The 57,671-nt window shown below is 37.3% G+C and carries 56 protein-coding genes, 1 rRNA gene and 1 other annotated feature (1 of these 58 running past the window's edge); of the genes, 41 read left to right on the top strand and 16 right to left on the bottom strand.

Going from position 1 to position 57,671, the window contains the following annotated elements:
• Positions 1 to 94 (top strand): 5S ribosomal RNA (gene rrf / locus J2S77_RS10475); the annotation flags it as partial.
• A gap of 194 nt (positions 95 to 288) precedes the next feature.
• Positions 289 to 1,416: an N-methyl-L-tryptophan oxidase gene (gene solA / locus J2S77_RS10480; RefSeq protein WP_306977128.1), complete on the top strand. Its 1,128-nt coding sequence runs from the start codon at positions 289 to 291 to the stop codon at positions 1,414 to 1,416.
• Positions 1,417 to 1,444: 28 nt separating this feature from the next.
• Here the strand turns inward: solA and J2S77_RS10485 are convergent, their stop codons facing one another.
• Positions 1,445 to 2,203, bottom strand: a complete 759-nt coding sequence (locus J2S77_RS10485) for an exodeoxyribonuclease III (protein ID WP_306977130.1) — start codon at positions 2,201 to 2,203, stop codon at positions 1,445 to 1,447.
• Positions 2,204 to 2,216: 13 nt separating this feature from the next.
• Positions 2,217 to 3,485, bottom strand: a complete 1,269-nt coding sequence (locus J2S77_RS10490; protein ID WP_306977133.1) for a BaiN/RdsA family NAD(P)/FAD-dependent oxidoreductase — start codon at positions 3,483 to 3,485, stop codon at positions 2,217 to 2,219.
• An 88-nt stretch (positions 3,486 to 3,573) separates the two neighbouring features.
• Between J2S77_RS10490 and J2S77_RS10495 the strand changes: the two genes are divergently transcribed.
• The 4 genes from J2S77_RS10495 to J2S77_RS10510 are packed head-to-tail and all read left to right on the top strand — an operon-like array spanning position 3,574 to position 7,414.
• The gene (locus J2S77_RS10495; protein ID WP_306977134.1) at positions 3,574 to 5,199 is read left to right on the top strand and encodes a putative polysaccharide biosynthesis protein; all 1,626 of its coding nucleotides are present in this window, start codon (positions 3,574 to 3,576) and stop codon (positions 5,197 to 5,199) included.
• Positions 5,200 to 5,211: 12 nt separating this feature from the next.
• On the top strand, positions 5,212 to 5,922 hold the full coding sequence (locus tag J2S77_RS10500; RefSeq protein ID WP_306977136.1) for a pseudouridine synthase: 711 nt from the start codon (positions 5,212 to 5,214) through the stop codon (positions 5,920 to 5,922).
• Between the two features lie 14 nt (positions 5,923 to 5,936).
• A complete protein-coding gene (gene thpR, locus J2S77_RS10505; protein WP_306977137.1) occupies positions 5,937 to 6,500 on the top strand; it encodes an RNA 2',3'-cyclic phosphodiesterase in 564 nt (187 codons plus the stop codon).
• Positions 6,500 to 7,414: an NERD domain-containing protein gene (locus tag J2S77_RS10510; RefSeq protein WP_306977139.1), complete on the top strand. Its 915-nt coding sequence runs from the start codon at positions 6,500 to 6,502 to the stop codon at positions 7,412 to 7,414. Before thpR ends, J2S77_RS10510 begins: the two co-directional genes overlap by 1 nt.
• 2 nt (positions 7,415 to 7,416) lie before the next feature.
• Here J2S77_RS10510 and J2S77_RS10515 read toward each other — a convergent pair whose 3' ends face one another.
• Positions 7,417 to 8,424, bottom strand: a complete 1,008-nt coding sequence (locus tag J2S77_RS10515) for an EAL domain-containing protein (RefSeq protein WP_306977141.1) — start codon at positions 8,422 to 8,424, stop codon at positions 7,417 to 7,419.
• 42 nt (positions 8,425 to 8,466) lie between these two features.
• Between J2S77_RS10515 and J2S77_RS10520 the strand changes: the two genes are divergently transcribed.
• The 5 genes from J2S77_RS10520 (at position 8,467) to J2S77_RS10540 (ending at position 11,907) form a co-directional block, all read left to right on the top strand.
• The gene (locus tag J2S77_RS10520; protein ID WP_306977144.1) at positions 8,467 to 9,066 is read left to right on the top strand and encodes a diacylglycerol/lipid kinase family protein; all 600 of its coding nucleotides are present in this window, start codon (positions 8,467 to 8,469) and stop codon (positions 9,064 to 9,066) included.
• 15 nt (positions 9,067 to 9,081) lie between these two features.
• Positions 9,082 to 9,372 (top strand): diacylglycerol kinase family protein, encoded by a 291-nt coding sequence (locus tag J2S77_RS10525; RefSeq protein ID WP_370871827.1) that lies wholly within the window; start codon positions 9,082 to 9,084, stop codon positions 9,370 to 9,372.
• A 111-nt stretch (positions 9,373 to 9,483) separates the two neighbouring features.
• Positions 9,484 to 10,284 (top strand): phosphotransferase family protein, encoded by an 801-nt coding sequence (locus J2S77_RS10530; RefSeq protein ID WP_306977145.1) that lies wholly within the window; start codon positions 9,484 to 9,486, stop codon positions 10,282 to 10,284.
• A 99-nt stretch (positions 10,285 to 10,383) separates the two neighbouring features.
• Positions 10,384 to 11,040: a tRNA (guanosine(46)-N7)-methyltransferase TrmB gene (trmB, locus tag J2S77_RS10535; protein WP_306977149.1), complete on the top strand. Its 657-nt coding sequence runs from the start codon at positions 10,384 to 10,386 to the stop codon at positions 11,038 to 11,040.
• Positions 11,041 to 11,049: 9 nt separating this feature from the next.
• Positions 11,050 to 11,907, top strand: coding sequence for a YtnP family quorum-quenching lactonase (locus tag J2S77_RS10540; RefSeq protein WP_306977151.1), 858 nt, complete (start codon positions 11,050 to 11,052; stop codon positions 11,905 to 11,907).
• Positions 11,908 to 12,379: 472 nt separating this feature from the next.
• Here J2S77_RS10540 and J2S77_RS10545 read toward each other — a convergent pair whose 3' ends face one another.
• Entirely contained in the window at positions 12,380 to 12,697 is a 318-nt protein-coding gene (locus J2S77_RS10545) for a peptidase M4 (protein WP_306977153.1), read from the bottom strand.
• 136 nt (positions 12,698 to 12,833) lie between these two features.
• Between J2S77_RS10545 and J2S77_RS10550 the strand changes: the two genes are divergently transcribed.
• Positions 12,834 to 13,901 (top strand): M42 family metallopeptidase, encoded by a 1,068-nt coding sequence (locus J2S77_RS10550; protein ID WP_306977316.1) that lies wholly within the window; start codon positions 12,834 to 12,836, stop codon positions 13,899 to 13,901.
• A gap of 82 nt (positions 13,902 to 13,983) precedes the next feature.
• On the opposite strand, the gene J2S77_RS10555 is transcribed toward J2S77_RS10550, so the two are convergent.
• A complete protein-coding gene (locus J2S77_RS10555; protein ID WP_306977155.1) occupies positions 13,984 to 14,424 on the bottom strand; it encodes a YtoQ family protein in 441 nt (146 codons plus the stop codon).
• 102 nt (positions 14,425 to 14,526) lie between these two features.
• Between J2S77_RS10555 and J2S77_RS10560 the strand changes: the two genes are divergently transcribed.
• The 6 genes from J2S77_RS10560 (at position 14,527) to murC (ending at position 20,268) form a co-directional block, all read left to right on the top strand.
• Positions 14,527 to 15,024, top strand: a complete 498-nt coding sequence (locus J2S77_RS10560; RefSeq protein ID WP_306977157.1) for a hypothetical protein — start codon at positions 14,527 to 14,529, stop codon at positions 15,022 to 15,024.
• A 21-nt stretch (positions 15,025 to 15,045) separates the two neighbouring features.
• Positions 15,046 to 16,068, top strand: a complete 1,023-nt coding sequence (locus tag J2S77_RS10565) for a PTS sugar transporter subunit IIC (protein ID WP_306977159.1) — start codon at positions 15,046 to 15,048, stop codon at positions 16,066 to 16,068.
• 75 nt (positions 16,069 to 16,143) lie between these two features.
• A complete protein-coding gene (locus J2S77_RS10570; protein WP_306977161.1) occupies positions 16,144 to 16,956 on the top strand; it encodes a DUF1444 domain-containing protein in 813 nt (270 codons plus the stop codon).
• Between the two features lie 5 nt (positions 16,957 to 16,961).
• Positions 16,962 to 17,579 (top strand): YtpR family tRNA-binding protein, encoded by a 618-nt coding sequence (gene ytpR, locus J2S77_RS10575; protein WP_306977163.1) that lies wholly within the window; start codon positions 16,962 to 16,964, stop codon positions 17,577 to 17,579.
• Between the two features lie 44 nt (positions 17,580 to 17,623).
• Positions 17,624 to 18,733 (top strand): nicotinate phosphoribosyltransferase, encoded by a 1,110-nt coding sequence (locus J2S77_RS10580; protein WP_306977165.1) that lies wholly within the window; start codon positions 17,624 to 17,626, stop codon positions 18,731 to 18,733.
• Between the two features lie 239 nt (positions 18,734 to 18,972).
• The gene (gene murC / locus J2S77_RS10585) at positions 18,973 to 20,268 is read left to right on the top strand and encodes a UDP-N-acetylmuramate--L-alanine ligase (RefSeq protein ID WP_306977166.1); all 1,296 of its coding nucleotides are present in this window, start codon (positions 18,973 to 18,975) and stop codon (positions 20,266 to 20,268) included.
• Positions 20,269 to 20,303: 35 nt separating this feature from the next.
• On the opposite strand, the gene J2S77_RS10590 is transcribed toward murC, so the two are convergent.
• A complete protein-coding gene (locus tag J2S77_RS10590; protein WP_306977168.1) occupies positions 20,304 to 21,419 on the bottom strand; it encodes an aminopeptidase in 1,116 nt (371 codons plus the stop codon).
• A gap of 139 nt (positions 21,420 to 21,558) precedes the next feature.
• On the opposite strand from J2S77_RS10590, the gene J2S77_RS10595 reads away from it, so the two are divergent.
• The 3 genes from J2S77_RS10595 to ytxJ all read left to right on the top strand — a co-directional run bounded on the left by J2S77_RS10595 (position 21,559) and on the right by ytxJ (position 22,816).
• Entirely contained in the window at positions 21,559 to 21,978 is a 420-nt protein-coding gene (locus J2S77_RS10595) for a DUF948 domain-containing protein (protein WP_370871823.1), read from the top strand.
• Positions 21,979 to 22,000: 22 nt separating this feature from the next.
• Positions 22,001 to 22,396 (top strand): YtxH domain-containing protein, encoded by a 396-nt coding sequence (locus J2S77_RS10600; protein ID WP_306977172.1) that lies wholly within the window; start codon positions 22,001 to 22,003, stop codon positions 22,394 to 22,396.
• Positions 22,397 to 22,492: 96 nt separating this feature from the next.
• Positions 22,493 to 22,816, top strand: coding sequence for a bacillithiol system redox-active protein YtxJ (gene ytxJ, locus J2S77_RS10605; protein ID WP_306977174.1), 324 nt, complete (start codon positions 22,493 to 22,495; stop codon positions 22,814 to 22,816).
• A gap of 33 nt (positions 22,817 to 22,849) precedes the next feature.
• On the opposite strand, the gene mntR is transcribed toward ytxJ, so the two are convergent.
• Both mntR and J2S77_RS10615 read right to left on the bottom strand, forming a co-directional pair.
• Positions 22,850 to 23,275 carry a transcriptional regulator MntR gene (gene mntR, locus J2S77_RS10610; RefSeq protein ID WP_167260541.1) on the bottom strand — a complete coding sequence of 142 codons (426 nt, stop codon included), beginning with the start codon at positions 23,273 to 23,275 and terminating at the stop codon, positions 22,850 to 22,852.
• 104 nt (positions 23,276 to 23,379) lie between these two features.
• Complete coding sequence (locus J2S77_RS10615; RefSeq protein ID WP_306977177.1) at positions 23,380 to 25,533, bottom strand: cell division protein FtsA; 2,154 nt, start codon at positions 25,531 to 25,533, stop codon at positions 23,380 to 23,382.
• A gap of 480 nt (positions 25,534 to 26,013) precedes the next feature.
• Here J2S77_RS10615 and J2S77_RS10620 point away from each other — a divergent pair, with 480 nt between their 5' ends.
• The 4 genes from J2S77_RS10620 to motS all read left to right on the top strand — a co-directional run bounded on the left by J2S77_RS10620 (position 26,014) and on the right by motS (position 29,941).
• Complete coding sequence (locus tag J2S77_RS10620) at positions 26,014 to 27,090, top strand: bifunctional 3-deoxy-7-phosphoheptulonate synthase/chorismate mutase (protein WP_306977179.1); 1,077 nt, start codon at positions 26,014 to 26,016, stop codon at positions 27,088 to 27,090.
• A gap of 210 nt (positions 27,091 to 27,300) precedes the next feature.
• Positions 27,301 to 28,302, top strand: coding sequence for a catabolite control protein A (gene ccpA / locus J2S77_RS10625; protein ID WP_306977180.1), 1,002 nt, complete (start codon positions 27,301 to 27,303; stop codon positions 28,300 to 28,302).
• Positions 28,303 to 28,355: 53 nt separating this feature from the next.
• On the top strand, positions 28,356 to 29,165 hold the full coding sequence (motP, locus tag J2S77_RS10630) for a flagellar motor protein MotP (RefSeq protein ID WP_306977183.1): 810 nt from the start codon (positions 28,356 to 28,358) through the stop codon (positions 29,163 to 29,165).
• The gene (gene motS, locus J2S77_RS10635; RefSeq protein ID WP_306977185.1) at positions 29,162 to 29,941 is read left to right on the top strand and encodes a flagellar motor protein MotS; all 780 of its coding nucleotides are present in this window, start codon (positions 29,162 to 29,164) and stop codon (positions 29,939 to 29,941) included. The genes motP and motS overlap by 4 nt, the downstream gene beginning before the upstream one ends.
• A 48-nt stretch (positions 29,942 to 29,989) precedes the next feature.
• On the opposite strand, the gene J2S77_RS10640 is transcribed toward motS, so the two are convergent.
• The 4 genes from J2S77_RS10640 to J2S77_RS10655 form a co-directional block, all read right to left on the bottom strand.
• Complete coding sequence (locus tag J2S77_RS10640) at positions 29,990 to 31,162, bottom strand: acetoin utilization protein AcuC (protein ID WP_306977189.1); 1,173 nt, start codon at positions 31,160 to 31,162, stop codon at positions 29,990 to 29,992.
• The gene (locus J2S77_RS10645) at positions 31,159 to 31,806 is read right to left on the bottom strand and encodes an acetoin utilization AcuB family protein (protein ID WP_306977190.1); all 648 of its coding nucleotides are present in this window, start codon (positions 31,804 to 31,806) and stop codon (positions 31,159 to 31,161) included. Before J2S77_RS10645 ends, J2S77_RS10640 begins: the two co-directional genes overlap by 4 nt.
• Positions 31,807 to 31,821: 15 nt before the next feature.
• Positions 31,822 to 32,460 (bottom strand): GNAT family N-acetyltransferase, encoded by a 639-nt coding sequence (locus J2S77_RS10650; RefSeq protein ID WP_306977192.1) that lies wholly within the window; start codon positions 32,458 to 32,460, stop codon positions 31,822 to 31,824.
• 132 nt (positions 32,461 to 32,592) lie between these two features.
• Complete coding sequence (locus tag J2S77_RS10655; protein ID WP_306977194.1) at positions 32,593 to 35,691, bottom strand: transglycosylase domain-containing protein; 3,099 nt, start codon at positions 35,689 to 35,691, stop codon at positions 32,593 to 32,595.
• A gap of 123 nt (positions 35,692 to 35,814) precedes the next feature.
• Positions 35,815 to 36,018: a binding site (T-box leader), on the top strand.
• 39 nt (positions 36,019 to 36,057) lie between these two features.
• Between J2S77_RS10655 and tyrS the strand changes: the two genes are divergently transcribed.
• Positions 36,058 to 37,329, top strand: a complete 1,272-nt coding sequence (gene tyrS / locus J2S77_RS10660) for a tyrosine--tRNA ligase (RefSeq protein WP_306977195.1) — start codon at positions 36,058 to 36,060, stop codon at positions 37,327 to 37,329.
• 172 nt (positions 37,330 to 37,501) lie between these two features.
• The gene (locus J2S77_RS10665) at positions 37,502 to 39,127 is read left to right on the top strand and encodes a glutathione ABC transporter substrate-binding protein (RefSeq protein WP_306977196.1); all 1,626 of its coding nucleotides are present in this window, start codon (positions 37,502 to 37,504) and stop codon (positions 39,125 to 39,127) included.
• A gap of 49 nt (positions 39,128 to 39,176) precedes the next feature.
• Here J2S77_RS10665 and J2S77_RS10670 read toward each other — a convergent pair whose 3' ends face one another.
• Positions 39,177 to 41,954 carry a UPF0182 family membrane protein gene (locus J2S77_RS10670; protein ID WP_306977197.1) on the bottom strand — a complete coding sequence of 926 codons (2,778 nt, stop codon included), beginning with the start codon at positions 41,952 to 41,954 and terminating at the stop codon, positions 39,177 to 39,179.
• A gap of 198 nt (positions 41,955 to 42,152) precedes the next feature.
• Between J2S77_RS10670 and J2S77_RS10675 the strand changes: the two genes are divergently transcribed.
• Positions 42,153 to 43,628, top strand: a complete 1,476-nt coding sequence (locus tag J2S77_RS10675) for a UDP-N-acetylmuramoyl-L-alanyl-D-glutamate--2,6-diaminopimelate ligase (RefSeq protein WP_306977198.1) — start codon at positions 42,153 to 42,155, stop codon at positions 43,626 to 43,628.
• A gap of 48 nt (positions 43,629 to 43,676) precedes the next feature.
• Here the strand turns inward: J2S77_RS10675 and rpsD are convergent, their stop codons facing one another.
• Both rpsD and msrC read right to left on the bottom strand, forming a co-directional pair.
• Positions 43,677 to 44,279, bottom strand: coding sequence for a 30S ribosomal protein S4 (rpsD, locus tag J2S77_RS10680; protein WP_306977199.1), 603 nt, complete (start codon positions 44,277 to 44,279; stop codon positions 43,677 to 43,679).
• Positions 44,280 to 44,514: 235 nt separating this feature from the next.
• Positions 44,515 to 44,994 (bottom strand): free L-methionine (R)-S-oxide reductase MsrC, encoded by a 480-nt coding sequence (gene msrC / locus J2S77_RS10685; protein ID WP_306977201.1) that lies wholly within the window; start codon positions 44,992 to 44,994, stop codon positions 44,515 to 44,517.
• A 117-nt stretch (positions 44,995 to 45,111) separates the two neighbouring features.
• On the opposite strand from msrC, the gene refZ reads away from it, so the two are divergent.
• The 11 genes from refZ to J2S77_RS10740 all read left to right on the top strand — a co-directional run bounded on the left by refZ (position 45,112) and on the right by J2S77_RS10740 (position 55,713).
• Positions 45,112 to 45,714 carry a forespore capture DNA-binding protein RefZ gene (gene refZ, locus J2S77_RS10690; protein WP_306977203.1) on the top strand — a complete coding sequence of 201 codons (603 nt, stop codon included), beginning with the start codon at positions 45,112 to 45,114 and terminating at the stop codon, positions 45,712 to 45,714.
• A 112-nt stretch (positions 45,715 to 45,826) separates the two neighbouring features.
• On the top strand, positions 45,827 to 47,521 hold the full coding sequence (gene ezrA / locus J2S77_RS10695; protein ID WP_306977205.1) for a septation ring formation regulator EzrA: 1,695 nt from the start codon (positions 45,827 to 45,829) through the stop codon (positions 47,519 to 47,521).
• 18 nt (positions 47,522 to 47,539) lie between these two features.
• Complete coding sequence (locus tag J2S77_RS10700) at positions 47,540 to 47,941, top strand: hypothetical protein (RefSeq protein WP_306977206.1); 402 nt, start codon at positions 47,540 to 47,542, stop codon at positions 47,939 to 47,941.
• A 104-nt stretch (positions 47,942 to 48,045) separates the two neighbouring features.
• The gene (locus J2S77_RS10705; RefSeq protein WP_306977208.1) at positions 48,046 to 49,185 is read left to right on the top strand and encodes a cysteine desulfurase family protein; all 1,140 of its coding nucleotides are present in this window, start codon (positions 48,046 to 48,048) and stop codon (positions 49,183 to 49,185) included.
• Position 49,186: 1 nt separating this feature from the next.
• A complete protein-coding gene (gene thiI / locus J2S77_RS10710) occupies positions 49,187 to 50,389 on the top strand; it encodes a tRNA uracil 4-sulfurtransferase ThiI (protein WP_306977210.1) in 1,203 nt (400 codons plus the stop codon).
• Between the two features lie 76 nt (positions 50,390 to 50,465).
• Positions 50,466 to 50,660 carry an alpha/beta-type small acid-soluble spore protein gene (locus J2S77_RS10715; protein ID WP_306977212.1) on the top strand — a complete coding sequence of 65 codons (195 nt, stop codon included), beginning with the start codon at positions 50,466 to 50,468 and terminating at the stop codon, positions 50,658 to 50,660.
• A gap of 404 nt (positions 50,661 to 51,064) precedes the next feature.
• Positions 51,065 to 52,654 carry an amidohydrolase gene (locus tag J2S77_RS10720; RefSeq protein ID WP_306977214.1) on the top strand — a complete coding sequence of 530 codons (1,590 nt, stop codon included), beginning with the start codon at positions 51,065 to 51,067 and terminating at the stop codon, positions 52,652 to 52,654.
• A gap of 106 nt (positions 52,655 to 52,760) precedes the next feature.
• A complete protein-coding gene (locus J2S77_RS10725; RefSeq protein ID WP_306977217.1) occupies positions 52,761 to 53,420 on the top strand; it encodes a hypothetical protein in 660 nt (219 codons plus the stop codon).
• Entirely contained in the window at positions 53,398 to 53,829 is a 432-nt protein-coding gene (gene ytfJ / locus J2S77_RS10730) for a GerW family sporulation protein (RefSeq protein WP_306977219.1), read from the top strand. Before J2S77_RS10725 ends, ytfJ begins: the two co-directional genes overlap by 23 nt.
• A gap of 70 nt (positions 53,830 to 53,899) precedes the next feature.
• Positions 53,900 to 54,883 carry a class I SAM-dependent methyltransferase gene (locus tag J2S77_RS10735; RefSeq protein WP_306977221.1) on the top strand — a complete coding sequence of 328 codons (984 nt, stop codon included), beginning with the start codon at positions 53,900 to 53,902 and terminating at the stop codon, positions 54,881 to 54,883.
• Positions 54,884 to 54,897: 14 nt separating this feature from the next.
• Positions 54,898 to 55,713, top strand: coding sequence for an EcsC family protein (locus J2S77_RS10740; protein ID WP_306977222.1), 816 nt, complete (start codon positions 54,898 to 54,900; stop codon positions 55,711 to 55,713).
• Positions 55,714 to 55,740: 27 nt separating this feature from the next.
• Here J2S77_RS10740 and J2S77_RS10745 read toward each other — a convergent pair whose 3' ends face one another.
• The gene (locus tag J2S77_RS10745; protein ID WP_306977223.1) at positions 55,741 to 56,187 is read right to left on the bottom strand and encodes a universal stress protein; all 447 of its coding nucleotides are present in this window, start codon (positions 56,185 to 56,187) and stop codon (positions 55,741 to 55,743) included.
• Positions 56,188 to 56,339: 152 nt separating this feature from the next.
• Here J2S77_RS10745 and J2S77_RS10750 point away from each other — a divergent pair, with 152 nt between their 5' ends.
• Both J2S77_RS10750 and ald read left to right on the top strand, forming a co-directional pair.
• A complete protein-coding gene (locus tag J2S77_RS10750; RefSeq protein WP_306977224.1) occupies positions 56,340 to 57,101 on the top strand; it encodes an SDR family oxidoreductase in 762 nt (253 codons plus the stop codon).
• A gap of 77 nt (positions 57,102 to 57,178) precedes the next feature.
• A protein-coding gene (gene ald / locus J2S77_RS10755; protein WP_306977226.1) for an alanine dehydrogenase crosses the window boundary here: on the top strand, positions 57,179 to 57,671 show its 5' portion. The gene runs 620 nt beyond the window's last position; the window shows 493 of its 1,113 coding nt (coding positions 1–493); its start codon is at positions 57,179 to 57,181; its stop codon lies beyond the right edge, outside the window.

Below are 57,671 nucleotides of genomic sequence, written 5' to 3' on the forward strand. Positions count from 1 at the left end.
TCACACCTGTTCCCATGCCGAACACAGCAGTTAAGCTCTCTAGCGCCGATGGTAGTTGGGGTTCTTCCCCTGCGAGAGTAGGACGCCGCCGGGCTTGATTAATACGAAGACACCACATATTATTATGTGGTGCTTTTTTTATTGTGAAGTGATTTAACCAAAGGTATAATGGATTCCAAATTTATTATAGTTGATAGAATATGAATTAAGTGCAATTAATTTCATTAAGTTAAGTTGTATGATTATTCCTACAAATCATCAGAATTATAGAAAGGTGGATAAATAGTTATGTATGATGTTGCAATTATTGGAGCTGGTTCAATGGGGTTGGCAGCGGGTTATTATTTAGCTAAATCAGGTAAGAATGTTTTGTTAGTTGATTCAGATAATCCACCACATGATCAAGGTTCACATCATGGTGAAACACGGCTGATCCGTCAAGCTTATGGAGAAGGATCAAGTTATGTCCCGTTAGCAATAAGAGCATTGACGTTATGGAAAGAACTAGACCTAAAAACGGAAGACAAATTGTTTTATGAAACAGGTGTATTAAATATTGGTGATAAGAACTCTGAATTCATCCAACAAGTTAGACGAAGTGCTGCTCAATTTGGTTTAGGGCTAACTGAATATTCAGCTACTGAGGTTAATAATAAGTGGCAGGGTTTTAAGTTAGGAAAAGATTTAGTCGGTTGTTTTGAGTCAGAATCTGGTGTGTTAATGAGTGAACGTTGTCTTCAAACTTATCGGGATTTAGCTTTAAATCATGGAGCTGAATTAAAATCATATGCTGTCGTACAAAATATTGTACCTAAGTCGGACTATGTTCAAATTATGCTTAATGATGGGAAGATCGATGCTCAACAAGTTATCATTAGCGCAGGTAAACATACAAATCAATTCTTAGAGATGTTAAATGAACATGCGCCTTTAACTCCAACAAGAAAAACATTTTCGTGGTTTCAAGCTAATGAGGCTTTCTATGGTGAAGACTACTTTCCTGGTTGGGCTTATGATGTGAATCAACAAACATTTTATGGTTTTCCAAGTATTGAAAACCAAGGGATAAAATTAGGTCGGCATGATGGTGGGCAAGTTGTTAAGCGACATGAACCACTGGACTCGTTTGGTGAACATACAAGTGATATAAATGATGTGCAAAACCAAGTTGAACGATTGTTTTCTGAGTCAATGGTCCATAAAGAAGGTCAGGTTTGTACTTATACTAATACGCCTGATGGTGATTTTATCATTGATCAAGTACCTGGCTATTCTCATATCCATGTGGCTTGTGGCTTTTCTGGTCACGGATTTAAGTTTAGCAGTGTTGTTGGTGAAATTTTAACGGAATTTATCATAGATGGTGAGTCTAAATTTGATTTAACACCTTTTCGATATGAACGATTTCGAAACTAAAAAGGAAAAAGCATTATAGCTTTTTCCTTTAATGTAGATTAATTGTCATCCTCATCGGACAATGATCGCTTCCATATATGTGGTCATCAACTTGAAAATGCTCGAGTTGGTCAACGATAGAATCAGATATGAGAAAATAATCGATTCTCCATCCAATATTACGTTCTCTCACTGTTTTCATATAAGACCACCAGGTAAAAATATCATCGCGCTCTGGATAGTAATGTCTTAATACGTCTGTAAAACCGCTATTAAGTAAACGTGTCATTTTGCTACGTTCTTCGTCTGTAAAGCCAGAGTTACCAATATTTGATCTGTCGTTTTTTACGTCTTGTGGTTGGTGGGCGACATTCAAATCACCACAAATAATCACAGGTTTTATCGCATTGAGTTGTTGGACATAATGCAAGAAAGCATCCTCCCATTCAAGTCGTTCTGATAAACGCTCTAATGTTCGTTTCGAGTTCGGTGTATAGACATTGATTAAATAAACGTTTTCGAATTCTAATCCTAGAACACGCCCCTCAGAATCGGCTGCTGGATGAAAATCGCCAATAAATGATCGAATGGGTGTGTGCTTGGTGAAAATGGCTGTGCCGGAGTAACCTTTGCGCTCTGCATAGTTCCAATAACATTCGTAATCATCTAGTGGTATTTCAATTTGTCCTGATTGTAATTTGATTTCTTGTACGGCAATGATGTCTGGATCCTCAGATTCGATATAATCTAAAAACCCTTTCCTGACAGCAGCTCTTAAGCCGTTGACATTCCATGATATGATTTTCATTTGTATTTCTCCTCTATTTCTCTTCTAATGCACGGTAAGCTGCGTTCATTCCTGCGACTTGGCCAGTTGAAAAGGCAGCTGTAATATTAAATCCACCTGTATAACCATGAATATCTAGAATTTCACCGCAGAAGAATAGGCGATCCATGATTTTAGAAGCCATTTGATTTGGAATAATTTCTTTTAATGAAACGCCTCCACCAGTGATGAATGCTTTTTCAATTGACAATGTTCCGTTTACTTCAAAATTAAAGTGTTTCATGAAATGTGCTAATTCCAACACCTTTTTCTTCTCAAGATGGTGATAGGTTGTGTATTCATCTAAATCAATCTGTTCTAACATATAGGAGAGAACACGTTCTTGTAAAAAAGGTTTCCATACGTGTTTAATTGATTTGTTTGGCGAACTTTCTGATGCCTCCATCAATTGTTTTACAAGTTGATCTTCATGTATATCAGGAAAGCAATCAATCGAAACCGTGATTTCGTTTACGTTATGGCGTTTTAAGGCCTTGACGACATATTGACTTAATCTAAGGGCAGCTGGTCCTGATATACCTTCATGGGTGAAGAGGACGTCCCAACGATGTGTTTTGATTGGCTTCCCATTCGGTTTTAAGGCTGTGATAGCGACATCTCGTAATGAAATACCTTGTAACGTCTTTGCCTTAATAAAAGGAGCGTTCGATGTCATTGGCACTTCGGTTGGATATAATTCAGTAATGGTATGGCCAGCTTTTTTCGCCCATGCATAGCCTTGTCCTTCACTCCCTGTATGAGGAACAGATTTACCTCCAACGGCAATCACAACAGATGTCGTTTCCACTTTCTCACCACTATCTAAGATGATGGTGTGGCTTGGTTCATCATAATGGACAGCATCGACTTTTGTTTGCAAGCGGGTATCAATACGGTAGACATCGATTTGCTCTACGAGTTTATTGACAACCGTCATAGCTTTATCATTAACAGGAAACATTCGTCCCTTATCTTCTTCTTTCAATTCAACGCCTAGTGATTCGAAATAGTCGATGATTGAATAGTTATTAAAATGGCTAAAAGCACTGTATAAGAATTTCCCATTACCAGGAATATGTTCAATTAATTCTTTATCAGGTAAGACGTTCGTGACATTACAGCGACCTCCGCCACTAATGGCTAACTTTCGACCGAGTTTTTTACCTTTTTCGATTAGTAAAGTGTTAGCACCATTTTGACCAGCTGTTATGGCTGCCATTAATCCAGATGGCCCACCACCTATTACGACGACATCATATTTCAACAGATTTCATACCCTTCTACTCATTAATTTGTTTACACTTTATGATAAAATAATAACATGAATCAGACTAGTTATTGCAGGTGAAAATATGTCCCAATCAAATATACTAAAAGGCACTATGATGTTAACGGGTGCCAATTATTTATCGAAAATACTCGGATTATTGTATGTGATTCCGTTCTTTGCTTTAGTTGGCGAATCTGGCGGCGCATTATATTCATACGCGTATAACCCCTATCAGATCTTTTTAACGATTTCATCACTCGGCGTTCCTATGGCGATGTCGAAATTTGTTGCTAAATATAACGCTTTAGAAGATTATCGAACAAAGCAAGCCGTGTTTAAATCAGGCTTATGGTTTATGGCGATAACAGGTGTTGTCACGTTCTTAATAATGTTCTTTACTGCTGACTGGCTTGCGCAGTTGTTTGTCCCAGAAGGCGGGGATTTTTCAAACTCAACAGAAGATGTTGCTTTTGTGATTAAAATGGTTAGTATCGCCTTGATTGTTGTGGCACCCATGAGCTTAGTGCGTGGCTATTTCCAAGGCCATGCGTCAATGGGACCTAGTGCAATCTCAATGGTAGTCGAACAAATCGTCCGTATTGGCTTTTTATTAGCGGCTGCATTTGTTGTATTAAAAGTGTTTGGCGGTACTATTACGTTAGCTGTTGGACTGGCTGCATTTGCTGCGTTTATTGGAGCGATTGCTTCTAGTGCGATTTTAATCTATATTTATCGCAAACGTCGTCCAGAAATTTTGCATCAAGTTGAACAAACGAAAGCATCAGAATCACCAGCTAAACGTGATTTGTATCAGGAATTATTAGCTTATGCTGGGCCGTTTATTTTAGTCGGAATCGCAACGCCATTATACCAAATGGTCGATCAACTAACGTTCAACCGTGCGATGGCCAATATCGGCTTGGCTGAAGTCTCTGAGTCGATGTTATCGGTTATTATTGTTTACGGTCATAAGTTAGTTATTATTCCAGTAACGCTTGCGATCGGGTTAGCCATGGCTTTATTGCCATCGATTACTGAAGCATTTACGAAAGATGATGCGACCACTTATCGTCGGTACATAAGTCAGGCTTTATTGATTGTCATGCTATTGATTTTTCCAGCAGCAATCGGGCTTTCCATTTTAGCTGATGAGGCATACGGCACGCTCTATGCCATTGATGAGGCGAATAGGTATGCTGGTTCCATTTTAGCCGTTTATGCCCCTGTATCGTTATTCTTTGCATTGTTTACAGTAAGTGCTTCAATGTTACAAGGTGTTAATCGTCAAAACTTCACGTTATTAAGTTTAGCAGTCGGTTTAATTATTAAGATCGCTTTGAATGTCCCAATGATTACAATGTTTGAAGCAGAGGGAGCTGTTATGGCGACAGGTTTAGGTGTGTTAACAGCAGGTTTATTAAACTTAACCGTCTTATACCGCACGACTCATTTTGAATTAAGGCCACTATTCAAAAAGTCATTATTAATCGTGATCTTAACAGCAATCATGGCCTTGGTTGTGATATTCACACGCTATCTTGTTGGGCTACCTTTTTCAGGTGACATTTCAAAACTTCAAGTGATTGTCCAACTGTTCAGCTCAGTTATCATTGGTGGTTATGTATATCTATGGTTAGCTTATAAAACTACGTTATTAGAACGATTAATTGGTGACCGTGTTCACCGATTGAAGAAAATCTTTATTTAGGAGATTATGATTATGCGTTTAGATAAATTATTAGCAAATGAAGGATATGGGACGCGAAAAGACGTCAAAAAGATCATTAAAAAAGGCAGTGTCACGATTGATGATCAAGTGATCAAAGACGTTTCGTTCCATGTCGATCCAACGCAATCTGACGTTATTGTCGATGGGATTGAGATAGACTATAGGGAATTTGTTTACCTTATGTTAAACAAACCTCAAGGTGTTATATCCGCAACAGAAGATGACCGTCATGAATGTGTAACAGATTTATTAGATTTAGAATATGACAAATTCAATTTGTTTCCGGTTGGGCGTCTTGATAAGGATACAGAAGGTTTATTACTCTTAACAAATGATGGACAATTAGCACATCAATTGACATCGCCGAAGCATAAAGTGAATAAATTATATGAGGCTGTCATTGATCAGTCGATTACAGATGAGGATATTCAAGCATTTCGTGAAGGCGTTGAGTTAGAAGACGGCTATGTGACAAAACCAGCTGAATTAACTGTTCAACATAATTTAGAAGAAGAAGCTGAAGTTTTAATTACGATTACGGAAGGTAAATTTCATCAAATTAAGCGAATGTTTGAAGCAAGAGATAAGCAAGTCAAGTATTTAAAACGACTGCAGATGGGATCACTAAAACTAGATGAATCACTTGAGCTAGGCGAAGCTCGCGAATTAACCGAAGACGAACTTAATCAATTATTGAACTAAATAAGGATGATTTGATGAGTCACTATTTTATCGGGATTAAAGTACCTCACGAGATTGGTCAAAAGCTAGTTCAAACGCAACAAGCGCTTAAACCACATGCCAGTTATAAAAACTGGGTTCATCAAGATGATTTTCATATCACGCTTAAATTTCTTGGTCATGTCGATGAATCATTAATTCCAAAATTAAAAGAAGATCTTACGCAGATCGAGTTGTCTAATCCGATTGATCTTGAAGTCAATAGGACAAGCTACTTTGGAAAACCGACACAACCTCGCGTGTTATTTGCTGAGGTGGCCTTTAATCAGGTTTTAGAATCATTAAAAAACAAAGTCGAGGATGTAGCGATCCAATACGGGTTTTCAAAAGAAAAAAGAGCATTTAAACCACATATTACTTTGGCCAAAAAATGGCGGGATCATACTGTCGAATGTGATTCAAATGTATTAGAACAAATCTTCAATCCATCTTTAGACTTTCGAGTGAATACGTTCCAACTGTTTCAAATACATCCATCTGAAGAGCCTAAGTATCAAGCGATAGACCAATTTCAATTTGTAGAGATAGGTGACATATAATGGCACAGTTAATTAAATTACAAGACTATGTTTCTCGATATGAACAAGATATATTTCGCTATCCAGGCCAATTTATACGATTGAAAAAAGAAAACTATGAAGGTATCAAACAACAATGGCTTGAACAAAAGGAACAAGATCAAATAAGCCCTATTGTTGAAGAAGAGGAAGTTGATAAGAAGAAAGGTTTTTTTAAGAAATGGTTTAAAAAAGAAGAGGAAGACGACCAATTTGAAACTGTTGATCATGCCATTTCGCAATTACCTGATGATGAAAATGAATTAAAACGTGATTTCTTAGATCGAATTTTTCAGTTCCAATTAAAATGGGCATCGAGTACTTTACATGAAGTGTCTTTTCTTGATCGTATATACGAAACAGATGATCAATTAAAATATTTTCTTATGCGTTTTCCAGATACATTCTTATTATACTATCAACCTATATTTAAGTTGAATAAAGCATTGTTAGAAGGCGATATTATTATGGTGACCCCTACGTCTATTCAATGTATTTATTGGTTGGATACTGATGATGAAAGTGTGGTCTATGAAGCGGTGGACCAACGGAAATGGAAGAAGAGAATCAATGGAGAAGAGAAGTCTATTGTTAACCCTAATATTGCATTAAAGCGAATGGAGGGAGCAATTCGAAGTATTTTAAACTACCATGAGATTGATTATACAATTGAAAAAATTGTGTTATCTCAAAATGGTGTGATCCAATACAATCATTCTCCTCAACAAACGCATTATATTGATCAGTCAACTTATGAAACATGGTTTCACAATCAACGAACGACTTCAACACCTTTAAAACACCAACAACTAAAAGTCGCTGGTGCTTTATTAGAGCATACTCAAACAACATCAATTAATCGACCGGAATGGGAAGATGTTGAAGAGGATTTCTGAGCCTATTCGTGAATGATATTAGCAGATGGTTTGCCAAGATAAAAGCCTTGGGCAAGATGAACGCCCCTGGCTTGCAACCATTTCATCTCATCCTCTGTTTCAATTCCTTCAGCCAATATAGTTAAATTAAGTTGATCTGCAATATCAATCGCACGATCGATAAAATCTTGGTTTGCCTTGTTAATATGACAATCACGAACATAGCCACGATCAATTTTAATAATGTCAGTGTTTAATTGATTCAAAACGTCAAGATTATTATAGCCACTTCCCACATCATCTAAGGCAACCCTCATACCAGATTGTTTATATTGTGTTAATATGCTTTCTAAATGTGACATATCATCAATATATTCAGTTTCGACCACTTCAAAGACTAACTCATTCTTTGGTACATTAAACTCCTCAATAGTTTGAAAGGTATGTTTTAGACAAAATTCCGGATTATAGATTGAGGAAGGTAAAAAGTTAATAAATAAATAGTAGCCAGGTCCGATTCTATCTGCTTTAGTTTGAATCGCTAATCGACGGGCGCGCTGATCCAAGTAGGAATGTAGACCAGCATTTTGAGCAAACTGAAATAAATTACCAGGATTAACGATGTTTTGATGAATACGTAAGAGTGATTCGTATCCGTAAAGTTCTTCAGATTGCAAATGATAGATTGGTTGTAGATGAGCTTCGAAGGCTTCATTGTCGATTAACTCCACAAATTCAGGATTCAAAATTCGGTGGTAAAGATGTTGAATCGTTAAATGAATGGGATGTTCATTAAGATCATGACCATAGACTCGAATCCAGTCGGTTTCTGACACTGTTTCTATTAAAGGAGATAATAACTCGATTAAATGATCATGATTTTGAAAATGCATTTGAAGAAAAGCCTCGTTATAGTCTGAGCTTAAAGATGGATGATTAATTAATTGTTGGTAAGCGTTGGTCTCTTGATGGACAAAAATCGATCCTTCTTTAGGTAATGGTGAAATGGTTCCACATAAATGACATAGCATTAAAATTTCCACTCCAATTTGTTTGTGTTAAGGGGGATTATGATGTATCAATGGATCGTTAATCCAATAGCTGGTAATCATCTAGGAAGCCAAGTGGTACAGCAATTCTTGGATAAAAGACCAGACCTAAAGGACCAATGTTCTGTTAATTATACGAAATACGAGGGACATGCGCAACAATTAGCATCAACGATTATAGGTCAAAATACCGATATATTAATCGTCGTCGGTGGGGATGGAACATTACAAGAAGTGCTCAACGGTTTTACAGACGACCAGAATGTTCCTATCGCTTTCATTCCTACTGGAACAGGTAATGACTTCGCTCGAGGCATAGGAATTACTAAACACCCGTTGGCTCAATTATATAAAGTGTTTTCAGAGTTCGATGTTATTAGAATGCAGCTCGGTGTAATGAAGACGGAAAGTAATCTTATTCGTTTTACAACAAGTGCAGGTATTGGGTTAGATGCTGATGTTGCTTCGATAATTAATGAACAAAGATTTAGTCGAACTCGCTCAAGTCGCTTCAAGTACACTTCAATCTATCTTAGAACGGTGTTAAAACAAATTATTTTTGGAAAAACTAAAAATTTGTCTTTAAATGTAGATGGTAGTTGTATTAGAATGAATAATACATGACTCGTAACAATTAGTATACTTCCTTACTTCGGTGGAGGACTAAAAATCGCGCCAGAAGCGGATTGGTCAAAGAATAAGTTAGTGATTACAACAGTTGAACCTATTAATCGTTGGTTATTATTAGGATTGCTTTCGACATTATTCTTTGCAGAGCATACGCGATTTAAGTCTGTCCATACATACCACGCAAGTGCTGTCTCTTTAGAAGGTGAAACGTTATTAACCTATCAAGTAGACGGTTCAACAGGACGGGCAAAACGGATTGAAATTGGTAGAGAAATACATTTCACAACATTTCTGCGATAGTTTTACCAATAATCCTCTTGAAAACTTCCTTTCTATTAAGTTATTCTGTTTAAGTCTGACTTTTTAATTATAATTTGGACGACACGTCATTTAAGAGTAGGTGAATGTAACATGGAACAACATGTTCTTGGCTCTGACTGGCTAATTACCCCTGCTGGAGGAACATCAGGTGAGGCGTATTTAGCAGAAAATAGCCAAAATCAAAAGTTATTTCTAAAACGTAATTCATCACCATTCCTAGCTATTTTGTCAGCAGAAGGAATTGTCCCTAAACTGGTATGGACAAAACGGTTGGCCGATGGGGATGTGATCACTGCCCAAAAATGGTTAGAGGGACGCGTTTTATCTAAAGGAGAAATGCAACAAGACACGGTCGTTCAACTAATGAGCAAAATCCATCATTCCTCTGAGATCTTACATTTGTTTATGCGTATGGGCAAAAAACCTTTAGAACCATGGCATTTTCTTGTTCAATTACAGGAAAAAGCTCGATCGTTGTCGTCATCAGATAAAATGTTTATGAAACGTGTGACTCAATTCTTATCGAATCATGTTCATCATGTTGAAAACCAACGCAAGGTTGTATGTCATGCTGATGTTAATCATGAGAATTGGTTATTAGGTGAAGATCACCATTTATACTTGATAGATTGGGATAATGCAGTATTAGCTGACCCGGCAATGGACTTGAGCATGATGCTCTATCAATATATTCCACGTTCGAACTGGGAAACATGGCTAGATCAATACGGCGTAACCCTTGATCAATCATTATTAGCTCGAATTCAATGGTATCGTGTAGCACAATCATTATCCTATTATTTATGGCACTTAGAGCAAAATGACTACCCAGAAAGCGAAAAGTGGAAAAAACAATTATTAAATGAACAATCACTGTTTATTGATCATTAAAATATAATCTATATCCTTGTTTTACAACTTGGATATAGATTTTTTTATTGTATAATAGAACTAGCTTAAATGAATGGAGTAAAAGGATAGGTGTAAACAATGAGATTAAGAAATAAACCATGGGCAGAAGACTATATTCATAATCATTCTCATATAGTTGAGCTAAATCCCTATGAACGAAAAGGGCAATGGCAAGAATTATTTGATCATCAACAACCGCTAGCATTAGAAATTGGTACAGGTAAAGGACGTTTTATTGATGGCATGGCCAGACAACATCCTGAGATGAACTTCATTGGTATTGAGCGTGATAAGAATGTTATTGTAAGCGCAATCGAAAAATTGAATGACCCTGAAGTTCATAACGCACAATTAATTCACGAAAATGCGAAAGATTTGAGAGATATGTTCGGTGAGAATGAAGTAGATTATTTATACTTGAATTTTTCTGATCCTTGGCCAAAAACTCGACATGAAAAGCGTCGGTTAACTTATTATACTTTCTTAGAACAGTACCAAAACGTTTTAAAAGATGATGGCACGATCATTATGAAAACGGATAATCGTCAATTATTTGAGTATAGCTTAGTGAGTTTTTCACAGTTCGGTATGACACTTCAAGAAGTTTCGCTTGATTTACATGCGACTGATGATGGGACTAATATTATGACAGAATATGAAGAGAAATTCTCTGAAAAAGGCCAAGTGATTTATCGTTGCAAAGCATCTTTTACAAATAATACAGATCTTAAATGAGGTGACAGTATGGAATCGATGACAATTGGACGAGCTCAATTAACATGGCTAAACGGTGGGGTAACCCATATGGATGGAGGCGCCATGTTCGGAGTTGTTCCTTATCCACTATGGACGAAGAAGTATCCACCTAATGACAAGCAACAAATCGAACTCAGATGTGACCCGATTTTATTACAAGTCGACGGCTATAATATGTTGATTGAGTCAGGGATTGGTTTTGGTAAGCTGAATGATAAATTAAAACGTAACTTCGGTGTACTTGAAGAATCGAAGGTGTTATCTTCTCTAGCCCAATTGGATCTCTCAGCTGAATCTATAGATACGATTTTAATGACGCATCTTCATTTTGATCATGCGAGTGGATTAACCTATCGTGATGAGCAGGGTGAACTTCAGCCGACTTTTCCTAATGCGACAATTATTACCTCACAAGTAGAGTGGGATGAAATGAGAGAGCCGAATATGCGGTCTAAAAATACATATTGGCAAGAAAATTGGGAGCCCATTCAACATCAAGTTCAAACATTTGCTGGACGATATGATGTCTTGCCTAGTTTAACTATGACTCATACGAGTGGGCATAGTCATGGTCATAGTGTTATTCATTACAAAGACGATCTTGATCGTTTCATTCATATGGCTGACTTAATGCCAACACATGCTCACCAAAATCCTTTGTGGGTCTTGGCTTATGATGATTATCCAGTCACAAGTGTTCATGAAAAACAGGCACTCTTAAATGAGGCGTATGAAACGAATCGTTGGTTTGTTTTTTATCATGATGCGTATTACCGCGCGCTTCGTTTCGATGAGAATCAATCGATTTCAGACTATGTAGAACGAGAACGTTATGCCTACGAATGATGATCTATATTAAAATTAGGTTATGTTAAAGTTCAGTCAAATGACAAAGCACTGAGTTGTTGAATTGTGAGGAGCGAAGGTGGCGACTCCTGGTCGACTAAAAGCGGTCACGTCCTGTGACCAACGTCGACATTAGGCCGTCCGGGCCGTCACGGGAATAGCACGAGTCTCGAGACCCCCAGAGGCCCACAGGATGTGGGTCACTTCGGCGTTTGTGATTGACGTCCGGCACTTAGCCGAAGTTCCTTTAGTTGCCGAGGAGGCTCGAGCCGTGCCCCTGCATAGAAAACACTGTGAAAAACGAACGTAGTGAGATTGAGCAGATGTTGCACTTGTGCCCTATGGGTAAAAGCGTCCACCGAGAGCGGATCACAATTTCAACAACGGACTTTAACAGAGACTAAAATTAAAATAACCCTCAGTTCAAATCTGTTTTAAACAGTCATGAACTGGGGGTTAATCGTTTGTGTACTTAAGATTCAATTAATTTATACCTGTCTAGAATCTGGCCAGTAGTAGCATCCGCAACAAATTGATGTTGTTCTGTCTTTCCGTCAATTGTTCGAGACACGCCACCTTCATAAACTTGGAAAGATTGTCCGTTATGGTCATAAGCTTTCTTGTCCATTAAAATCCAAGATCCACTAATAGGCCCTGATTGTTTAAATTCTTCTTTTACTCGATTTAATGCCACCTCAGGCACTAACCATTGATCTTTTACTTTTTTACCAACTATTGTTCCGACGGCAATGCCAACAGTTGCAGGCACAACTAGTTTATACCATTTCATGTAAAATCACTCCATTAATAAGTCATTTTACCTTATTATAACGACTGTATAATGGAAAAGGAAATAAAATGTGATGGATTATCAAAAATTTTCTGTTAAAATAAAAGAGGATTCTATTATGCTTGGAGTGATAATCTTGAATCAAGAGACAAAAGAAATGTTTAAAACGTTAACAGAACTTCCAGGGGCACCGGGTCACGAACATGAAGTTCGTCAGTTTATGCGACAAGAATTACATAAATATTCTGATGAAGTTGTTCAAGACCGTTTAGGTGGTGTCTTTGGTGTACGTCATGGCGAAGGACCTAAAGTTATGGTTGCAGGCCACATGGATGAGGTAGGGTTCATGGTGACCCAAGTGACTAAGAACGGTATGTTACGCTTCCAAACCTTAGGTGGCTGGTGGAGTCAAGTTATGCTTGCGCAACGTGTTCAAGTGATGACAGACCATGGACCTGTTACAGGTGTGATTGGTTCAACACCACCGCATAACTTAACACCAGAACAACGGAAGAAACCAATGGAAGTTAAAGATATGTTAATTGATATTGGTGCAGATGATGAAGAAGATGTGAAGCGAATTGGAGTTAAGCCAGGGCAACCGATTGTTCCTGTTTGCCCATTCACTGAAATGGCAAATGAAAAGAAAGTGATGGCAAAAGCTTGGGATAATCGTTATGGCTGTGGTTTATCGATTGAACTATTAAAAGAATTACAAGGTGAGAGCTTGAACCATACGCTCTATTCAGGTGCAACCGTGCAAGAAGAAGTAGGACTTCGCGGTGCTCAAGTGGCTGCGAATATGATTGATCCGGATTTGTTTTTTGCATTAGATGCATCACCGGCAAATGATATGGAAGGTGATGACAAAGAGTTTGGTCAATTAGGCAAAGGTGCATTATTACGTATTTTCGACCGAACAATGATTACACATCGTGGTATGCGTGAATTCATTCTTGATACCGCAGAATCTAAGGATATTCCATATCAGTACTTCATTTCGCAGGGTGGAACTGATGCAGGTCGAGTACACACTTCAAACGATGGTGTGCCATCAGCAGTGGTAGGTATTTGTTCCCGTTATATTCATACAAGCTCATCTATGATTCATATTGATGATTATGCTGCAGCCAAAGAATTATTAACAAACTTGGTTAAATCCATTGACCAATCAACTGTCGATTCGATCAAACAAAATAGCTAAAATTTATATATTGACAATCTTTATGCGCACGTTAAAATAAGAGAGATGAACTAAAATTGTTCATCTCTCTATTTATAAGAGGCTATTTAAATGTATAAACGAGTACATCTAAAGCTTGATCAATGGTTTCAACCGTTACATTAGCTTTGTTAGATAATTCTTTTAAAGGATGTACTAATGATTCAGGTCGAATCAGAATCAGAGGCTTGTTTAATCCAATGGCTATTCCAGCGTCCATAGCTGTATTCCATTGTTTATAAGATTCCCCAAAAAGAGCGATTACGGCATCTGCTTGTTGCATCATTAATTGTGTTCTAAAGTTATTGATGCTTGATGCTGCATCGTCTCGGTCAATTTGGTTAGGTTGTTGACCTAATATTTGTTCACCAATGTCATCAGATAAATCATGATTTTCTTGGGGACCTGAAAATTTTAAATCTAAATCATGTTGCTTGGCTTTCGATTTTAATTGATCACGCCAATCATCATGAATTTGACCAGCTAAATAGATTGATAAAGTCATTTAATATCCTCCTTGTAGAGATTGATGTTATCATTAATAATGAATAGAGAAAATTCATTTGTCAAATAACTTAATAGAAAACTAGTTTCGGAGGGAAATGAATTGAAGAGAATTGCAGGAATCGGGATTGTATTACTTGGTTTCGTCTTAGGGGCTTGTTCACCTTCAATGGATGAAGCATTTAATGAAGCCGAAAATAATGTTAAAGAGACGTTTTTATCGTCTGATACAAAAGAAACAAATGAGAGCTTCGATCAATTTGATATTTATAAACCAGAAGAATTAGAAGTACGTGAACAAAATAAAAGTAATGTTGTCTTTCAAGAAGATGATCAATCGTATGTATTGTTCATTAATGAATTTGAAGCACCGAATAGTAAATGGTTCTATAATCAAATTGAAAATAAAGGGCTCTATCTAAAAACATTTGAAACTGAGGATGCATTTGCATACTTACAAGCAAAAGAATACGATGAAGAACGTTATGAAATCCATGTAGGCATTGGCGGAATTAAGATGTCAACAGTTTCAAGTGTAAGTGATATTGAAGAAGATATTACGATGATGATCGAGATGATTGAATCTGTAAATCAACAATAATCCTACTCGGAGGTTATGGTCTTGAAGCAATTTTTGGAGCGTAAAGGTGTTCATCCATCTATCCATCAGTATGTTCTAACATCCTTAAGCTATATGGCTTTAGGTTTATTTGCGTCACTCATTATTGGTACGATTTTTCAAACACTAGGTAATGAAGTGCCTTTTTTACCTCAGGCTTTTGTAGATATTGGTGATTTTGCGATCCAACCTATTATATACGGTGGAGCGATTGGAATTGCTATTGCTCATGGTTTAAAAGCGCCACCACTCGTATTGTATAGTGCGTTATTTGCTGGAAGTTATGCTGCTGAAATTGGCGGTGGCCCTGCTGGAAGCTTTCTTGCTGCCCTAGTTGCTGTTGAAATCGGGAAACTAATTAGTAAAGAGACGAAGTTAGACATAGTTCTAACCCCGTTGCTAACGATCTTAGTAGGTTTCGTCGTAGCATCCACAGTTGGTCCGCCAATTTCAGCTATGCTCGAAGGCTTTGGTTCGATTATTAATTGGGCAACAGATCTAAGACCATTTCTCATGGGAATGATTGTAGCAGCTTTAATGGGATTGGCTTTAACAGCCCCTATATCAAGTGTCGCAATTGCTGTTATGTTAGATCTTCAAGGGTTAGCTGCTGGTGCAGCAACTGTTGGATGTGCAGCTCAAATGATTGGTTTTGCGGTAAGCAGTTACCGAGAAAATGGTTTTGGCGGGCTCATTTCGCAAGGTGTGGGAACTTCCATGCTTCAAATTGCTAATATCGTTCGAAAACCGATTTTACTTATTCCTCCAACTGTAGCAGGAATGGTGTTGGCCCCAGTAGCAACAGTTTGGCTAGAGTTGGAAAATAATGCGATTGGTGCAGGTATGGGAACTAGTGGATTAGTCGGTCCGATTATGTTAGTTGAAACAATGGGATCATCGGCACAACTTTTATGGGTGATTATCTTGTTGTTGATTGTCTTACCAGGACTCATTAGTTTAATATTATCTGAATGGTTAAGAAAGAAAGGTCTTATTCAAGATGGAGATATGAGACTTGATGCATAATCCCCGTGACTTTGCTAACCAATAGTGACATGGTAAAATGTTGAGTGATGTGCTTCAATAATGGGGTGAAATATAATGAAAATGACTAGTATTAAAATGATGAAAATGCTAGAAGAACGTTTTAATTTTGCAGAATGGAAAACAACATTTAATAAAGATGAAGATACATTTCGTATTGAATGGAAGCATAGTGAGCAAGGTGTCACTATTTCGTTACCTGGCGTTATTTCCAAATGGGAAAACCGCGGTGAAGAGGCTATTAACGAACTGGTCTCGCATATAAGTGAAGCTTTAACGATTATGAATGAAGATCAAACATTAGAAGGAAAGGAAAGCCAAATCTTTCCGGTCATTCGAGCAGGATCTTTTGCAACGGAATCTAATGAAGGAGTTCCACTAATTTATACGGATCATACGGCTGAGACTCGAATTTATTATGCAATTGATTTGGGTCAATCTTATCGATTGATTGATCAGAATATGATGACAAAAGAAAATTGGACAAAGGATCGTATTCACGAAGTGGCCATGTTTAATATTCGACGTTTATCAACGGACATGAAACAAGATGATGTGGCTGGAAATACATTTTATTTTCTTTCTACGAATGATGGTTATGATGCCAGCCGAATATTGAATGAAGCATTGATAGAAGAAATGCGAGCAACTACAGAAGGTGAGCTTGCAGTGGGTGTCCCTCATCAAGATGTGTTAATTTTTGCGGATATTCATAATAAAATGGGCTATGATGTACTGGCACAAATGATGATGCAATTTTTCGCAGAAGGTCGAATTCCAATTACGTCACTACCGTTCTTATATGAGGGTGACCAGTTAGAACCGATCTTCATATTAGCTCAGAAAAAACCTGATAGTGATAAGGAGTAGAAGCGATGCAAGTTGTATATAACCGACAAGGTATAGGTGATGTTTTATTATTAACCTTACACCAAACCGACGCTAAAACAATTGTTGAAGAATATGGGGATGTGACTCGAATAGCATTAGCTGATTCAGGTGAAGCAGTTGCTTATAATATCTTTAATGCTTCAGACTACATTGACATCAATCATTATGAGTTGCTAAATATTGATCAAGACTTTGTTGAGCAAGTGAATCACATTTTTAACAACAATGGATTAAATGAAACACTTAATATTGACGTATCACCGAAATTTGTTGTCGGAAAAATTGATTCCATAGATCAACATGACGATTCTGATAAATTAAGTGTTTGCCAAGTTGATGTCGGTGAAGAGACTTTGCAGATTGTTTGTGGAGCACCGAATGTAACTGAAGGACAGAAGGTTGTTGTAGCAAAAGTAGGCGCATTCATGCCTAGTGGCTTAGAGATTAAAGATTCAGAGCTACGTGGTGTTAAATCAACAGGTATGATTTGTGCTGCAAGAGAATTAAATTTACCGAATGCACCACAGGAAAAAGGTATCTTAGTTTTGAATGATCAAGAAAAAGTTGGCAATCCGTTCACATTAAGTATGTATCAAGCTTAGTTAATGTTTGAAGTGTTATTGCGAATGAGGGGAGGGGTCTACTCGTGAAAGAATTTGAATTAAAACAACAAGGGAAAATTAAACGTTTAACGAATCAAACGTTTAAATTTGATGAACGTATTAAGGATGGATGGTTTTCGGCTGTATACTTTTTAAAAACCAAGCAAATAGTAGAAGAACATTTGAGCGATAATATAGTAACAATGCAGTTTTTCCAAAAGAAGGATGCTGTCTTATGTGGCACAGATGAAGCCATCGCATTATTACATACTTTCGCGGATCATCCTGAAGACTTAGAAATTTATGCATTAGCAGATGGAGATAAAGTGGCCCCCTATGAATCTGTGTTAACCGTGACTGGGCGGTACCAAGATTTCGGATATTTAGAAGGGATTATCGATGGTATTCTTGGGCGGAGAACATCTGTTGCAACCAATGTTTATGAGGTAGTGAATGCTGCAGGGTCGTCTGGTACGCAAAAACCTGTGATTTTCATGGGTGATCGTGATGATCATTATACCCAACAAGCAGGTGATGGTTATGCCGCTTACATTGGCGGTTCGACAGCTCAAGCAACACATGCCATGAATGAATGGTGGGGCAAAGAAGGAATGGGTACGATGCCTCACGCCTTAATTCAAATGTATAAAGGCGACATAGTTAAAGCGACCAAAGCCTATCAAGCTACGTTTCCTAATGATGAATTACTTGCATTAGTAGATTACAATAATGATATTATTACGGATTCATTGAAAGTAGCACGTGAATTTGGCGAAGAGCTTAAAGGGGTTCGACTTGATACATCGAAAAATATGGTTGATAAATATTTCTTCCGCAACCAACATTTGATGGGCTCTTTTGACCCACGCGGGGTTAATCCACAATTAATCTTTGCGCTACGCAAGGCCCTAGATGATGAAGGATTTGACCATGTGAAAATCATGGCAAGTGGTGGCTTCACTGAAGATAGAATTCGCTATTTTGAGTCATTACATGTCCCAGTTGATATGTATGGTGTAGGAAGTAATTTATTAAAAATGAAGATTGGGTTTACGGGGGATAACGTGTTATTAAACAATGAACATGAAGCGAAGCAAGGTCGTAAATTCATGCCCAACCCACGTTTAGAAAAAGTTGAATATAACGGTGATTGATTTTAGTTTAAATCAGTCACCGTTTTTTGTCGTTTAAATGACTATCATTAGTCAAATAGATGCCTATTTTGATACAGTGTGTTCAGTATGGTTAAACTTTAACTGAGCGAAAAGATGCAATTTCAAGCTAAATAATTGATTATGGTGGACGATTGTGATAATTCTGCTATAATGAAAAAAGCAATTTAGAAATCAAAGCATATACTAATAACAGAATGAACAATACGGGGGTTCGATTCATGTCGACTTACCATTTTATAGGCATAAAAGGAACAGGGATGAGTGCATTAGCTCAAATATTACATGACTCAGGTGAAACAATACAGGGGTCAGATATTGAAAAAACGTTTTTTACAGATGAAATCTTACAAAAGAAACAGATTCCTATTTTACCGTTTGACGCTAATAACATTGAAAATGATCAGATTGTCATTGCAGGTAATGCATTTTCTGATGATCATGAGGAGATTGTCAGTGCGAAGTCAAAAGGTGTTCCATTTTATCGATATCACGAATTCTTAGGTCAATATATCCAGCAATATACGAGCATTGCGGTGACTGGTGCCCATGGAAAGACTTCAACGACAGGTTTATTAGCCCATACATTAAGTGAAAATGTGCCGACGTCTTATTTAATTGGTGATGGTACTGGAAAAGGTCGAGCTGATAGTGAGTATTTTGCGTTTGAAGCTTGTGAATATCGACGTCACTTCTTAGCTTACGAACCAGATTATGCGATCATGACGAATATCGATTTCGATCATCCTGATTACTTCAAAGATCTAGATGATGTATTTAAAGCCTTTCAGGAAATGGCGATGAATGTTAAGCGAGGCATCATTGCTTGTGGCGATGATGAGAATTTACAAGCCATTCATGCACAAGTACCTGTTGTGTATTATGGGTTACTACCAGAGAATGATTTCCAAGCGGCTAACATTGCTGAAACGGAAAATGGAACAACGTTTGAGGTGTATGTTCGAGGTGTGTACTATGATACATTCGAAATTCCAACTTATGGGAATCATAGTGTTTTAAATGCTTTAAGTGTTATAGCATTATGTGATTATGAGAATTTCTCTCCTGAGCAAATTAAAGCGATCTATTCCTTTGGTGGAGTAAAAAGACGCTTTACAGAAACCGAATGGAAAAATGGTCAAATTATTATAGATGATTATGCTCACCATCCAATCGAAATTGATGCCACCATTGATTCAGCTCGAAAGAAATATCCGAATAAAGATGTGGTTGCTGTTTTCCAACCCCATACTTACTCACGTACAGCTGAATTTTTGAATGAATTTGCAGAAAGTTTATCGAAAGCTGACCATGTTTATCTATGTGATATCTTTGGATCAGCAAGAGAGAAAAATGGTAAGTTATCGATCGATGATTTACAGACTAAAGTAGATGGTGCTAGTTTTATTACCGAAGATGAAACTCACAGATTACAGCTCCATAATAATAGCGTCATATTATTTATGGGAGCTGGGGATATTCAAAAATACGAAGAAGCATTTAAAGCTTTGGCATAAAAAAGCGCTCGGTGATTAATCACCGAGCGTTATTTTTATGCTTTTAATTGGTCAGGGTTTAGAGGTGTTAATTCAGGGATAACGAAACGGCCATCTTTACGAACTAACTCACCGTCGAAGTACATTTCGCCACCACCGTAGTCTTCTCTCTGGATATTGACCATATCCCAGTGGATTGAAGAATCATTACCATTATAAGCATTGTCATATGCTTGACCAGGTGTGAAATGGAAACTACCATCAATTTTCTCATCGAATAATATATCTTTCATCGGATGTTGGATATAAGGGTTAATGCCAATAGCAAATTCACCAATATAGCGCGCACCTTCATCTGTATCGAAAACATGTTGAATGCGTTCAGTATCATTAGCTTGTGCATGAATAATTTTACCATCTTCAAAGGTTAGAGATACATTTTCATATGTGAATCCTTGATAAGGTGAAGGTGTATTATAAGTTAAAGTACCATTAACTGAGTTGCGTATAGGAGCTGTGTATACTTCACCATCTGGTATATTCATTTCACCAGCACATTTGATGACAGGGATATCTTTAATCGAGAACGTTAAATCTGTACCAGGCCCTTTGATTTTCACTTCGTCAGTTTCTTGCATCTTCTTCACGAGTGCATCCATAGCTTGATTCATTTTCGCATAGTCTAAAGTACATACATTGAAGTAGAAGTCTTCAAAAGCTTCTGTGCTCATTTCAGCTAATTGTGCCATGGATTCATTCGGGTAGCGTAGCACACACCACTTTGTATTTGGTACACGGATTTGTCGGTGTACATTCATAACTGTTTGTCCGTACAGCTTGTTCTTATCACTTGGCACATCAGCTAATTCGTTAATGTTGTCACCTGATCGCACAGCAATATAAGCATCCATGTCATTCATAACGTTTGCTTCATACTGTTCCCAAGCTTTTAATTGTGTTTCGTTAGCTCCTTTTAATAGGGAACGCATCACTTTTTGATCTTTCAATTCCACAAATGGATGTCCACCAGCTTCATAAGCCTTTTCAATGATTGCTGAGACTAGTTCTTGTTGTATGCCAGTGTTTTCAATCAATAGTTTCTCACCTTGTTGTAATTTAACAGAGTAATTAACGAGTAAATCTGCTAGTTGATTTATACGTGGGTCGCGCATATTATTGCCTCCTATTTCAATCTATTAGTATCAAGTTTATTATACTAAATTTTAAAAATAAAATCATAAGGTGTTTGACAATTTAATTATATGGGTATAGATTATTATGTAACATTATGGACGGAAGGAGATGAAGCAATTGAACTTGTTACATATTTCAGCATTAATTGCATCTATAGCTTTTGCAATAGGGTTTATTGTGCTAGTGATTTATATTTCGCGGACACTTAAATCTGTTACCAAAACCTTGGAAAACGTTGCATCAACTGTTGGTGGGCTAGAAGGTCAACTTGAAGGTGTGACGAAAGAAACGGAATTATTATTAAATAAAACTAATCACTTAGCGGAAGATATCGCTGGTAAAACTGAGAAAGTTAATGTTTTGTTTGATGGAATTAAGGGAATAGGTTATACTGTTAACCAATTCAATGAATCATTACAGAAGCTATCTGAAGAACTTGAGGAACAAGCAAATGAACATGCAGCTCAAACTTCACAAACCATTAAGTGGGGCGAAGCGGCGATTCATTTGTGGAAAAAATATAAAGATAAGAAATAAGAGATTAGAGGAGGACAAACGTATGACTGAAGAAAAACAAAAGACTGAAGAGAACATCAATAGCAAGGACTTTATGATTGGAACATTACTAGGAGGTATTGTTGGTGCATCAGTCGCACTATTATTCGCTCCGAAATCAGGGAAAGAAATCCGTGAAGATCTAAACACTGGCGCGCAACAAGTAAAAGAACGTGCTGATGAGTGGAAAGACGTTGCTTACGAAAAAGGTAACGAATTTTCTCAACGCATGAGAGAAACAAAAGGTCAATTACAAGATAAAGTAGCAGAAATGAAAAACCAAGCTCAAGGTCAAAACGATGAAGTAGCACAAGATATTGCTGATGCCATTGAAGAGGCAACAGAAGAGCTTGAGCGTCAGGAAGCTAATGAATTATACGAGCGTTCCCAACAATATTAATAAATAAAATTGAATAAATTTCAAAGGCTGTTAGTTGACATTGCTAACAGCTTTTTTTATGTTTAATTAAGGATTGATACTAGAAGGAGTGTTTAGATGACAGTACAACAAATTACAGAAGAAGCTCAATTAAATTCAGCTTTAAATCAAGATGAAGCTATTTTGTTAAAACATAGTTTAACATGTCCAATTAGCGCTGAAGCAAAAGGCCATGTTGAATCATTTGCATCCAATCATGAGATTCCAGCTTATATTATTCATATTCAAGAAAATCGAGATTTATCTAATCAAGTTGCTGAGCAATTTAATATAAAACACGAATCTCCTCAAGTATTTTATATTAAACAAGGTGATGTAGCGTATCATACGTCTCACTTTGAGATTAAGGAAGACCAACTAGAAAATGTTGTACAAGCATAAAAATGAGGCTCTCACAATAGTGGGAGCCTCATTTTATTCTTTGTTACTATTTCGTTTTTGGATGTCTTCTAACTGCTTTAAGCGTTCTGGGTCTTCTTGAAAGTATTCCAATAGATCTCCAATTCGGAAGATACTATTCCAGCTTAAATGATGTTCTATTCCTTCCACTTCCTCGTAAATCTCGCCTTCTTCAACACCAATCAGTTCTAGGAATTGTTCCAGTAACTCATGGCGGTAGACAAGGCGTTTACCGATTTTATTTCCTTTATCCGTCAAGACTAAGCCACGGTACTTCTCATAATGAATATAATCTTTCTCATCTAGTTTCTTGACCATTTTGGTAACAGATGACGGGTGGACAGATAGTCGTTCAGCTATATCGGAAGCACGAGCATATCCTTTTTGATCGATTAGTAAATAGATTTGTTCAATGTAATCTTCCATACTTGGAGTAGGCATGTTGAACCTCCATGATTATTAATTAACTTCTATTTTAGCAAACAAAAGCCGTTTGCAAAAGGTATATTGTCTGGTGCAATCGGTTTTAGTTAGATTGCTATGTTTCAATAAAGCTCACGAACAGAATCAAACCATTCAATTGATAGTTGATCACCATCTTGAATTGGTTCAGAGAAACCTACTGGTTCTTGATTACGATAGAGTTTGAATCGTTTCCCTGAGATTTCAGAAACATTCAACTCAATAAACCGAAATAAATCTTGGAATATGAATGATTGTTGTGCAGGTTTCTCTATCGTAACGATATCATTTGGATAAACCAACGTTTGTCGGTCACAGGTAACTCCATTTTTAGTCATATTAAACGATGTAGGTTGTAATTCTACTGGTTTGTTTTCGTAAAAGACAGTAATACCTGCTGTTGGCCCATTATCTAAATAGGTTAATAAATCCTCAATTTGGATTGATTCGTTAAGGGTGTAAGATAAGCGATCATGATGTTGAATAGGATTCGATAATTTAGTTTTTAGGTCGTTTTGGTAGATTGTCATCTGTTCGGGAAATATTTGCATCGTTTCACCGTTAATATTAATATCGAAGGGCTTTTGGACTTTGGACAAATCAAGTTGTGTGTTTTGCTCTAAAACGCTAGAGACCGTATGATGTGACTGATAATAGATGTGATCCCCATCATTTAACAGATTTGTTATATCAGTTAACTCTCCATTCAGCTTAATTGTAGGCTGTACCTCAACGGTTTGATCATGAATAAACACTGTTAGATATTCAATTGAACCAGTTAATGATTCAATGGTGTATGTTGGCGTTTCTCCATCTTTTCCAGGGAACACTTCAATGTCATCACCGTGTTGAATGTGATCTTGTAATGAAGCTACTTCTCCGTTTATTTTTATAGTTGGTGCTTCCCCGTAGGTTCCTGGAAGAGTGACTGGTTTGTCATTAAATGTTATAAATAAGCCCATACCAGGTTTGCCATATAGCTTTTTGATTTCTAACCCAGCTGCTAATAAGCAATCCCCGATCGTCAGTTGCTTAACATCAAATAAACGAACCATCCGGTGATTGACAGTGACACTAATATAATGAACAGGACTTTGCTTAGCTGCGATTGCAATTCCAATCGGTGTGACAAATTCCGGACTATGAGGAAGCTGTTCGTGTCCTTTAAGATTCTTGATCGCATCAATATCTCTTACGGCTACTCGATTAGCAGGTAGTTGTAATGTATCAGCAATATAATCCGTCAGAGAAGGGGTTAAGCTTCCACCCCCGACTAACATAACAGCTTGGGGAGATTCCTTGTTTAAGCTCAAGATTTGATCACAAATAGATCGAGCTAAATTACCGATAGTTGAGCTGATCTGCCTTGTGACATCGGCTACTGAAACATTAGTTGTAAATCCTAAAATGTCTTCTACTTCCATCGTTTTTTGCTCGATTAATTGGCGTTTAGCCTGTTCAGCTTGGTGAAAGTCCAGAAGATATTCTTGACTGATTGCTTCGGTAATCTCATCACCAGCTTTAGGAACCATACCATAAGCGACTACGGTGCCGTCTTTAGTGATCGCAATATCGCTAGTACCAGCGCCAACATCAACTAAGGCGACATTGAGTTTTCGCATAGATTGTGGAATTAGCACTTGAATGGCTGCGATAGGTTCTAAGGTTAAGGCTTCCATTTCTAAATCAGCACGCTGTAAAGCTGCTAACAGAGATTCTACAACGACTTTAGGTAGAAATGTTGCGATAATATCAACTGTTGCTTCTTCGCCTTGTTGGTCGATTAGTGAGCCAATGCTTTGATCATCTAAATAATAATGCGTGACCGAGTAGCCGACACAATAATACTGAGTGCTGTGGTTATCAGCTTGTTTTTCAGCAAGTTGATACTGAGCTTGTTGAACAGCCGCTAATTCTAAATGAAATATGTCTTCATTCGACATGATTGGTTGTTCAGCAATGCTGATACTCATGCGACTTTGTTCCGTTTTAAGAGCGCGACCAGCTGCGGCCACACAAACATGAGTTAGAGGACCATGTTTAATTTCAAGTTCTTCTTTGACTGTTTTAATAACGTCTGAAACAGCCATTACATTATGTATTTGTCCATCTACCATGGATCGTTCCTTATGTTCACGCGACACCATATCTACTACGTGATAAATATCGTCATCTTTTTCCAGAATAATACCGACGACACTACGTGTTCCAATATCTAAAGCAAATAATCGACTCATATGGGTCACCTCCTTAAGTCTTCATGAAATCAATTTAATTGGATTCTCTAAGCACAGTATTGATTAGTTGTATAGTTATAAGCTCATAGTTGTTGAATTATGAGAAGCGAAGGTGGCGACTCCTGGTCGACTAAAAGCGGTCACGTCCTGTGACCAACGTCGACATTAGGCCGTCCGGGCCGTCACGGGAATAGCACGTGTCTCGAGACCCCGCAGGAAGCGCATTTCTTCCGAGGAGGCTCGAGCCGTGCCTGCGGAAAGCGTCCACCGAGAGCGGATCATAATATCAACAACGGTCTTAATCAAGATAATCAAAAAAGTATTGTCTAAACTAAGACGCCCTTTAATGACAAGTAGGCCGTGGTTCGATATAATGTGACTAGAAATCGACAAAGATTATAAATATAAAACAATGAGATTAATTAAGGATAATGTACCATAAATATCACTTAATATAAACTGAAGCTGGAGGCAAGAACAATGAATAACCAATTAGATTCACTAAGAGATGAACTTGATCAAGTTAATATACAATTATTAGAACTCATTAATAAGCGTGGTCAACTCGTGAAGGAGCTCGGCGATATTAAGAAAGCTCAAGGCATGAAAGCTTATGACCCTGAACGAGAACGTGATATGTTAAACCATATCGTTGAACAACATCAAGGACCATTTGAGTATTCAACCATTGAACACTTATTTAAAGAAATTTTTAAAGCGGCAAAAGAATTACAAGAAGATGATTATCATAAGACGTTGCTTGTCTCACGTGATAAGCAACCTACAGATACGATCGTAGCTGTCGATGATCTTCACATTGGAAATGGAGAACAACAATTTGTGATGGGACCTTGCTCAGTTGAATCGTTTGAACAAGTTGATCAAGTGGCAGAAGTGGTGAAAAAGCAAGGTGTCCGTATATTAAGAGGGGGTGCTTTTAAGCCTCGTACATCACCTTATGATTTTCAAGGTTTAGGTGAAGAAGGTCTTAAAATTTTACGTGATGTGGGTGATCGTCACGGTTTGAAAGTTGTGAGTGAAATTACGCATCCTAATGATATCGCTTTAGGCGAAAAATATTTAGATATTATTCAAATCGGTGCACGTAATATGCAAAATTTCGATTTATTAAAAGAAGCAGGGAAAGCTAATGTTCCAATCATCTTAAAGCGCGGTTTAGCTGCAACGATAAATGAATTTTTAAATGCTGCTGAGTATATTGTCTCGCAAGGGAACCCTAATATCATCTTGTGTGAACGGGGTATTAGAACTTATGAAACAGCTACACGCAACACACTTGATATTACGGCAGTGCCAGTACTTAAACGCGAAACACACTTACCTGTGATGGTAGATGTCACTCATTCGACGGGCAGACGCGATCTATTATTACCAGCAGCCAAAGCAGCTTTAGCAATTGGTGCTGATGGAATTATGGCAGAGGTACATCCAGACCCAGCCGTCGCATTATCTGATTCACAACAACAGATGGACATACCAACATTTGAGCATTTTATCCAGAACCTAAGACAACCCAGCCTCCTGACTCATGACTAATTTGTAAAATCTTTAGCATGCTGTTGCGATAGAGCGAAATTTGTCTTATGCTTAAAATTATTATTGAAATAATTTAAATATTTTCTTGGATTGCGCTTTAGATTGCAAATTAAGTGTTGTCGATTATGAAAACCTCACATGCCTATCAGTAATTGAGACTAAAAGTGTGAGCTTATAAGGAAAGTAACCTGTAATAAGGAGTCGTTGACTATGGGTGTAACTATTTATGATGTAGCAAAAGAAGCAAATGTCTCAATGGCGACTGTTTCTCGTGTTATTAACGGGAATACCAATGTGAAACCAGCTACGAGACAGAAAGTGTTGAATGCAATCGAGGAATTAGGTTTTAGGCCAAATGCGGTTGCGCGAGGTCTAGCTAGCCGGAAAACAACATCAGTAGGTGTCATTATTCCAGACATTTCGAATTTGTTTTTTGCAGAGTTAGCAAGAGGCATTGAGGATATTGCCTCTATGTATAAATATCATATTATCCTTAGTAGCTCGGATCAGCAACAAAACAAAGAGCTAGACTTATTAGATAATATGTTAGAAAAACAAGTAGACGGAGTCATTTTTATGGGCTCTTCAGTTACAAGTGAGCATATTGAGGCGTTTAGCCAAGCTAATGTACCTGTCATATTAGCAGCTACAGTAGACGATAGTCACACGTTACCTTCTGTTAATATTGATTATTATGAAGCGATGAAAGATGCCGTTATTCACTTAAGTCAACAAATTGACAAAGAAGCGATTGGATTTGTTACATCTCCTTTAAACGCCAAGATAAATGAAATGAAACGTCAAGGCTATTTAGATGCTATTAAAGAAAGTGGTTTACCATTCAATGAAGAATATGTCTATCCAGGCGATGACAGTTACCAGTCTGGTATTGACGCTGCGAATTATTTCTTAAATCAAACGAATCCTCCTAAGGCGATTATTACATCTTCAGATGAAATGGCACTAGGTGTGATTCACGGTGCACAGGATTATGGCATAAATGTACCAGATGATTTAAACGTTGTTGGTTTTGATAATACGCGCTTAGCTAATATGGTAAGACCAACCCTAACTAGTGTTTTACAACCGATGTATGATATCGGGGCTGTCTCAATGCGTTTATTAACGAAATTACTTCGTGGGGAAGAAATTGAAGAAGAACAAGTCACTTTACCTCATCGAATTGTCGTAAGGGACTCAACAAAAAACTAATCCTGACGATATAGTTTATAAGTAGGCTTATATAGAAATAGGGTGAGAGAGATATGAAGAAGAGTGACATACTAACGCCAGTCGGTATTGGTCTTGGTGCAACGATGCTTTTACTAGGCATTTATTTTAATGATGGATTCGGTGGCGTAACATCCTTTATTCAGATCAGTTCTATGGTTGTTGTCATTGGTGGGTTAACAGGTGCACTATTTGTCAACTTTAACTTTGCAGAAATGAAATTAAGTTTAAGGGTGTTTAAAGAATCGTTTCGAGACGATGATTATAATTTAAGAGAACTTATACAATTATTTATATCATTATCAGAAAAAGCGAGACGTGAAGGACTTCTAGCATTAGAGAGTGAAGTAGAAGAACTGGATGATCCTTTTATTAAAAAGGGGATTTATCTAGCCATTGATGGCATTGAACCAGAAGTCATTAATGATATTATGAACGCTGAAATTGCTGCGACTGAAGAACGACACAGCAAGGGACGTTCAATTATAGAAAAAGCTGGCGAATATGCGCCTGCTTGGGGAATGATTGGTACACTAATTGGTTTAATCTTGATGTTAAATCAACTGAATAACCCTGAAACACTTGGACCAAGTATGGCAGTTGCATTATTAACCACTTTCTATGGCATGGTGCTTGCGAATCTTGTGTTCTTACCTATAGCAGGTAAATTAGTTTCACGGACGGAAGAAGAAATTTTCATGAAACAAGTCGTTGTTGAAGGCGTGATTGGCGTTCAGTCTGGTCAGAATCCGAAAATTCTTGAGGAGAAGTTAAGTGCTTTCTTACCAGCTGAGACAACGAAAGATTATCAAGAGGAGGAAGACCAGAAAGAGGAGGTAACATGAAGCCAAAAAATAAAAAGCAGCCAAAACGTAGTGCACCGCTTTGGATGGTTACATATTCAGATATGATGACGTTGATTCTCGTTTTCTTTATTTTGTTGTTTTCGATGTCCCAAATTGATGCAACGAAGTTTAATGCAGTCGCTGAATCATATCGCCAAAATGTTATTTTCGACTTTATGCCTTCACCGATTGAAGAAGAGAATCCAACTGATTTTGAAGAAGAAAGTGAAACTAATGGGGAGAATGATTCTGAAGACGATTCACAACCAAATCAAGAACCTAGTCAAGATATAACAGCTGAGGAAGATCAGGAGAACTTAGACGAAATATATGAGGAAATTCAGGCCTACCTAGATGAGAATGAGTTGAATGACATGATTACCGCTAATCAAACGGATCAAGGCATTGTGCTTGTCTTACAAGAACGTGTGCTATTTGAGACGGGTGAAGCGGAGTTAATAGAGGATTTCCAACCATTTTTAGACCAGCTAGCTTTATTATTAGATAATATGCCTAATAATGTTGAAGTCGAGGGTCATACAGATGACCGTCCGATTAATACATATCGATATCCTTCTAATTGGGAACTATCGACTGCAAGAGCAAGTAGTGTAATTCGATATTTTATTGAAGAACATTCATTAGACCCAACCCGGTTTGAGGCGACGGGATATGCTGAATATCGTCCTGTTTCAGACAATAATTCCGAAGACAATTTACAACGCAATCGTCGGGTGGAAATGGTTATCTTAGAATTAGATCAAGGTTCATCCTAAGCAAAAAGCCTAATGGAGACTGATAACAGTTATCTCCATTAGGCTTTTTTACATCATATAATTACGGTCGTGGATAATTGGTTGTAATAATTTTTGCACAAGGATGCTATTCTTCTCAGTAATTTCTTCTTTTCTTGGAATTGGTTTATAAATGTCCTCTTTGTCATGCCATGTTGTAGGGAGTGTAACTGGACTGTCTGGTTGGAAACGCTCAAGCCATGATGTTGGTATCTCGCCTTTAAATGGTTCTCCCTGACTAGCAACAGCCCATAACTGTGACCAAGCACGAGGCACCACACGCCAAATATCATATCCACCACCACCTAAAGCAATCCATTTACCTTGGCAATAAGTATCTGCAACAGATTGGGCTAATTTAGGGATTTCTTCATAGATGTTCATCGTACAAGCTAAATGGGATAATGGATCAAAAACATGCGCATCAGCTCCATTTTGAGTCACGATAATATCTGGAATGAAATGCTCGGCTACATTAAACAACGTTTTCTGATAAGCATCTAAAAATGACTCGTCTTCTGTAAAGGCATCAACAGGAACATTAAACGAAGTACCATAACCATCATTGTGCCCACGTTCATTTATATTACCTGTGCCCGGAAATAAGTAACGACCTGTCTCATGAATCGAAAGGGTACAAACATTAGGGTCATCGTAAAAAATCCATTGCACACCATCTCCGTGATGCGCATCTGTATCCACATATAATACCTTATAATCATAATGTTTTCTAATATATTGAATGGCTATCGCCGCATCATTATAAATACAAAAGCCAGATGCTTTACGGCTGAAACCATGGTGTAATCCTCCGCCAAGATTAACCACAGTATTGTAATTACCGTTTAAGACATGGTCAACTGCACTTAATGTACCACCAACCAGTTGGCTAGCAGCAAGATGCATGTCTTGAAAGGCAGGTGTATCCTCAGTCCCTATTCCAAACTCAATCGTTTCTTCTTCTTTTAATTCATTTCGACTTGCACGTTTAACGGCATCAATATATTTCGGATCATGAACTAAAGCGATTTCTGAATCGGTAGCAATACGTGGTGTGATGATTTGTTCATCACTAATAGCTTTCATGTCTTTAAGCAATTCATATGTTAATTCGACGCGCTTTTGATTAAAGGGATGCTGTTCACCAAAATTGTAGTTTTGAAATGTATCTGTATAGATGAATCCTGCTTGTCGTCGTGTCATTTTGATAACCCCGGAATATTAGGCCAAATGACTTCATAACCGTGTTGTTTTAGTTCATCAATTAATGGCATTGGATTCATCGTTTGGATTCTTAAGACAATAATCTTCTCCGTATAGCTATCTTGATAAGGATAGACATAGACAGAAGAGATATTCGTATTTCGTTCACTAACAATTCTGGTGACATGCGGTAAAACGCCTACTTTGTTAGGCACTTTAATTTCTATTTGAGAACTTTGTTCATGAATGCCTGTAAGCTGAATTAAGCGATATAGTAAGTCTTTCTCTGTCACGATTCCGACCAGTTGATTATTTTTCGTAACAGGCACACAGGCTATCTCATGGTCATAAAAAATTGATGCTATGTCTTCAATGAAATCTAATGGATGTACGGTAATGACAGGGGAAGTCATGATAGATGATACATCATGTTTTAAGATTTGATAATTTTGATCAGGTTCTAAAATAGATGGTGTTGCATCTCGAACATCTCGGTCAGATAAAATACCAACGACTTGATCACTTTCATCCACAATTGGAATGTGGCGAATGGTATGTTCATTTAATAATGCTAAGGCTTCTTCAATTAAGTCACTAGGGCTTAATTTGACCGTGGGTTTGGACATAATTTCTTCTACTAACATTGTCTCACCTCATTTTTACATCCAATCATGACGCTTACCCATAAAGCGTAATGAATCGAATGTTTCAATTGATTCTTTTGGTACATTTTCACCAATTCTAACGAGTAAACAATTAGCGGGGTGTGACATAATTTCTGGGTCGTCTGTTGACATAGGTGTGAGTCCACCATGGCCCATCATTCTCTCCATGATTTCGCGGTACTGCCAAATATTTAGTCGTGTCGAATCCATATCCCAATGCCAATAATATTCAGTTGTAATAACAATATAGTTTTCCATTTGGTGGTCGAGCATAGCCACTTCTAGCAAAGTGGATCCAATACTAAGACCACGATAGTCATTAGATACTTCGATAGCACCTAATTCAATCAAATCTTCCATTTTGATTTCAGACCAACGTTCTAATGGATCAGGATGTAAGAAGGTTGCATAACCAACGATTTTATCGCCATCTCGCGCGATAATAATACGCCCTTCTTCAAAATCAGCAATAGACTTTACCGCTTCAAATTGCTTCTTAGCTGGACGAAATGCGGTTAATCCCTCGTCGAAGTAATAATCAGCTAAAAAAGTTGAAGATAGAGGTCCTTCTACAATAATGACTTGATTGCCATTCTGAATTGTTTTGTGATGATAGGTTTTTGGATGCTTCAAAGTGACACCACCTAAATCAAATGATAAGTCTATTGTAACATGTTTAGTCACTATTCTTATAGAAAAATCCCACTGATCGAGTCAGTGGGATTTGAATATAAATGGGTATATTTAGTTAAAGTTGTTGCCAGATTAAGAATCACCATTCTCTTCAGAGTCATTAGTTTCTTCAGAATCACCATTCTCTTCAGAGCCATTAGTTTCTTCAGAATCACCATTCTCTTCAGAGCCATTAGTTTCTTCAGAATCACCATTTTCTTCAGATTCATTAGTTTCTTCAGAATCACCATTCTCTTCAGAGCCATTAGTTTCTTCAGAATCACCATTTTCTTCAGATTCATTAGTTTCTTCAGAATCACCACTCTCTTCAGAGTCATTAGTTTCTTCAGAATCACCATTTTCTCCAGAGTCATTAGCTTCTTCGGAATCACCATTTTCACCAGAGTCACTTTCTTCTTCCTCTTCTTCAAGAGAACCATAAATCACAGAATCAGATAAGTCTGATTCATGACCGTATAGGCTAACGGCTCTAACCGCATAGACAGAATCACTAGTTGGAAGAGAAAATTCAGTTGACGTCGTGTTTCCAACTTCACTGAAGGAGCTATCTTCATCAGCTGCACGGTAAACTCTGTAACCAACGACTTGGCCATCTGCTTCTGACCAATTGAGCGTGCCACCGGAAACAGACACGTTTGAAGGAGCACTTGGTGTACCTTCATCATCTAACTCATCTTCAATGTTAATCAAGTCTGGAATATCATCACTTTCAACCACTTGATCCATATCGACTGGATCAGACCAGCCAGAACTATAAGTTGTGCCCCAACCTAATTCATCGATAAAGTCATTTTCCATCGTGTAACCTTCTTCAGTAAATTCACTAGGCGTTGCATCAACAGCTGGATAACGATCGCCATCAATTTCAACATAATCGCTAGTTGAGAAGATATCGTCATCACTAGAAGAAGGTGCATAGTTAGTATTAAACAGATCAGTTTCAACTAAACCGAGTTCAGCGCACATGTCACTTGGTGCATTACCTGTTAATCCACAGTAACTACGTGAGACAATGCCACCAGGACTAGAAAAGCTTTCACTCGGTGTTACAAGGTCAGAATTCATCTCAGCAGAAGAATTAACAAGTTGTGACCAAAACTGTAAGTTACGTCTACTATACTGCTCAGTGTTTAGTCTGAGATGATCTGTATTTACGACTTGATCATGATTGTAATAGCCCATCCAAGTACCTACAGTGACATTTGGATTTGTACCTACAAACCAAGCATCTTTATAATCTTGTGATGTACCTGTCTTACCAGCCCAGTCAACACCAGGATTGTTCAATGTGTAATTCAAGGATGCTGCTGTACCATTGTTGACGACATCACGCATCATATCGATGGTTAAATAAGCGGTTTGAGGTGAGAATACTTCCTCAGATTCTGACTCATGTTCATAAATAACATTGCCTTCATCGTCTTCAATTCGCTCAACCATATACGGGTTCTTATAGTTACCTTCATTAGCGAAAGTCGTATAGGCGGATACGTTTTCTTCAACTGTCATGTAAGGTGATTCACCTAATACGTTTGCAGGAACATTCTGGCCGTCATCAATTCCCATCTTATCTAAGAAACGTTTTGGATTACCGTCTTTTTCGATGATATCGATCATTAAACGAGAAGCGGGGATGTTATCAGAGTCTCTTAGAGCTTCACGAGCACTGACGAACCCACCTGTATCATAGGAAATATAGTTGTTTGGCGACCACGGATCACCAGGATAGTAGTCAAAGCCAACATTTAATAACGGTGAGCCGGGCTGGATGATTCCTAATTCCATACCAACAGCGTAACCAAATAATGGTTTCATCGTACTACCAGGTGGTCGCGTGTTGTAGGTCGCATTATTGACTTGGCGTCTGTCAAAATCTCGACCCCCGACAAAACTTAAGATAGCACCAGAATTGTTTTCAATCATCATCGCACCAGCTTCAACAGGGATTTCTTGTTCTGTTACTTCACCTGTATTAGGATTTTCTACTTGAGTTGTGACAGTACGACCGTAATTGTCAAATTCGTTTTTGGTCTTTTGCCATTCGTCATAAATATCTTTCTTAATGGTTGTATGCACTTTTAATCCACTATGACGCAATTCATTCATGGCTAAATCACGGTAATGCTGACGTGTCGAATCAACATTATTGTATTCTTCTAATTCACCTTGATCTTCTGCCAATTGTTCAGCTAAGACGTCGCGTGCACGTCTTTGAACCTCATCTGCAACAAACGGATAATCGTCGCGAATCGATTCAGTTTTTTGTGTGAAATCAGAGATAATATCGTAATTTAAAGCTTCTTCATATTCTTGATCACTAATTCTCTCAGCGTCATGCATACGTTCCAGAACTGATTCCATTCGGTTTAATCCTGGTTGTAATTGATCTTCTGGTTTCAGTTCCCCGCCATTAGCATATGGTGTATAAACATATGGATTTTGTGGTAAACCAGCGATAAAGGCAGCTTGAGGAATGTTCAATTCTTCAGCATTTACATCAAAGATTCCTTGAGCTGCTGCTTGAATACCAGCAATATTACGCCCGGATGAGTCTCGACCAAATGGCACGACATTTAAATAAGCTTCTAAAATATTTTCTTTATCAATAAATTGTTCTAAGCGTAAAGAAATAAATATTTCCTCAGCCTTACGTTCAAATGATACTTCGTTAGATAAGATTTGATTTTTGACGATTTGCTGGGTCAATGTACTACCACCCGTTTGACTAGGTGTTCCAGCAAATTGTTGGTATAGGGCACGCATAATAGCTTTTGGAACAATGCCTTCGTGCTCATAAAAATTCTCATCTTCTGTAGCGATTACCGCATCAATGAAAGTTTGTGAGACTTGGTCACTACTAATTTCTTCTCGGTGTATATCACCACGAATTTCACCTAAGTATTTTTCGTCAGCGAAATAAACTTCAGATGTTTCTTCATAGTTATGGACCATCTCTGTCATTTCACTAGCTTCACTAACTTCGACGTCTTCAACTAATGATGCGAGATAGCCAAATCCTAATCCACCAATAAAAAAGGCGACGGTTACACCAATAATGATGAAGAAAAGTAAGACATTCCATGCAATATCGAGTGAAACACGTGTGTATTTCGGAAATTTACCTTTTTGAAAAAATGCGAGAAATTTATTGTCAGATTTTTGATTACTCATTGACGAACCTCCTAAAATATCGACTATATTATAGCATATCTTGTCTAATCGTCATATCCTCTATTAGAATGATTATGTTGCGTTTTTTATAAGACTATGGTAAAAATATATTGATAAATTAAATAACAAGCAATGAATAGTTGAAGTAAGGACATAATGATAGTGTTTCAGAGAGCTGATGGGTGGTGTGAATCAGTACACAGTATGGACTGAATTACGGCTAGGAGCTTTTCTCGATTAAGAGACGGTTAATCCCGTTAACGAATGAAGTGGTGTCAAGTTTGTTCGACACAAATAGGGTGGTAACGCGAGCCTCTCGTCCCTAAGCGGATGAGAGGCTTTTTTATATTTTAAAGGAGGTATACCATGAATATTATTGAGGATTTACATGCTAGAGGGCTCATTAATCAGATGACTGATGAAGAGGGATTAGAGAAGCATTTAATTGAAAATAGAGTGTCATTATATTGCGGGTTTGACCCTACAGCTGATAGCCTTCATATTGGTCATTTATTACCTATATTGATGCTGAAACGATTCCAAGAAGCTGGTCATCGCCCAATTGCATTAGTAGGTGGTGGCACTGGTTTAATTGGTGATCCGAGTGGACGTAGCGAAGAACGTCAATTAAATGAGGAATCAATTGTTCAAGATTGGGTGGCTAATATTAAGAGTCAATTATCTCGTTTAATTGATTTTTCCGATGAGAAAACAGGCGCCAAAGTTGTGAATAACTATGATTGGCTGTCAGAGATGTCAGTGATCGATTTATTACGAGATGTTGGTAAGCATTTCAGTGTTAATTATATGTTAGCGAAGGATTCAGTCGAAACACGAATCGAAAACGGTATCTCTTTTACAGAATTCACTTATATGTTGCTTCAGTCACTTGATTTCCAACGACTAAATCAACAAGAAGGTGTGACATTACAAATTGGTGGTAGTGATCAGTGGGGTAATATTACAGCTGGATTAGAATTTATTCGTCGTAAAAGTGATGAAGGCGAAGACGTTGAAGCTTACGGCCTGACAGTACCATTGATTACTAAGGCTGATGGTTCAAAATTTGGTAAAACAGCTGGAGGAGCGATCTGGCTTGATGAGAAGAAAACAAGTCCTTATGAGTTTTACCAATTTTGGATTAATACGGACGATCGAGATGTCGTGAAGTTCTTGAAATCTTTCACTTTCTTATCATTAGAGGAAATTGGTGAATTAGAGACAGAACTATCAGAACGTCCAGAGCAAAGAAAAGCTCAGCGTCGTTTAGCTGAAGAAATGACGAAGATGGTTCATAGTGAAGCGGCACTAAATCAAGCACAACGTATTACAGCTGCGCTCTTTGGTGGAGATATCAATGATTTAACCAAAGAAGAGGTGGAGGTCGGTTTTAAAGATGTTCCGACCTATGAATTAGTTGATTCTGAAAAAGGATTAATTGATTTACTTGTTGAAGCAAGTATCTCTTCATCTAAACGTCAAGCACGCGAAGATATTCAAAATGGTGCGATTTATATCAATGATCAACGCCAACAAGATATGGGATATGTCGTGAATCAGGAAGATCGAATTGATAATGCATTCACTGTCATTAGACGTGGTAAAAAGAAATACTTTTTAGTACGTCATAGCTCATAATTTAATAAACAGTCAACTAACTTTATGTTAAGTTGGCTGTTTATTTTTATAAAAACCTGATTAAACAGATTGGCTTTGTTTGAATTTCTATAATTATGAAGGTATAATCATTTTGTTGTATCATGTCATAGAATGAATTTGATACAACATTAATTAATTAAGGGGGATTATCATGCTAAACATCATGAAGAAATTATCGTTACTATTGGTTGTATTAGTTGCATTAGTAGCTTGTGCAAATGAAGGTAGCAGCGATTCAGAAGAAGGGGAAGAAAATCAAACAGAAGAATCTGCAGAAGGTGAGACACAAGAGCAAGGAAGTAACGGTAATAATGAAGAACTTGTGGTTGATTTAGATTCAACTCCATCATCACTCGACCCACACGCAGCAAATGATGGGATTTCGTTATATGTGATGACTAATATTTATGACACATTAGTACGGATGAATCAAGATCTTGAGCTCGAACCTAGTTTAGCTAAAAGTTATGAACAAGTGAATGAAACGACTTGGGAATTTAAGTTAAGGGAAGATGTCACATTTCATGATGGGGAACCATTCAATGCAGAAGTGGTTAAGACGAACCTCGATCGTGTTTTAGACCCAGAAGTCGGAGCAACCTTAAGCTTCTTATTTGATATGATTGATGAGGTAGAAGTTGTTGATGAATATACAGTGCAAATTCATACACAATATCCATTCTCAGCATTGCCAGCTCATTTAGCTCATCCTGGTGGGCATATGATTAGTCCGGAATCAATTGAAGCGGATTATGAGGGAATGGAGAATGGAGAAAACCCACTTACAGCTGTTAATGAAAATCCTGTAGGTACAGGGTATTATGAATTAGAGGAACATAATTCAGGTGAAAATGTGATCTTAACGAAGAACGAAGATTATTGGGGAGAAAAACCTAACTTTGAACGTATTGTTTTCAAAGCGGTTCCTGAAGAAAGTTCACGTGTTTCAGAATTAATGACTGATGAGGCTGACATTATATATCCAGTTAATACTGATAAAGTTTCCAGTATCAATGAGTCAGAAGAAGGTCGTGTGAAAGAATCAGAAAGTGCTAGTATGTCGTACTTAGGTTTTAACGTTGAAAAAGAACCATTAGATAATCGTGAGATACGCCGAGCTATTAATATGGCTATTGATAAAGAAGCTTTAGTAGAAGGCTTGATGAGTGGCGTTCCTTTACCAGCGACTGGTCCATTAGCGCCAACAGTGAATGGATACAGTGATGAATTAGAGCCGATTGAACATAATGTGGAACAGGCTAAAGAATTATTAGAAGAAGAAGGTTATGGGGAAGGCTTTAGTCTAGATGTCTATGTGTACGATAAAACGACAGCTGATACAGCTGTTTATATTCAGTCTGAATTAGAAGAAGTCAACATTGAACTTAATATTGAACAGTTGGATATAGGTGCTTATTTAGATTTAACAGCACAAGGTGAGCATGATATGTTAGTCGGTAGTTGGGGCACTGTAACCTTAGATGCTGATTATGGTTTATACCCAATGTTCCATTCTGAAAACGCAGGGTCAGCTGGGAATCGTTCATTCTTTAGTAATGATGAAGTTGATCAACTTTTAGAAGAAGCTAGGCGATCTACCGACGAAGAAGAACGTTTAGAATTATATGAGGAAGCACAGCAGATCATTATTGATGAGTCACCTATCGTACCATTATATCATTCCGTTTTACTAGCAGGATTAAGTGAAGATATTGAAGGGTTCTATCAGTACCCAAGTAGTTTCCCTTATTTAAAAGACGTTAAAAAATCAGAATAAGCTTATGAACTTAAAAGGAGAGCTCAGAAATGTTGAGCTCTCCTTTTTGTTATTCATTTAATAAGTTTTCGATATCATTCATAATTTGACCAGCTTCTTCCCAATCACCATTTGATAGAGCATTTTGATACTCATCGAAAAGCTCAGAGATGTTATTTAGACGTTCTTGAGCTTCTTCGCTAGCAATTGGAGGTGTTTGTTCTTCGTTTCCTTCTTGATCAGTTTCACTTGCTCCAGTTCCCTCTCCGTCTTGGTTTTCAAGATCTTCAGGCATGTTTGTAGGAGCACCGCGTTCAATTCGGTCAACTAATTCTTCTAAAGCGTCATCAAATGTAGCTTCCATGACAATATAATCACCAAAAGCTACGATTACTTGCTTCACTTCTGGTAATGATGTTTCATTAGAAGACTCGATATAAATCGGCTCTACATACATGACAGTGTCTTCGATTGGGATTGTTAATAGGTTACCACGAATGACACTTGAGCCACCCTGTGACCATAAGTTTAATTCTTGTGAAATAACGCTATCCTGATTAATACGGTTTTCAATTTGTTGAGTTCCGTAAATATTGCGTTGTTTTGGAAACTCATAGACCACTAATTCACCATAGTTGTCACCATCGTTTCTTGCACCCATCCAAGCAATCATATTTTGTCGGTTTTTAGGGGTATAAGGTGACATGAGTACAAATTCTTCCTCATCATTTCCTGGCAGTGCCATTGTGACATAATAAGGTTCCATCGTAATATCCTGATCAAAATACCGTTCAGTTGAGAATTCCCAGCGGTCTTCACGGTTATAAAATACTTCTAAATCATTCATATGATAAGTTCCGTAAATGTCCGATTGAATTTCGAATAAATCAACCGGGTAACGGAAATGTTTTTCAATATCTTCAGGTATTTCTCTAGTGAATAATTGTGGGAACATATTTTCATATGTCTTCAGCAATGGATCTTCATCATCGACAACATAGAAATCGACTTCACCAGAATAAGCGTCAACAGTTACTTTAACAGAGTTGCGGATATAATTATCTTCACCATTATGTCTCTCAGAATATGGGTGATTTCCTGATTTCAAATATGCATCGATTACCCAAACGAGTGAACCATCATCGCGAACCACGATATAAGGATCTTGGTCATAGTCTATAAATGGCACAATTCGCTCAACACGCTCTTCGATATTTCGAGTTGCCAGTAGCTGGCTTTCGTCAGTGAGTTGATCAGACGTAAACATTCTAAATGACCCTTCACTGATTGAGAATAAGGCACGATTGATACCTGCTAATGAAATACCAGTATCTTCACTAAAACGATAAGATTGGTTGCTATCACCCATTGGATAATCAAATTCATCTACTTGAGTGTTAACCATCACGTTCTGAGCTTGTTCTTCACCGAAATAAATCTGTGGTCGCGTAATATCGACTTCACCTTCTGCAGGTATATCTTGAACTAAATATTCCGGTTGTCCTTGTGATGTTATTTCATTAACTTGGCTCATCGTTACCCCATAGCCATGAGTATACCGTAATTTTTCATTTCGCCAAGTTCTTGCTTGGTCAGGCAAGTCTGATGTGTTTAATTCACGGGTACCGACAAAAACCTGTTGATAATCACCATTAATTTCATAACGGTCAATATCGACATCATTAAATTCATAATAATTACGGAATGTTTGTAATTGGTTATAAACGTCTAGTAGAGGACGTGAATCATTGATACGCACATTTTCGATTGTATCTTGATTTCGATCAATCATGTCCTGATCTAGGCTGCGAGATCCTGGGTGATCTTCTACAGTAATATCGTTTAAATCATAAGCATCAAGTGTTAAATCAAGGTTATGCTGTAAATAAGGCTCCTCACGATTGAATTCATTTGGGGAGACCACATAGCTCTGTACAACAGCCGAGACAATTTGACCTGTTAGTGCAACCGTAATATATAGCGCAACAGGAATAACCATCCATGTTAAATTACCTTTAACTAAGGCAGCAATTAAAATCCCGACACCTAATATCGCAATACCGGCTAATATATAAGCTTTAGGGATGTTGATTACATCATCTGTATAACTTAAACCATAAACAACACTTTCTTGAAACCAGTTTACTTGATTAGTTAGAAGGGTATTGTATGGTTCAAGTAGATGATTTAGCGCTATAAATAGGCCGATTAAAGCAACGCTGACACCCAGATGCCATTGAGCTATTCGGCTTTCTCGGTACATGTTGAATACTGAGTAAGCTAGCCCAATTATAACGGTCATAAAGACTGTTAAGCCCAATAGTAAATTAATAACTAATTTGAAAATCGGTAATAAATAAATGTAAAAAGAAAAATCTAAATTAAAATGGGGATCTGTTTGACCAAACGTTTCATAATTTAATGCTTTTAAAGCAGGCTCCCAACCGATCCCTTGAACCATAACGGTTCCTACAGCACCAAAAATTAGAGCGATAAGAAATATTATCGTATAGGCAGATTTTTTCTTTAATAAAATAGGTGGAATTGTTTCTTTGTTTAAGAATTTTATGTAAGCTCGATGTATCCAGAAAAATGTAACATACGCTACTACAAAATAAAGTATAAAACCAATTAAGCCTAGCGAAACTCGACTCATTAATATAGTTGTAAATACTTGTTCGTAACCAACGGACTCCATCCAAATGTATTCAATAATCCAGTTAAAACTTAATAAACCGATAATAATGAATGGAATCAGAATAATACTTAGCCATTTTAGAGGTTTCAACCATTTTGAACCCGATTGTTTCTTTTGATTCGGGTGTTGAAACACATTATCGTCACTCATGTAATCTCCCTCTCACTGTATAGTCCACTGACTATTATACCAAAATAAAGTCGCTGGATATAGTTATAACGTAACAATATGAAATGGTTTTTATGACTTATTTTTATTCGTTACTCATTAAATAGTCGGAAAATGTTTTTTCAATCAGAAGTATTTAGTATAATCGTAAAACACGACAACAATTTAGGAGACTAGTTCATGCGACAACTACATGATTTAATAAAAGAAATTAAGCAACCTGAGCTTATTGAGGCTATGGATAATCCAATAATAGAAGGCCTTGTCGATCACTCCCGGAAAGTGAAAAAGGGTGATTTATTCATAGCAGTTCAAGGATATGAAGCGGATGGTCATCAATTTATTCAAGATGCGATTGATCGTGGAGCAGTTGCTGTAATTGGAGAGAAGAATTTAACAGGTTTTGACGTACCGTATATTAAAGTTGACAATAGTAGACATATATTAGGAGAATTGGCTAAAGTATTTTATGATTATCCATTCGAAGATAAATTAGTTATTGGTGTTACTGGCACTAATGGTAAGACAACGACAAGCCATATGTTGCATCATTTATTAGTCGAATCCAGTTTTCAAGTAGGGTTGATCGGGACGGTTAAATGTGTCATCAATGGTCAGACCTTTACACAAAAGCAAACAACACCGAGTGTCTTAGATTTATATCAACACGTATATGATAGTCAAGATGATATCATGGTAATTGAAGTGTCTTCACATGCTCTTGACCAAAATAGACTTGCAGGTGTCACATTTGACTATGCAATTTTTACGAATTTAAGTTATGAACATTTAGATTACCACTCTGATATGTGGGCTTATTTTGAAGCAAAAAGACAACTGTTTTTACAATTAAAGCCTTACGGACAAGCCTTGATTAATATTGATGATGATTGGGGTAAACAACTTTATGAATGGTTAGAGTCTCATCAATACCATGTTAAACGTATTGGGCAGACATCTGATGCTGATGTAAGATTAATGGATATGGGTTGCAATGAAGGTTGTAACATGACGTTAAAGATTCAGGGGGATTCCTTTTCGATTCATTCGCCACAGTTAGGTTTATATAATTTATATAACTTAGCATTGGCTTTTTCTGTGGCATATGATTTAGTTGAACACCCTCAATTATTAGTGAAAAAGGTTAAAACGTTTTCAGGAGTGCCAGGTAGGTTTGATTTATTAGAAATGAATAATGGTGTTCAAGTTGTCGTTGATTATGCTCACACACCAGATGCTATTAAAGAAGTATTAAAGACAGTTGATATTATAACTTCCGAGAAAATCACGCATATTTTAAGCTTTAAGGCAAACCGTGATGAAGGAAAACGTGATGCAATGGTGAAACATTCTTCAGAACACTCTGACCATATAATATTAACTCAAGGGGATTTGGATGGGTTTGACTCTCTTGAAATGGAAAAGGAATTAAAGGATTTAAGACAGCAATGGTATTCAAATGACATTGACGTTAATGTTGATCGAATTAACGCGATCTATGAATGTATCGAGCAAGCTAAAGCCGGAGATTGCGTTGTTATTACTGGACAGGGACATAAAGTATATGAAGACGACAATAAGTGGGGAACCACAACAGATAGAGAAACTGTACAGTATGTTAATCAATTATTAGCAACTGAATTATCAAAAGAATAATAAAAAAACTCAAGCCAATAATTAGGCTTGAGTTTTTTGTTAGGCGACTTAACGTGAATACCACTCAACGATAAGCGCTTCATTAATTTCTGAAGAAAGCTCAGAACGTTCAGGGTAACGGTTGAAAGTAGCTTCTTTCTTGTCCGCATCTGTTGTAACGTATTCTGGAATAACGTTAGCAGCTTCTAGAGCTTCGTTAATAGCGTCTAGGTTCTGTGATTTCTCACGTACACCAACAACTGTACCAGGTAGTACACGATAAGATGGAATGTCAACGCGACTACCATCTAATGTAATGTGACCATGTGTCACTAGCTGACGAGCTTGTGCGCGTGTGCGAGCGAAACCAGCACGATAAACTAAGTTATCTAAGCGAGATTCAAGGATTTGCATGAAGTTCTCACCATGAACACCACGCATTTTAGCAGCATCGTCAAAGATACGACGGAATTGACGTTCAGTTAATCCGTACATATAACGAAGTTTTTGTTTTTCCTGTAGTTGTAGTCCATATTCAGTAAGTTTTTTACGTTGAGATGGACCATGTTGACCTGGCGCATATGGGCGCTTCTCTAATTCTTTACCTGTACCAGTTAGAGAAATGCCATAGCGACGTGATTTCTTCCATAGAGAGCCTGTGAAACGTGCCACGAGCGTCTCCTCCTTTTTATTTTATTTTGCATAAAATAAAAACAGTGAGTTTCCTGATCTATGCGCATTTTGCTTTCATGTACCTTCGCTCCAGCAGCAGAGAGTTACGCGATACACCTCAATTTGAGGTACAAAATGCAGACCACAGTCATTCCACCGAGGCTGCCTTTTATTTTACACAAACGATATTATAGGATGTGTAGTGAATAAAGTCAAGTCTTATCGTAAATTTATTCTATAAATGCTTTTTAAGTGTTTCAACAAACTGTTCTAAGTAATGCTGATCTGTTTCATCAAAACGCTCTTTGATAGGAGCATCAATATCTAAAACGCCAAAAATCTCATCATTTTGTATAATAGGAACGACAATTTCAGATTGGCTTTGAGCATCACATGCGATGTGGCCAGGGAATTGATGGACATCAGGCACTAGTTGCGTCGCCCGTTCTTGGGTAGCTGTCCCACAAACACCTTTACCATTAGGGATTTTCACACACGCAGGTAAACCTTGGAATGGTCCAAGAACAAGTTCACCATGATTCATTGTGTAAAAACCAACCCAGTTTACGTTATCGAGAAATTGGTTTAATAAGGCGCTAGCATTTGCTAAGTTTGCTGTTACACTATCTTCCCCTTCAAGTAAACTGTCTAGTTGTTTTAATAATTGTTCATAACTTTGTGATTTAGTTCCAGTGTAAGATTGGACTTCAAACATTTAGAAAATCTCCTTTAAAAAATATTTTTAATCATCTATATTAGACAGGATAACAGCTAACATTGTCGAAATTAATAAGTATGGTATTGTCGATTAATTACTCGTGGAGGTGATCTCATGTCTAAGCAATCTAGTCGTGAAAAAATAATGAATGCTGCCATTGAGTTGTTTTATTACAACGGATTTAATGGTACATCTATAAGAGCGATCACTAATCAAGCAAATGTTAATGTGTCATTGATCAGTTATTATTTTAAAAATAAACAAGGCTTACTCGAGCAAGCAACTGTCGATTATTATGAATATTATTTAGAAATGCTTGAATCATTAATAGACGAACACCCTATTTCGACAAAAGATGATTTCTTGAATGTGATAAAGGAAATTATACATTATAAAGAGAAACATTTTCAATTTACATGTTTCATCCAGCGTGAATTAACGTTAGATAATCAATTCATTAGAGAGTTATTTTCAACCTATGTGGCAAAGGAAACATATTACTTCAAAACACTTGTCGAAAAAATAACGGAGCGAGTACAAGCAAATAAGATGGAACAAGAAGCATTCTATTTACAGTTTAAGAGCTTGATTAATGGTCCATTCATTTACGGAAATGAGTGGAAACGAGAATATGAGTGGGATGATAGTAGGGGAGTGTTTATCCAATCGTATATTAATTTGTTAAATCAATGGTTTTCACCTTTATTAGCAGAATAAATGCTATATAAAGAAATTTTTATAAATTGACATTTTTTTAGCCAAATCGGGTTAAATCGTGATATGATTGGGTATATAAGTATATGATCGGAAAAGTGTTAGGGGGCTTTTGATGGAATACATAATAGGAATAATCATACTCATAATTGCCTTTATCTTAGTTGGAGTCGTAGCACGAAAAAAAGTTTATAACAAAGTCGACGCACTTGAAACGTGGAAAGTAAAGCTCATGAATCGTCAAGTAGCTGATGAACTCGGTAAAGTTGGCCATCTTAATTTAACAGGCGAAACAGAAGAGTTGTTTGAATCGTGGCGAAATGAATGGGACGACATTAATGATCACGTGTTTACTGAAGTGGAAGAATATTTATTAGACGCGGAAGAAGCTGCAGAAAAATACAAATTCGGTAAGGCTTCACGTAGTTTGAAAGCTGTTGAGCAAAAGCTCTCTAAAGTCGAAAAAACAATCGATGATATTTTTGATGAAGTCGACCGACTATTACATTCAGAACAGGATAGTCGAGAAGAAGCTGAGAAGTTGCAGCCTATGATCTCAGAAACGAGAAAAAAGGTTTTGCAAAATGGCTATCAACTTGGGAAAGCTGAAGTTGTGTTTGAAGTTGAACTTGATGAATTGCAACAAGAAATGGCGCGGTATGAGGAATTAACAACAGAAGGAAACTATTCCGATGCCTTAGAGTTGATACATAATGTGAAAGCACGGTTGACTGAATTAAACCGTAAAGTAGAAACATTTCCTGAATGGTACCGTTTATGTAAACACACTTTACCTGAAGAATTGGATCAGTTGCATAATGGCTTGAAGGAAATGAAAGATGATGGTTATCGTGTACAGCATTTAGGTATCGAAATAGAGATTCAAACTCACCATGAAACATTATTAGCCGTTGTAGAGCAACTAAATAAAGGTAAAGATGATGATGTACAAGAGAAAATCGAACAAATACAATCAAGAATGGTAGAAATTTACGACCAATTAGAAAAAGAAGCGTTTGATAAAAATTTCGTTATGCAGCGTTATGATTTGCTGGAAAACAAAGTAGAGCAAGCTCGTGAAGCATTTAATGAAACTAAAGAAAACGTGATGATTGTTAAAGAGAATTATCATCTTAAAGATGAAAAGTACGAGAAGCAGTATGAATTAGAAAAAACGCTTGATCAACTTGCTAAAAAGGCGACACGTATTAAGTCTATGATTGAGCATGAAGAACAACCGTATTCAACGATTCGTGCTGATTTAGAAGGTTGGATGGCTGATTTTGAAGAATGGGAAGTAGCCCACCAGCAATTCGCAGATCACCTTTACAATTTACGCAAGGACGAGTTAAGTGCTCGTGAAAAAATTGATCAATTAAAACAACGAATTAGTCATGTGCGTCAGAGATTATACAAAAGTAATTTGCCAGGTGTTCCTAATTACATTGTTGACTTAATTAATCAGGCGACTGATTTAGTTGACAAAGCTAATCAATCCTTGAATGTACAACCATTAGATGTTGATGAAGTTTCGAATACATTAGAAGAAGCAGATAAGAATGTGGAAAGAGCGGTTGAGCAAACGGACTTATTAATTGAACAAGCGCAGTTAGCAGAGTATGTCATTCAATATGCGAACCGATACCGTAGCAGTTATCCTGTTTTAGCAGCCAAAATCGCAGAAGCAGAAGACCAGTTCAGACATAATGACTATGAGTTAGCGTTAGAACAAGTAGGAACTGCCTTAGAAGAGATTGAGCCAGGTGCTGTTAAAAGAATTGAAGAACAATTGAAGATCACTGCATCATAGAGAGGAAGTGATTTAGTTTTGGATCGTTTCATCATCATTTTAAGTTCAGTATTGTTTGTTGTCACATGGACCGTTGTGATTGTTTTATTTGTTCAAGAATCAAAAACGACTTATGTTGCACAAGATCATTTTATTTCCGAGGAAATATCTTTATCCGACAAATCAAATGATTCTTTGTGGGCTTTACATAGTCATCATTTGCAGTTGGCACAGAAAGAAACCAATGCATCAAATGATTTAGTTGCAAATAGAGCATCTTTTAATGCGAGTCAATTGAAAGACGAATTTCAATCTATTGATGATTCATCCCTAGATTCTTGGCGTAAGTATTTTAATGATGAAGAAGATCAAAAAACGATTTCGATCAATGAATTATTAAATATTTTTGGTCAAGCTAACGAAGCTGTCTCCGAATCATAAAGGGAGACAGCTTCTTTTTAAATTGTTTTCTATTTGCTGTTACATTGAACATTGTGGTAATATAATTTGATGGAAATGCGGACGACTAAAGGAGATAGTTAACCATGATTTATTTAGACAATAGTGCTACAACAAAACCATATGATGAAGTGGTTGATACCTTTCAAAAAGTAGCGACGACTTATTTTGCAAACCCATCATCGATCCATGCTTTAGGTGGTGAAGTTGAAGCACTTTTGACTAAATCCAAAGAACAAATAGCATCATTATTAAAGATTAAACCAAATGAAGTCATTTACACATCAGGTGGTACAGAAAGCAATAATTTGGCAATTAAAGGCACAGCTCATGGTTACCAAAGTCGTGGCAACCATTTAATCACTTCAAAAGTTGAACACCCGTCGGTCTTAGAAACATTTCGTTATTTAGAAACACAAGGTTTTACAGTCACTTATTTATCAGTAGATGAATCGGGTCATATTTCCTTAGAAGAATTAAAAGAAGTAATCACTAATGAAACCATTTTAGTAAGTCTCATGCATGTTAATAATGAAATAGGTACTATTCAACCGATTGAACAGGTTGCTGATTTATTAGCAGAATACCCAAAAATTGTCTTTCATGTTGATCATGTACAAGGTTTTGGTAAACTTTCATTACCTTATCACCATCCTCATCTTGATTTAGTGACTATATCAGGGCATAAAATTCATGGATTAAAAGGTTCAAGCTGTTTAATTAAAAAAGAACATATTCATTTAACGCCACTTCAACATGGTGGTGGTCAAGAACATGGTGTGAGACCAGGAACAGAGAATATAGCAAGTGCTGTTTCTTTAGCAAAAGCAATGCGTATTGCGAAAGAAAACGAACATTCATATCAGAAACTGGCATTATTGCACGAGACCTTAGTAAATGAGTTGACAAAATATGACAACGTGAAGATTAATTCTCCTCAAAGTGGCGCATCTCATATTTTGAACTTCTCCGTCCAAAACTTTAAACCAGAGGTCTTGATTCATGCGTTGAAAGAAGAAGGTGTGATTGTCTCTACTAAATCTGCCTGTTCTTCTAAAGACAATGAAGTCAGTCATGTATTAGAAGCGTGTGGTTTAAGTGATGTCTCTGCTAGTAGTGCCATTCGTGTAAGTATGTCTACTGAACAAAATCAAGAAGAAGTACATTCATTCTTACAAGCTTTTAAAAATGTGATGAATAAATATGAAAAAATAATGGGGTCATAATATGAACTACGATCATATATTAATTCGCTATGGCGAATTAGCATTAAAAGGTAAAAATCAAAAATTCTTTATTAGAACGTTGCGTTCCAATGTACAACAAGCACTAAGTGATTATAAGGGTTTATCGATTAAAGGTCAGCGAGATCACATGTATATTTTGTTAAATGGGGAAGATCCTTATCCAATCATTGAACGTTGCAAAGATATCTTTGGCATTCAATCTTTTAGTTTGGCAATGAAGGTGAATAATGACGAAGAATCAATTAAAGAGGGAACACTTGAAGCAATCAAGAAAGAAGAAGGGGAAACTTTCAAAGTAACTTGCAAACGCCCTAATAAGGAGTTCCCAAAGTCTTCTCAAGAAATGAACCGTTTATTAGGCGGTCATATTCTTCGCAATACTGAAGGTTGGGAAGTTGATGTTCATCAGCCAGATGCTGCGATTCGCGTTGAAATTCGTCATGATGCAACGTATATAACGTCAGGACGAACAGAAGGGAAAGGTGGTCTGCCTGTCGGATCAACTGGTAAGTCATTATTGATGATGTCAGGCGGAATTGATAGTCCTGTTGCAGGTTATTTGACGATGAAACGTGGTGTAAAGCTCGAAGCAATTCATTTTCATTCACCACCCTTCACATCAGAACGTGCTAAGCAAAAAGTTGAGGATTTAGCGCAAAGTCTTACAAAATTCGGTGGAGATGTGACTGTGCACTATGTACCGTTTACAGAATTGCAACAAAAGATCTTTAAAAATGTTCCCGAGTACTATGGTATGACTGTGATGCGCCGAGTGATGATGCGTGTGAGCGAACAACTCGCGAAGCAACATGATATCTTGTCACTGGCGACAGGTGAAAGTTTAGGGCAAGTAGCTAGTCAGACGATGGAAAGTATGAATGCTATTAATGAAGTCACGAATTATCCGATTATAAGACCACTAGTCGCAATGGATAAAAATGAAATTATCAATATCGCAAAAGAGATCGATACTTATGATATTTCAATCCGACCTTATGAAGATTGTTGTACGATTTTTGTTCCTAAACAACCAAAAACACGCCCGAAAAGAGAAAAGATTCTTGAATTAGAAGCGTCAGTTGATTTCACACAAGAAATTAACGAAGCTATTGATCAAGTTGAAACAGTCGTTTATAAAAATAATGCAAATCATAAACAGGATTCATTCGACGATCTGTTGTAATTTCTGGCCTTCCATGATTTGCATAGTATGATTGCCTTCTTGTTATCTCACAATAGGTAACGAGGAGGTGAAAGACATGGCTCAAAACAACTCAAATAACTTAGTTGTACCTGGTGTACAAGCAGCTTTAGACCAAATGAAGACAGAAATTGCACAAGAGTTTGGCGTGCAATTAGGTCCTGATTCAACATCTCGCTCGAACGGCTCTGTTGGTGGCGAAATTACTAAGCGTCTAGTTCAACAAGCACAATCTCAAATGAACCAACAATAGTAGGCAACAATACAATTGAAGCAACGTTTCATATCCAATGTTTCATTGGATCGTGAAATGGAAGAGGTAGTTACTTAGATGTAACTACCTCTTTTCTATAGAATGAATGAAAGCAAAAATAGTGGATCTGTTAAATTTCAATTTATTATAAGCTGATGGTTGTTGAATTGTGAGAAGCGAAGGTGGCGACTCCTGCGTGAATAGCACGAGTCTCGAGACCCCGCAGGAAGCGCTTTTCTTCCGAGGAGGCTCGAGCCGTGCCCGCGGAAAGCGTCCACCGAGAGCGGATCACAATTTCAACAACGGACTTTAACATACCAAAAATAATTTGCGCTATGACAGGTGTTTTCGGTAAAGTATAAGTAACAATATTTTAATGCGTTAATATGAAGGAGAAAAGCGAAATGGGAACATTATGGACAGCAGACAAAATCTATACCATGAAACATGAAAATCATACAGTGGAAGCGATTTATACTAAAAATGGGCTTATTGCTGATATTGGTGACTACCATCAGTTGAAGTCTCAATATCAAGACGTAATTAGTGAAGAACATCATTTAATAGGAACGATGCTACCAGGTTTTATTGATAGCCATTTACATATTATTGGACACGGCGAGCGATTACTACGATTAGATGTGACTTATATTGACTCGAGACAAAAGCTTTTACAACAAGTAGAAGAGGCACTTACCACCATAGAACCAGGCGAGTGGTTAATAGCCGAAGGGTTTAATGAAAATAATTGGGATGAACCTTACGTCATCCATCGTCATGAATTAGATGCGATCTCCACGGAACACCCTATGATCTTAACTCGTGTTTGTCGCCATGCGATGGTTGCTAATTCAAAGGCAATGGAAATCGCAGGGGTTCATGATGATATAGCAGAACCTGATGGTGGCGTAATTGAACGAGATGACACAGGAGAATTGACGGGTTATTTCTTGGACCAAGGTCAGGAATTATTGAAACAAGCAATGCCAGAGCCTGATCAAGCTTATTTAAAAAAGGCGATTACCCAATCAGTAAATGATCTTCTTTCAAATGGAATTGTCAGTGGACATAGTGAAGATTTGAGCTATTACGGTGATTATTCAAAGACGATTAATGCATTTCGTGAAACGATTGGAGTCGATCAACGTTTTCGTGCGCATTTACTTGTTCATCATGAGATCGTTGACGATTATATTGAAGAACAAGGAATCGGGCAAGAACAGGGTGATTGGCTAGAATTCGGTGCCATGAAATTATTTGCTGATGGTGCTCTTGGAGGCCGAACAGCACTAATATCACAACCATATGCGGATGATCCTAAGACAAATGGTGTTGCCATTCATTCTGATCAAGAATTAAAAGAACTGATATTAAAAGCAAGACGGTATAGAATGGCAGTAGCTGTACACACAATTGGAGATTTAGCAGCTGAGAAAGTCTTAAATGTTATTGAAGCTTACCCACCAGAACAAGGTCAAAAGGATCGCATAATCCATGGCCAAATTATGCGACCAGATTTAATTCAACGCATGGCTAAACTTCCAGTCATTATTGACATTCAACCGACATTTGTATCATCAGACTTTCCTTGGGCAATAGATCGGGTAGGTCATCCATTAATTGATTCGTCATACCCTTGGAAAGACTATTTAGATGCAGGCATTTTATGTGGTGGGAGTTCAGATGCGCCGATTGAAGAAATAAACCCATTAAATGGTATAGCCGCAGCCGTTGATCGCCGGTCACAGTTCGATGGTCAGTCTTATTTGACAAGTCAATGTTTATCGATTTTTGAAGCTACTCAACTGTATACAGTCAATGCAGCTAAAATTGTTCAAAAAGAAAATGAACAAGGTGTGCTTCTCCCAAGCTATAAGGCAGACTTTGTGGTGTTAAACAATGATATCTTCCAAAGTTCTCCGGACGTTATTCGCGATTCTCAAGTGAAAGAAACGATTGTGGGAGGTCGCGTTGTATATCTCTCAGATCAATAAATAAAAGCGACTAAATGTTTCATAACCTAATTAATTAGGTTATGAAACATTTTTTGTATAAATATTCCTTTTTGAGACACCTTATAAGTGTCAGGAGCTGATTAGGTTGACGGTATTACTCATCATAGTAGGTTTATTAATACTCATTTGTTGCTTTATGATCTTAACAAAATTGACGTTTCATCTAACCATTACATATGCACATAAACAACAAGATATTTTCATGAAAATGACTTGGATGAACCAGGCAATTTTTAAGCGTACGATTCCACTTATTCAACTAGATGATCACCTATCGCTTAACATAGAAGAAAAGGATCAAATGTGGCACCAACCAACAAAAGAAAAGAAAAAACATTACTCAACAGATGACGTTAAAGAACAAGTCAGCCTTGTTAATCGAGTAGTCGATATCACTCAAGATGTGTTTCCGAGGATCAGGCGATTGTTGAAAGATATGACGTTACACCATTTCTCTTGGTCGAGCGAAATAGGAATGAAAGCAGCTGACCATACAGCTGTGCTTGTAAGTATTACAAATGTTTTAAAAAGTGTTGGGTGTCGGACTTTAGCACAATTATTACAAAGCCAAGAACATTTGGAGTATCACGTAACACCTAACTATCAAAGAGCTTTGTTTAAAACCCATTTTGAATGCATAATTTCAATTCGAATTAGCCATATTATTCGTAATGCTTTTTCGATAGTGTGGCAATATTATAAATTAAAGAGGTGGAATTCTAATGAGCGAACATCCTATTCATAATATGATGGAAACAGCCATGGAAAGTTTAAAAGACATGATTGATGTGAATACGATTGTCGGTGATCCGATTGAAACACCTGATAAGTCAACTGTTATTCTTACCGTATCAAGAGTTGGTTTTGGGTTTGCTTCAGGAGGTAGTGAATTTCAAACATCATCGCAACAGCAAGACTCTCAATCCCAGCAAGAACTGCCTTATGGTGGTGGTGCTGGTGGAGGTGTTTCTATTACACCGATTGCATTTTTGATTGTAAGAGCACATGATGTCCAAATGGTTCATTTAGATGAAAATACACATATTGTTGAGAAATTGATTGATTTAGCACCACAAGCTGTGGAAAAAATCCAATCTTTATTTAATGAATCGAACCAGAATCAACATTCACAATCAACCTCAACCCCTGAATAATTCTTTAACTGTCAAAGTCCTTTCATCTTTGCTAAAATAAGACTGTATTATGATTCACGGAGGGACTTTGATGCAAGAACAAATTGACACGCTGTTCACATGGTTAGACGAAACAACAACCATCATTGAACAGGAAGAAAATACACCTTATATTGAAGCGTTAATTGCTTCAAGTAATTTATTATTTGAACAACAGGTGCCTGAAGATTTAGAACCTAATTATCGTCAAAAATTAGTTGATCAAGTGAATAATGTTCAATTTGATCAATTTGATAAAGAAGCGCGACGTAAGGCTATGCAATTAGCTATTTTAAAAGGAATGAAAGGTGCTACTCAACAGCATCATTACATCACTCCGGATACGATTGGTGTATTTATTGGTTATTTAATTAATAAATTTATGGATGATGAGACTTCATATCGATTATTTGATCCAGCGGCAGGCTCAAGTAATTTGTTATTAACTATTTTAAACCAACAAGATCATCTGGATGTTGAAGCGTTTGGAAGTGAAGTTGATCCAACACTTATTCGCTTAGCTTTTAATAATACGAATTTACAAGAACGTGAAATCGAGTTTTTCCATCAAGACAGTCTAAAACCAATTTTATTAGAGCCTGTCGATGTGATTGCTTCAGATTTACCAGTCGGTTATTACCCTGATGACGATACGGCCAGTTCTTACGAATTAAAAGCAGAAGAAGGGGAACATTCCTTTGCTCACCATTTATTTATCGAACAAAGTTTAAAATATGTGAAAGAAGCAGGTTATCTATTTTTTGTTGTGCCTAGCTTCTTATTTGCTAGTGAACAGAAAGATGCTTTGCAGTCGTTTCTAAAAGAAAACGCACATATAGTGGGCGTTTTAGAATTACCGGAATCCATGTTTAAAGATGAGAAGTTCAAGCGAAGCATTTTAGTTTTACAGAAAAAAGGAGAAGCAACACGGGATCCAAATAAAGTGATGTTAGCGCAATTACCATCCTTTAAAGATGTAGAAGGAACCAATAATGTCATTCAACAGATTGATGAATGGTTCCAAAACGATCGATAAAAGGAGCTGTGTTCATGGGAGAGGAACGCGTTTTAGTCGATTTGTCACGTTGGGAAGAGGATTTGGCTTCTTATGTTTCAAATGATTTTGAGAAAATGTATGAATTGTGGGTGCAAGATCAGTTTCAAAAACTACCTAAGCATGTGCAACAACGTTTTTTTAACGGTGTGGATCAATGGTTAATTTATACTTATACCTTCCTTCAAGGAACGCAAATGCAACAGGATGCTTATGACCGATTATTGCAAATTGGCCGTACGTATGATGAAACAATCAATACGGTTGAAGATTTGAGCCGATTATCAATTGAGAAACAAACTTATCTCGCTAACCAGCACGTCGCTAAAAACCGTTTATACTCCTTCGTCCAAGGTGGTATGGCTGGTTCTGGTGGTTGGTTTTTATTAGGTGTTGATATTCCATTAATGGTGGGGTTAAATTTACGAACCATTCAATTAATCGGTACGAGTTTTGGGTATAATATGCATAACCCGATCGAAATGCTATTGGCGCTAAAAGTGTTTCATGCCGGGGCTTTACCGAAGCGATTGCGCTATGAAGCTTGGCAGGAATTAAAGGGAAATGTAAATGAATATGACTCGTTTATGGGTGAACACGAGGAATTAACGAATCCGACATGGGCAGAACAACCGTTAAAGTCCATATTTAAAACGTTAGTGATTGTGTTATCTCGTAGGAAAATGATACAGGGCTTACCAATAGTAAGCGTAGGAATTGGAGCAACTATAAATTATAAAACAGCTAAGGATGTCAGTGATTTTGCAACACGATTTTATCAATATCGTTCCATTCAATCTTCCAATAAATAAAGGTGACCATTAGATGGTCACCTTTATTTATTCATCTTCAGGTCTTACAACCAAAACGTCTACTTTCGAATAACGGGTAATGTGTTCTGATACACTGCCGATAAAGAAACGTTCGACTGTGTTCATTCCTGTTGCTCCACAGATAATTAGATCAGCATTGTATTTTGGTGCTACTTCTTTTGCAATTTTAACTTTAGGTGAACCGTGTTCGAGGTCAGTCACGACGTTTTCAACACCTTCATCTTCTGCACGATTTTGATAAGTTCTTAGCAATTCCCAAGCATCATTTTGTACCCGCTCTGATACACTACGGTCGTATGCTTCAATTGTGGAATAAACGCGTGTATCGACTACATGTGAAATGATGAGTGTAGCATTATTTCGTTTAGCAATACTAATTGCTTTTTGAAAGGCAAAATCGGATGCTTTAGATCCATCTACAGCAATCACGACATCATGATATTCGAAAGCCATATGACCCCTCCTTATTTCTACTTATATTATACCATAAATATCAGAATATTCATACTCGTATAAGACGTTGATTTATCGTTTACTTTATTCATTTTATAGGGGAAACATGGTAAAATTGGATTAGAGATGATGTAATGATAGGAGTTCTAGATATGAGACATGTCATTGTAACAGCTGGAACAAAAGGATTAGGACGAAAAATGACAGAGTATTTTCTCTCGCTAGGTTATAGTGTAACAGCAACTTATCGAACGGATGCTGAAAGAGCAAACGAACTGATCCAAACTTTTGAAGAAGAACAAGATCGCTTACAAGTTGTTTATCTTGATACGATGAACGTTTCGTCAATTCGTTTAGCCGTTAATCAAGCCTATGAGCGGTTTGGTCGCATTGATTGCTTAGTTAGTAATGCTGGGCCGTATATTTTTGAGCGTAAGAAATTGTTTGATTATACCGAAGATGAATGGCATGAGATGGTCCGTGGTAATTTAGATGCGTCTTTTTATTTACTTAAAAATGTACTGCCGATTATGCGAGAACAGAAATTTGGCAGAGTGATCTTTCTTGGATTTCAAGGTGTCGATTATAGTTCAGGGTGGATTTATCGCTCAGCGTTCGCTTCAGCCAAGGTAGGATTAGCTTCATTAATGAAGACTGTTGCATTGGAAGAAGCAGAAAACCAAATCACAGCGAATATGATTGCACCTGGTAAAATAGTTAATGAAATGAAAGAAGCAGATATCGTGGCTAGTCGTGATATAGTAGACACAGAAACACCAATAGGACGACCTGGAACTGGTGAGGATATTGCGAGAACTGTCGCTTATTTATGCGACGATCAATCAGATATGATTACTGGTACTGTGATCGAAGTAACTGGTGGATTAGACGTTATTCATAAGCATTTATCTTGATGATACTAAAAATATGTAATCCATGTTATAGTTAAATCGGTTACATAATTATAAGAACCAATATAGGAGGTTTAGTTATGAAAATTGGCGTACCCAAGGAGATTAAAAACAATGAAAATCGAGTTGCGCTTACACCTGCAGGGGTTATGACGCTTCAAGAAGCGGGTCATGATTTATTTGTAGAAACACAAGCAGGAGAAGGTTCTGGTTTCACAGATGATCAATATCGTGAAGCGGGTGCTACGGTTGTAGATTCTGCTAATGAAACTTGGAAGCAAGAAATGGTGATGAAGGTTAAGGAGCCGCTACCAGAAGAATATGATTATTTTTATGAAGGACTTATATTATTTACTTATTTACATTTAGCGGCAGAACCTGAATTAACTCAAGCTTTAATTGAACATAAAGTGACAGGCATTGCTTATGAAACAGTTGAATCTGATCAAGGCACACTACCATTATTAACGCCTATGAGTGAAGTGGCTGGTCGTATGGCTTCGCAAATCGGTGCTCAATTCTTAGAGAAAACACGTGGAGGAAAAGGTGTCTTATTAAGCGGTATTCCAGGTG

The sequence above is a fragment of the Alkalibacillus salilacus genome (assembly GCF_030812915.1).
GTDB classification, from domain to species: domain Bacteria; phylum Bacillota; class Bacilli; order Bacillales; family Alkalibacillaceae; genus Alkalibacillus; species Alkalibacillus salilacus.

Bases quoted from the DNA above. Each gene is read 5' to 3' on its own strand.
- solA (WP_306977128.1), top strand. From the start codon at position 289: ATGTATGATGTTGCAATTATTGGAGCTGGTTCAATGGGGTTGGCAGCG.
- J2S77_RS10485 (WP_306977130.1), bottom strand. From the start codon at position 2,203: ATGAAAATCATATCATGGAATGTCAACGGCTTAAGAGCTGCTGTCAGG.
- J2S77_RS10495 (WP_306977134.1), top strand. From the start codon at position 3,574: ATGTCCCAATCAAATATACTAAAAGGCACTATGATGTTAACGGGTGCC.
- J2S77_RS10500 (WP_306977136.1), top strand. From the start codon at position 5,212: ATGCGTTTAGATAAATTATTAGCAAATGAAGGATATGGGACGCGAAAA.
- thpR (WP_306977137.1), top strand. From the start codon at position 5,937: ATGAGTCACTATTTTATCGGGATTAAAGTACCTCACGAGATTGGTCAA.
- J2S77_RS10510 (WP_306977139.1), top strand. From the start codon at position 6,500: ATGGCACAGTTAATTAAATTACAAGACTATGTTTCTCGATATGAACAA.
- J2S77_RS10515 (WP_306977141.1), bottom strand. From the start codon at position 8,424: ATGCTATGTCATTTATGTGGAACCATTTCACCATTACCTAAAGAAGGA.
- J2S77_RS10520 (WP_306977144.1), top strand. From the start codon at position 8,467: ATGTATCAATGGATCGTTAATCCAATAGCTGGTAATCATCTAGGAAGC.
- J2S77_RS10530 (WP_306977145.1), top strand. From the start codon at position 9,484: ATGGAACAACATGTTCTTGGCTCTGACTGGCTAATTACCCCTGCTGGA.
- trmB (WP_306977149.1), top strand. From the start codon at position 10,384: ATGAGATTAAGAAATAAACCATGGGCAGAAGACTATATTCATAATCAT.
- J2S77_RS10540 (WP_306977151.1), top strand. From the start codon at position 11,050: ATGGAATCGATGACAATTGGACGAGCTCAATTAACATGGCTAAACGGT.
- J2S77_RS10545 (WP_306977153.1), bottom strand. From the start codon at position 12,697: ATGAAATGGTATAAACTAGTTGTGCCTGCAACTGTTGGCATTGCCGTC.
- J2S77_RS10555 (WP_306977155.1), bottom strand. From the start codon at position 14,424: ATGACTTTATCAATCTATTTAGCTGGTCAAATTCATGATGATTGGCGT.
- J2S77_RS10570 (WP_306977161.1), top strand. From the start codon at position 16,144: ATGAAAATGACTAGTATTAAAATGATGAAAATGCTAGAAGAACGTTTT.
- ytpR (WP_306977163.1), top strand. From the start codon at position 16,962: ATGCAAGTTGTATATAACCGACAAGGTATAGGTGATGTTTTATTATTA.
- murC (WP_306977166.1), top strand. From the start codon at position 18,973: ATGTCGACTTACCATTTTATAGGCATAAAAGGAACAGGGATGAGTGCA.
- J2S77_RS10590 (WP_306977168.1), bottom strand. From the start codon at position 21,419: ATGCGCGACCCACGTATAAATCAACTAGCAGATTTACTCGTTAATTAC.
- J2S77_RS10600 (WP_306977172.1), top strand. From the start codon at position 22,001: ATGACTGAAGAAAAACAAAAGACTGAAGAGAACATCAATAGCAAGGAC.
- ytxJ (WP_306977174.1), top strand. From the start codon at position 22,493: ATGACAGTACAACAAATTACAGAAGAAGCTCAATTAAATTCAGCTTTA.
- mntR (WP_167260541.1), bottom strand. From the start codon at position 23,275: ATGCCTACTCCAAGTATGGAAGATTACATTGAACAAATCTATTTACTA.
- J2S77_RS10615 (WP_306977177.1), bottom strand. From the start codon at position 25,533: ATGAGTCGATTATTTGCTTTAGATATTGGAACACGTAGTGTCGTCGGT.
- J2S77_RS10620 (WP_306977179.1), top strand. From the start codon at position 26,014: ATGAATAACCAATTAGATTCACTAAGAGATGAACTTGATCAAGTTAAT.
- ccpA (WP_306977180.1), top strand. From the start codon at position 27,301: ATGGGTGTAACTATTTATGATGTAGCAAAAGAAGCAAATGTCTCAATG.
- motP (WP_306977183.1), top strand. From the start codon at position 28,356: ATGAAGAAGAGTGACATACTAACGCCAGTCGGTATTGGTCTTGGTGCA.
- motS (WP_306977185.1), top strand. From the start codon at position 29,162: ATGAAGCCAAAAAATAAAAAGCAGCCAAAACGTAGTGCACCGCTTTGG.
- J2S77_RS10640 (WP_306977189.1), bottom strand. From the start codon at position 31,162: ATGACACGACGACAAGCAGGATTCATCTATACAGATACATTTCAAAAC.
- J2S77_RS10645 (WP_306977190.1), bottom strand. From the start codon at position 31,806: ATGTTAGTAGAAGAAATTATGTCCAAACCCACGGTCAAATTAAGCCCT.
- J2S77_RS10655 (WP_306977194.1), bottom strand. From the start codon at position 35,691: ATGAGTAATCAAAAATCTGACAATAAATTTCTCGCATTTTTTCAAAAA.
- tyrS (WP_306977195.1), top strand. From the start codon at position 36,058: ATGAATATTATTGAGGATTTACATGCTAGAGGGCTCATTAATCAGATG.
- J2S77_RS10665 (WP_306977196.1), top strand. From the start codon at position 37,502: ATGCTAAACATCATGAAGAAATTATCGTTACTATTGGTTGTATTAGTT.
- J2S77_RS10670 (WP_306977197.1), bottom strand. From the start codon at position 41,954: ATGAGTGACGATAATGTGTTTCAACACCCGAATCAAAAGAAACAATCG.
- J2S77_RS10675 (WP_306977198.1), top strand. From the start codon at position 42,153: ATGCGACAACTACATGATTTAATAAAAGAAATTAAGCAACCTGAGCTT.
- msrC (WP_306977201.1), bottom strand. From the start codon at position 44,994: ATGTTTGAAGTCCAATCTTACACTGGAACTAAATCACAAAGTTATGAA.
- refZ (WP_306977203.1), top strand. From the start codon at position 45,112: ATGTCTAAGCAATCTAGTCGTGAAAAAATAATGAATGCTGCCATTGAG.
- ezrA (WP_306977205.1), top strand. From the start codon at position 45,827: ATGGAATACATAATAGGAATAATCATACTCATAATTGCCTTTATCTTA.
- J2S77_RS10705 (WP_306977208.1), top strand. From the start codon at position 48,046: ATGATTTATTTAGACAATAGTGCTACAACAAAACCATATGATGAAGTG.
- thiI (WP_306977210.1), top strand. From the start codon at position 49,187: ATGAACTACGATCATATATTAATTCGCTATGGCGAATTAGCATTAAAA.
- J2S77_RS10715 (WP_306977212.1), top strand. From the start codon at position 50,466: ATGGCTCAAAACAACTCAAATAACTTAGTTGTACCTGGTGTACAAGCA.
- J2S77_RS10720 (WP_306977214.1), top strand. From the start codon at position 51,065: ATGGGAACATTATGGACAGCAGACAAAATCTATACCATGAAACATGAA.
- ytfJ (WP_306977219.1), top strand. From the start codon at position 53,398: ATGAGCGAACATCCTATTCATAATATGATGGAAACAGCCATGGAAAGT.
- J2S77_RS10735 (WP_306977221.1), top strand. From the start codon at position 53,900: ATGCAAGAACAAATTGACACGCTGTTCACATGGTTAGACGAAACAACA.
- J2S77_RS10740 (WP_306977222.1), top strand. From the start codon at position 54,898: ATGGGAGAGGAACGCGTTTTAGTCGATTTGTCACGTTGGGAAGAGGAT.
- J2S77_RS10745 (WP_306977223.1), bottom strand. From the start codon at position 56,187: ATGGCTTTCGAATATCATGATGTCGTGATTGCTGTAGATGGATCTAAA.
- J2S77_RS10750 (WP_306977224.1), top strand. From the start codon at position 56,340: ATGAGACATGTCATTGTAACAGCTGGAACAAAAGGATTAGGACGAAAA.